Source organism: Mycobacterium aquaticum (genome assembly GCF_002086485.1).
Lineage (GTDB): Bacteria > Actinomycetota > Actinomycetes > Mycobacteriales > Mycobacteriaceae > Mycobacterium > Mycobacterium aquaticum.
This window is the reverse complement of sequence record NZ_MVHF01000009.1, coordinates 1-57671: the sequence shown is the minus strand read 5'-3', so window position 1 is coordinate 57671 and position 57671 is coordinate 1. Positions and strand designations below refer to the sequence as shown.

Annotated in this window: 53 protein-coding genes and 1 pseudogene (1 of these 54 running past the window's edge); 27 read left to right on the top strand and 27 right to left on the bottom strand. The window is 67.0% G+C overall.

Annotated elements, in window-relative coordinates:
- Together eccA and BST13_RS11855 are read right to left on the bottom strand one after the other, a co-directional pair.
- Positions 1-40: the 5' portion of a type VII secretion AAA-ATPase EccA gene (gene eccA / locus BST13_RS11860; protein WP_083164022.1), read on the bottom strand. Its footprint begins 1784 nt before the window's first position; 40 of the gene's 1824 nt are visible here — the first part of the coding sequence; it begins with the start codon at positions 38-40; the stop codon falls past the left edge of the window.
- A gap of 22 nt (positions 41-62) precedes the next feature.
- Positions 63-980: pseudogene (locus BST13_RS11855) on the bottom strand (MinD/ParA family ATP-binding protein); the annotation flags it as partial.
- 597 nt (positions 981-1577) lie between these two features.
- Here BST13_RS11855 and BST13_RS11850 point away from each other — a divergent pair.
- From BST13_RS11850 to BST13_RS11810, 9 genes are all read left to right on the top strand, one after another.
- Complete coding sequence (locus BST13_RS11850) at positions 1578-1898, top strand: hypothetical protein (protein WP_245839527.1); 321 nt, start codon at positions 1578-1580, stop codon at positions 1896-1898.
- Positions 1895-2236: a hypothetical protein gene (locus BST13_RS11845; RefSeq protein WP_083164018.1), complete on the top strand. Its 342-nt coding sequence runs from the start codon at positions 1895-1897 to the stop codon at positions 2234-2236. Before BST13_RS11850 ends, BST13_RS11845 begins: the two co-directional genes overlap by 4 nt.
- A gap of 219 nt (positions 2237-2455) precedes the next feature.
- Positions 2456-2749 carry a hypothetical protein gene (locus BST13_RS11840; protein WP_083164016.1) on the top strand — a complete coding sequence of 98 codons (294 nt, stop codon included), beginning with the start codon at positions 2456-2458 and terminating at the stop codon, positions 2747-2749.
- A gap of 8 nt (positions 2750-2757) precedes the next feature.
- Positions 2758-4086 (top strand): WXG100 family type VII secretion target, encoded by a 1329-nt coding sequence (locus BST13_RS11835; protein WP_083164011.1) that lies wholly within the window; start codon positions 2758-2760, stop codon positions 4084-4086.
- A gap of 42 nt (positions 4087-4128) precedes the next feature.
- Complete coding sequence (locus tag BST13_RS11830) at positions 4129-4416, top strand: PE family protein (RefSeq protein WP_158087141.1); 288 nt, start codon at positions 4129-4131, stop codon at positions 4414-4416.
- Between the two features lie 30 nt (positions 4417-4446).
- A complete protein-coding gene (locus BST13_RS11825) occupies positions 4447-5532 on the top strand; it encodes a PPE domain-containing protein (protein ID WP_083164007.1) in 1086 nt (361 codons plus the stop codon).
- Positions 5529-6347: an ESX secretion-associated protein EspG gene (locus tag BST13_RS11820; RefSeq protein ID WP_083164005.1), complete on the top strand. Its 819-nt coding sequence runs from the start codon at positions 5529-5531 to the stop codon at positions 6345-6347. The genes BST13_RS11825 and BST13_RS11820 overlap by 4 nt, the downstream gene beginning before the upstream one ends.
- 82 nt (positions 6348-6429) lie before the next feature.
- Complete coding sequence (locus BST13_RS11815; protein ID WP_083164003.1) at positions 6430-6699, top strand: WXG100 family type VII secretion target; 270 nt, start codon at positions 6430-6432, stop codon at positions 6697-6699.
- Between the two features lie 21 nt (positions 6700-6720).
- Positions 6721-7017: a hypothetical protein gene (locus BST13_RS11810; protein WP_064942906.1), complete on the top strand. Its 297-nt coding sequence runs from the start codon at positions 6721-6723 to the stop codon at positions 7015-7017.
- 47 nt (positions 7018-7064) lie between these two features.
- Here the strand turns inward: BST13_RS11810 and mycP are convergent, their stop codons facing one another.
- The 3 genes from mycP to eccCa are packed head-to-tail and all read right to left on the bottom strand — an operon-like array spanning position 7065 to position 13971.
- A complete protein-coding gene (mycP, locus tag BST13_RS11805) occupies positions 7065-8450 on the bottom strand; it encodes a type VII secretion-associated serine protease mycosin (protein WP_083164001.1) in 1386 nt (461 codons plus the stop codon).
- Between the two features lie 2 nt (positions 8451-8452).
- Positions 8453-9958, bottom strand: a complete 1506-nt coding sequence (gene eccD, locus BST13_RS11800) for a type VII secretion integral membrane protein EccD (protein ID WP_083163999.1) — start codon at positions 9956-9958, stop codon at positions 8453-8455.
- Entirely contained in the window at positions 9955-13971 is a 4017-nt protein-coding gene (gene eccCa, locus BST13_RS11795) for a type VII secretion protein EccCa (RefSeq protein WP_083163997.1), read from the bottom strand. The genes eccD (BST13_RS11800) and eccCa overlap by 4 nt, the downstream gene beginning before the upstream one ends.
- Before the next feature lie 87 nt (positions 13972-14058).
- Between eccCa and eccD (BST13_RS11790) the strand changes: the two genes are divergently transcribed.
- Positions 14059-15549: a type VII secretion integral membrane protein EccD gene (eccD, locus tag BST13_RS11790; RefSeq protein ID WP_083163995.1), complete on the top strand. Its 1491-nt coding sequence runs from the start codon at positions 14059-14061 to the stop codon at positions 15547-15549.
- A 3-nt stretch (positions 15550-15552) separates the two neighbouring features.
- Here eccD (BST13_RS11790) and eccB read toward each other — a convergent pair whose 3' ends face one another.
- Positions 15553-17061 (bottom strand): type VII secretion protein EccB, encoded by a 1509-nt coding sequence (gene eccB, locus BST13_RS11785; RefSeq protein WP_083164230.1) that lies wholly within the window; start codon positions 17059-17061, stop codon positions 15553-15555.
- 144 nt (positions 17062-17205) lie between these two features.
- On the opposite strand from eccB, the gene eccE reads away from it, so the two are divergent.
- Entirely contained in the window at positions 17206-18873 is a 1668-nt protein-coding gene (eccE, locus tag BST13_RS11780; protein WP_245839526.1) for a type VII secretion protein EccE, read from the top strand.
- Here eccE and BST13_RS11775 read toward each other — a convergent pair.
- The 7 genes from BST13_RS11775 to dnaA form a co-directional block, all read right to left on the bottom strand.
- A complete protein-coding gene (locus tag BST13_RS11775; protein WP_142282770.1) occupies positions 18859-19722 on the bottom strand; it encodes a DUF5336 domain-containing protein in 864 nt (287 codons plus the stop codon). The genes eccE and BST13_RS11775 overlap by 15 nt on opposite strands.
- A gap of 102 nt (positions 19723-19824) precedes the next feature.
- On the bottom strand, positions 19825-21837 hold the full coding sequence (gene gyrB / locus BST13_RS11770; RefSeq protein ID WP_083163982.1) for a DNA topoisomerase (ATP-hydrolyzing) subunit B: 2013 nt from the start codon (positions 21835-21837) through the stop codon (positions 19825-19827).
- A 218-nt stretch (positions 21838-22055) separates the two neighbouring features.
- Entirely contained in the window at positions 22056-22628 is a 573-nt protein-coding gene (locus tag BST13_RS11765) for a DUF721 family protein (protein WP_083163980.1), read from the bottom strand.
- Positions 22621-23778 (bottom strand): DNA replication/repair protein RecF, encoded by a 1158-nt coding sequence (recF, locus tag BST13_RS11760; RefSeq protein ID WP_083164226.1) that lies wholly within the window; start codon positions 23776-23778, stop codon positions 22621-22623. Before recF ends, BST13_RS11765 begins: the two co-directional genes overlap by 8 nt.
- A gap of 64 nt (positions 23779-23842) precedes the next feature.
- Positions 23843-24736 carry a phosphogluconate dehydrogenase (NAD(+)-dependent, decarboxylating) gene (gene gnd / locus BST13_RS11755; protein WP_083163978.1) on the bottom strand — a complete coding sequence of 298 codons (894 nt, stop codon included), beginning with the start codon at positions 24734-24736 and terminating at the stop codon, positions 23843-23845.
- A 25-nt stretch (positions 24737-24761) separates the two neighbouring features.
- Positions 24762-25952 (bottom strand): DNA polymerase III subunit beta, encoded by a 1191-nt coding sequence (gene dnaN / locus BST13_RS11750; protein ID WP_083163976.1) that lies wholly within the window; start codon positions 25950-25952, stop codon positions 24762-24764.
- A gap of 601 nt (positions 25953-26553) precedes the next feature.
- Positions 26554-28008 carry a chromosomal replication initiator protein DnaA gene (gene dnaA, locus BST13_RS11745; protein ID WP_083163974.1) on the bottom strand — a complete coding sequence of 485 codons (1455 nt, stop codon included), beginning with the start codon at positions 28006-28008 and terminating at the stop codon, positions 26554-26556.
- Between the two features lie 510 nt (positions 28009-28518).
- On the opposite strand from dnaA, the gene rpmH reads away from it, so the two are divergent.
- The 11 genes from rpmH to BST13_RS11690 all read left to right on the top strand — a co-directional run bounded on the left by rpmH (position 28519) and on the right by BST13_RS11690 (position 35433).
- Complete coding sequence (gene rpmH, locus BST13_RS11740) at positions 28519-28662, top strand: 50S ribosomal protein L34 (protein ID WP_070355130.1); 144 nt, start codon at positions 28519-28521, stop codon at positions 28660-28662.
- 21 nt (positions 28663-28683) lie between these two features.
- Positions 28684-29037 (top strand): ribonuclease P protein component, encoded by a 354-nt coding sequence (gene rnpA, locus BST13_RS11735; RefSeq protein WP_083163972.1) that lies wholly within the window; start codon positions 28684-28686, stop codon positions 29035-29037.
- Complete coding sequence (gene yidD, locus BST13_RS11730) at positions 29034-29318, top strand: membrane protein insertion efficiency factor YidD (protein ID WP_083163970.1); 285 nt, start codon at positions 29034-29036, stop codon at positions 29316-29318. The genes rnpA and yidD overlap by 4 nt, the downstream gene beginning before the upstream one ends.
- A complete protein-coding gene (yidC, locus tag BST13_RS11725) occupies positions 29293-30381 on the top strand; it encodes a membrane protein insertase YidC (RefSeq protein WP_425437010.1) in 1089 nt (362 codons plus the stop codon). Before yidD ends, yidC begins: the two co-directional genes overlap by 26 nt.
- Positions 30382-30415: 34 nt before the next feature.
- Positions 30416-30952, top strand: coding sequence for a Jag family protein (locus tag BST13_RS11720; RefSeq protein WP_083163966.1), 537 nt, complete (start codon positions 30416-30418; stop codon positions 30950-30952).
- A gap of 60 nt (positions 30953-31012) precedes the next feature.
- On the top strand, positions 31013-31687 hold the full coding sequence (rsmG, locus tag BST13_RS11715) for a 16S rRNA (guanine(527)-N(7))-methyltransferase RsmG (RefSeq protein WP_083163964.1): 675 nt from the start codon (positions 31013-31015) through the stop codon (positions 31685-31687).
- Positions 31684-32658, top strand: a complete 975-nt coding sequence (locus BST13_RS11710; protein ID WP_083163962.1) for a ParA family protein — start codon at positions 31684-31686, stop codon at positions 32656-32658. The genes rsmG and BST13_RS11710 overlap by 4 nt, the downstream gene beginning before the upstream one ends.
- 52 nt (positions 32659-32710) lie before the next feature.
- Positions 32711-33709, top strand: a complete 999-nt coding sequence (locus BST13_RS11705; RefSeq protein WP_083164224.1) for a ParB/RepB/Spo0J family partition protein — start codon at positions 32711-32713, stop codon at positions 33707-33709.
- 227 nt (positions 33710-33936) lie between these two features.
- On the top strand, positions 33937-34725 hold the full coding sequence (locus BST13_RS11700) for an acetyltransferase (protein WP_083163960.1): 789 nt from the start codon (positions 33937-33939) through the stop codon (positions 34723-34725).
- Positions 34726-34799: 74 nt separating this feature from the next.
- On the top strand, positions 34800-35093 hold the full coding sequence (locus BST13_RS11695) for a putative quinol monooxygenase (RefSeq protein ID WP_083164222.1): 294 nt from the start codon (positions 34800-34802) through the stop codon (positions 35091-35093).
- A gap of 37 nt (positions 35094-35130) precedes the next feature.
- Positions 35131-35433: a hypothetical protein gene (locus tag BST13_RS11690; RefSeq protein ID WP_142282769.1), complete on the top strand. Its 303-nt coding sequence runs from the start codon at positions 35131-35133 to the stop codon at positions 35431-35433.
- Here BST13_RS11690 and BST13_RS11685 read toward each other — a convergent pair.
- From BST13_RS11685 to BST13_RS40185, 3 genes are read right to left on the bottom strand one after another with little or no spacing between them, the layout of a single operon-like run.
- Positions 35430-36680: an MFS transporter gene (locus tag BST13_RS11685; RefSeq protein WP_083163956.1), complete on the bottom strand. Its 1251-nt coding sequence runs from the start codon at positions 36678-36680 to the stop codon at positions 35430-35432. The genes BST13_RS11690 and BST13_RS11685 overlap by 4 nt on opposite strands.
- On the bottom strand, positions 36677-37774 hold the full coding sequence (locus BST13_RS11680) for a tetratricopeptide repeat protein (RefSeq protein ID WP_083163954.1): 1098 nt from the start codon (positions 37772-37774) through the stop codon (positions 36677-36679). The genes BST13_RS11685 and BST13_RS11680 overlap by 4 nt, the downstream gene beginning before the upstream one ends.
- Before the next feature lie 12 nt (positions 37775-37786).
- Positions 37787-37915 (bottom strand): hypothetical protein, encoded by a 129-nt coding sequence (locus BST13_RS40185; RefSeq protein ID WP_281254742.1) that lies wholly within the window; start codon positions 37913-37915, stop codon positions 37787-37789.
- Between the two features lie 205 nt (positions 37916-38120).
- Between BST13_RS40185 and BST13_RS11675 the strand changes: the two genes are divergently transcribed.
- Both BST13_RS11675 and BST13_RS11670 read left to right on the top strand, forming a co-directional pair.
- A complete protein-coding gene (locus BST13_RS11675) occupies positions 38121-39947 on the top strand; it encodes a protein kinase domain-containing protein (RefSeq protein WP_083163952.1) in 1827 nt (608 codons plus the stop codon).
- Positions 39944-41137, top strand: coding sequence for a BTAD domain-containing putative transcriptional regulator (locus tag BST13_RS11670; protein WP_083163950.1), 1194 nt, complete (start codon positions 39944-39946; stop codon positions 41135-41137). Before BST13_RS11675 ends, BST13_RS11670 begins: the two co-directional genes overlap by 4 nt.
- A 12-nt stretch (positions 41138-41149) precedes the next feature.
- On the opposite strand, the gene BST13_RS11665 is transcribed toward BST13_RS11670, so the two are convergent.
- From BST13_RS11665 to BST13_RS11630, 8 genes are all read right to left on the bottom strand, one after another.
- The gene (locus tag BST13_RS11665; RefSeq protein ID WP_064942942.1) at positions 41150-42340 is read right to left on the bottom strand and encodes an N-acetylmuramoyl-L-alanine amidase; all 1191 of its coding nucleotides are present in this window, start codon (positions 42338-42340) and stop codon (positions 41150-41152) included.
- 129 nt (positions 42341-42469) lie between these two features.
- A complete protein-coding gene (gene trxA, locus BST13_RS11660) occupies positions 42470-42802 on the bottom strand; it encodes a thioredoxin (RefSeq protein ID WP_083163948.1) in 333 nt (110 codons plus the stop codon).
- Between the two features lie 34 nt (positions 42803-42836).
- Positions 42837-43772 carry a thioredoxin-disulfide reductase gene (trxB, locus tag BST13_RS11655; RefSeq protein WP_083163946.1) on the bottom strand — a complete coding sequence of 312 codons (936 nt, stop codon included), beginning with the start codon at positions 43770-43772 and terminating at the stop codon, positions 42837-42839.
- A gap of 84 nt (positions 43773-43856) precedes the next feature.
- Entirely contained in the window at positions 43857-44585 is a 729-nt protein-coding gene (locus tag BST13_RS11650; RefSeq protein ID WP_083163944.1) for a hypothetical protein, read from the bottom strand.
- On the bottom strand, positions 44536-45180 hold the full coding sequence (sigM, locus tag BST13_RS11645; protein WP_211296069.1) for an RNA polymerase sigma factor SigM: 645 nt from the start codon (positions 45178-45180) through the stop codon (positions 44536-44538). The genes BST13_RS11650 and sigM overlap by 50 nt, the downstream gene beginning before the upstream one ends.
- Before the next feature lie 99 nt (positions 45181-45279).
- Positions 45280-48951 (bottom strand): murein biosynthesis integral membrane protein MurJ, encoded by a 3672-nt coding sequence (gene murJ, locus BST13_RS11640; protein WP_083163940.1) that lies wholly within the window; start codon positions 48949-48951, stop codon positions 45280-45282.
- On the bottom strand, positions 48948-51383 hold the full coding sequence (locus BST13_RS11635) for a hypothetical protein (protein WP_083163938.1): 2436 nt from the start codon (positions 51381-51383) through the stop codon (positions 48948-48950). The genes murJ and BST13_RS11635 overlap by 4 nt, the downstream gene beginning before the upstream one ends.
- On the bottom strand, positions 51365-52177 hold the full coding sequence (locus BST13_RS11630) for an NUDIX hydrolase (RefSeq protein ID WP_083163936.1): 813 nt from the start codon (positions 52175-52177) through the stop codon (positions 51365-51367). The genes BST13_RS11635 and BST13_RS11630 overlap by 19 nt, the downstream gene beginning before the upstream one ends.
- An 84-nt stretch (positions 52178-52261) precedes the next feature.
- Here BST13_RS11630 and BST13_RS11625 point away from each other — a divergent pair, with 84 nt between their 5' ends.
- On the top strand, positions 52262-53701 hold the full coding sequence (locus tag BST13_RS11625) for a CCA tRNA nucleotidyltransferase (protein ID WP_083163934.1): 1440 nt from the start codon (positions 52262-52264) through the stop codon (positions 53699-53701).
- A gap of 18 nt (positions 53702-53719) precedes the next feature.
- Positions 53720-54232: a pullulanase gene (locus BST13_RS11620; protein WP_083163932.1), complete on the top strand. Its 513-nt coding sequence runs from the start codon at positions 53720-53722 to the stop codon at positions 54230-54232.
- A 72-nt stretch (positions 54233-54304) separates the two neighbouring features.
- Here BST13_RS11620 and BST13_RS11615 read toward each other — a convergent pair whose 3' ends face one another.
- Together BST13_RS11615 and BST13_RS11610 are read right to left on the bottom strand one after the other, a co-directional pair.
- Positions 54305-55081 (bottom strand): TIGR03084 family metal-binding protein, encoded by a 777-nt coding sequence (locus tag BST13_RS11615; RefSeq protein WP_083163930.1) that lies wholly within the window; start codon positions 55079-55081, stop codon positions 54305-54307.
- A gap of 21 nt (positions 55082-55102) precedes the next feature.
- Positions 55103-56389 (bottom strand): MFS transporter, encoded by a 1287-nt coding sequence (locus BST13_RS11610; RefSeq protein ID WP_083164220.1) that lies wholly within the window; start codon positions 56387-56389, stop codon positions 55103-55105.
- 139 nt (positions 56390-56528) lie between these two features.
- Here BST13_RS11610 and BST13_RS11605 point away from each other — a divergent pair, with 139 nt between their 5' ends.
- The gene (locus tag BST13_RS11605; protein ID WP_083163928.1) at positions 56529-57134 is read left to right on the top strand and encodes a YqgE/AlgH family protein; all 606 of its coding nucleotides are present in this window, start codon (positions 56529-56531) and stop codon (positions 57132-57134) included.
- Positions 57135-57148: 14 nt separating this feature from the next.
- On the opposite strand, the gene BST13_RS11600 is transcribed toward BST13_RS11605, so the two are convergent.
- Positions 57149-57505, bottom strand: a complete 357-nt coding sequence (locus BST13_RS11600; RefSeq protein ID WP_083163926.1) for a hypothetical protein — start codon at positions 57503-57505, stop codon at positions 57149-57151.
- Between the last annotated feature and the right edge of the window lie 166 nt (positions 57506-57671).

The following is a 57671-nucleotide window of genomic DNA, read 5'->3' as shown; positions in this document are numbered from 1 at the left end:
CGTCGAATACCCGTTGCGCGTCTCGGGTGCGTCCACTCATGGTGTCCTGACTGTGTCGTCGTTCAGGAGTTCGGCCGCAGTAAGCCGAACTTCTCCGAAATTGCCCCCGCCAGTTCGACATACGCCTCGAAGGTCGCGGGTTTGAGCAAGTCCACGTCGATTTCCCCACCTTCGGCCAGATGGAAGTCGAACGGAATCAGGTGAACAGATCGGCACCTGGATTGGAAATGCTCGTGAACTTTCTCCATATGCACGGCCGATCCGCCGGGCCGCGCCGAGCTGAGCACCAGGTGTGATTCCTGTGCCAAGCCCGAATAGCCGTGTTGGGTCAGCCATTCCAGCGTTGCCGAAGCGCTGCGCGCAGCGTCGAGGGCCGGCGAACTCACCAGCACGATGGCGTGTGCCAGGTCCAATACCCCGGCCATCGCTGAATGCATGATGCCGGTGCCACAGTCGGTGAGCACGATGTTGTAGTAGCTCTGCAGGATGTCGATCGTGCGGCGGTAATCGACCTCGCAGAACGCCTCGGAGATCGCCGGGTCGATCGGACTGCCCAGGACCTCCAGTCGGCTCTCCGACATGCGGGTGTAGGCGCGGACATCCGAATAGCGCGTGATGTTGGGATCACTGAGGAGATCGCGCACCGTGGCCCGGGACGGATCATCGACGCGCTGTGCCAACGTGCCGCGATCGGGATTGGCGTCCACCGCGATGACCCGGTCCGTGCGGATCCGGGCGAAAGCCGATCCCAGACCCAAGGTCGTCGTGGTCTTGCCGACCCCGCCCTTGATCGACAGCACCGCGATGCGGAAATCACCGCGGATGGGTTGGCGGATACGGGCGTACGTCTCGTCGCGCCGACGGTCTCGCGCCGAGTCACCTGGATTGACGCGCCCCGCGCTCATTCGGTAGACAGCGCGACGCCATCCGGACCGCGGAGCGAAGCGGCCGCGGTTGGCGATGGCAGCCTCATCGAGGGGACGCAGCGTGTGATGTTGCGACGGGTACTGCGGGGGACCCGACGGGGCCGATTCCCAGCGCGGGACTTCCCACTGAGGGATTGCGGCGCGCTCGTGCGTCGTGTCCTTCGGCTGCGGGTCGACGGGCCGGTCCGGCTCCTCATCGATGGGCTCGTCAACCCTCGGCCGGTTCTGGCCCAGCAGATTCAGCAGCTCGGCGGCCCGCGCCTCGACAGGGTCGTGCGAGTCTACAAACGAATCCTGTTGTGGCGCCGCCAATTCGGAATCTGCGTCAATTTTGTCCCTCTGCCCGTTGGTCGAATTGACAGCCGTGTCAGCAACTTCCGAGTCCTGAGTGGAATCGCCTCTGACCGGCACTTCCGATACAAAGTCGTCAGCGGGCAACGCCGGCAGCGTCGCGTCGGAGCGCGGCCGGTATCCCTGCAACCAGGGCGGCTGGGCAGGCGCCCCATTGTGATTGGCCAACGTCCTCCGGTCCTTCCACGTCGTAGATCGGCGCCCGATTGGTATCGTACTGAATTGACCGGGCCGGGAGCATCCGGCGCGAATCGCCGTTATCTGGCCTAGTAGCAAACTCTTTCACGAGGAGCCGCACTGGTGGATTTCCCGTCTGCACGCTCCCGCACCGGCGGGATCAGTGTCACCACAACCGAACGCGGACTGCCGCTGGCACTCAAAATTGACGCGCGCGAGATGAACAAGGATCCGCGACTGCTCGCCGAGGAGATCTTGGGGCTGTGCCGACTGGCCGCTGCGCGCGCGCAAGTGGCCCGCCGGCGCGAGTTGTCGGCACACGATGTCGACCCCGTCGTCATCCGAAATCTGCAGCTGGCCACCGAAGATGACCTGCGTCGCGCCGAGGCCGCGACCGATCGCGACGACGAGGTACTTCCCGACAGCTGGCTGAGGTCGGTGTGACGGGGCTGGCCGACAGTGTCGTCGCCCGCATCGCACGGCAGCGCGACCTACTGCATAGCCTCAACGATCATTGCGACGCCATCCGCGTCCGCGCCACCACCCGCAACCGCGCGGTGTCGGTGGAAGTGGATGCCATGGGTGCACTGACCGACCTGACCTTGGGCAGTGCAGCAACGCAGTTGAGCCCCAACGAGTTATCTGAATTGATCGTGAACATTGGGCAGACAGCGGCCAAAGCGGCGTTGGCCCGGCGCGATCAACTCATCGCACAATTCCGGCTCGAGTTCGAACGATTGCGGGCCGACCCGTCGGGTGATCCCGGCGGAAACCCCATCTAGATCGCATGTGCGGCCGCGTCGCAGCCGGCTGCCGTGGGCCGAATCCTGTGGTGGTACAAACCGGATTACCGCTTCATCTGGCGCACAAGGGCTTAACTGTCATACCTCGCCAAAGTGACTGGTGCGGGCTAGACTTCGAGACCGGGTGTCACCCTGTCACCGCCCTCTGCAATGGTGCGTGCCGCACACAGAACGAAACAAAACTTGGGGAGTTTTGGCGTGAGTTCTTCTTTGACCGCTGTCCCAGCGGGGATGGACGCGTTCGCTGCGGCGAACGCCGGCGCGGGCGAGCTGATCAGTACTGCCGGGTCGGCTGATTCGGCGGCCATGCTGACAGCAGCGGCAGTGGCGATAGGCCCGATCGGGGCCACCTATCTGGCCGCGTTCGGGCCCGCGCAGGCCAACAACCTGGCGGGCACGCTGCTCGTCGGTGCGGTTCATGCCGGCATCAGCAGCACCACGACAGCCGCCAAGACCGCCCTGACCGCCGCCGATTCGACCTCGTCGGGCTAGGAATCGCTGTGGGTGCCACTCCTGCGCCGATCGTCACGGTAACCAGGCCCGACCATGCGACGGCTCAATTTGCCCAGCAGCTACCGGGTTTCGATGCGAGTTCTGCGATAGCGGCTCAGGAACAGAACCTCAACGAGTACCTCAACCGGCCGGTCCACGAGATTCTCGCGCAGCTGGGTTATCCCGCACAGCCGCGCCCACCGGCACCCGATCAGCCGCCGGCCCAGCCCTCCAGCCCGATGGATCCGACCGCGCTCATCCAGCCGATCACCGATGCCCTCGGCACCCTGGGCACCGGCATGTTCCAGGCGCTCGATCCCACGACGATGTTCCAAGGCATATCTCAGGCCTTCGACGCGTCGTCGGGCGATCTCACCACCGCCATGGGCAATCTGGCGGGCAACTGGGAGGGCGCGGGCGCCACCTCCGCGGCCGCCAAGACCGTGGCCGCGATGAAGAACGGCGCCGACCTCAGTACGCAGGCGCAGGCCCTGCGCAGCTCGTTGACAGCGGCAGCCGCGGCCGTCAGTCAGACCGAAGCCCGGTTGATCGCGATCATCAACCAGTTCATGGCCACCTTGGCCGCGATCGGCCCGAACATCATCTTCCCGTGGGGTTGGGCGGCGGTGGTGAGCGCCGCAACCGATGCCGTGACCCAGGCCGTCGAGGCCATGACCGAATTGCAGTCCGAGCTCTCCGGCCAGACCGCGCAGGTCACCGAGGCCGGCCGGGCGTTACCGGTGACCGAGGCGCCGACCACGGCCGCGACCAGCGCCGCAAAGTCCGCGGCACCCGCCGCAGCGTCGTCATCCGGTGGCTCCCAGGGCCTTTCCGGATTGATGAACAGCGTCACCCAGGCCGCGCAGCAGGGTACTCAGACGGCGTCGCAGCTGGCATCGCAGCTCGCAGGCGCAGGCGCCAAGCAGGGTGCCGGTGATCCGTCGGCGGCCGCGACACCGGCCATCATGCCGACCGCCGCCGGCCTGACACACGCCTCGGGCGGCGGCAGCGCCGGTGGTGGAGGCGCGGGCGGTGCCTCAGCCCTGGGTGCGACGACCCTCGCGGCCCGGTCCGCACCGCCGGTGCCGCCGGTGAGCGAGGACGCCACGCGTGCGCTCGGGCCGACGCGGACCGGCGCGGGCCTGACCGGAACACCGATGATGGGAAGCCCGATGGCGCCCATGGCGCATGGCGCAGGCGGGCGCCCCGGGGGCCATCACACCGCACCGGCGTTCCTGCACACGACCGATCACGGAGATGAGATCCTCGGCGACCTCGGGACCGCAGCGCCGCCGGTCATCGGTGAAGCCGAACCGGTGAACGCCAGGGGCTCGTGATCGACTGAATCGACCGGGTTCGAAACTGATTGGGGGATGACGATGTCCGGATTATCCATCGAGACACAGCAATTGACCGAGGTGGGAGCAAGGCTCGACGCGATCGCCGGTCGCCTTTCCGACCTGCTGCAGGCCGAACATCCCCATCTGGACACCGTGCCGGTGGGCCGTGACGAGGTTTCGGCGCGGGCGTCGTCGACACTGAACACCGTCCACGCGTCCTACGCGGAATCCGCTGAGGCAGGGATCGCCGAACTCCGGGAGATCGCCGCAGCCCTGCGGAGCAACACCGGCAAGGTCATCGACGCCGACGCGGAATTCACCGCCTGACCGGCAGCAGATTCGAGGGGTCCCGTAAACGTGGGTTACACGGGTGTGGTGTGGGTGTCGCGCAGTGCCGAGCAGTTGGCCCGCGACCTCACCGATGGTCCGGGGCCGTCGTCGGTCGGCGATGCCGGCGCGGCGTGGGAACGCGTCGCGACGGGCTTCGCGGCGGCCGCCGACGAGTACGCCGAACTCCTCGATCGGATACGCACGTCATGGGACAGCGCCCATACTCCCGCGGTGCTGACCCGCCTGCAGCAGCTCGGGGACTGGTTGCGGGCCACGGCTCTCAACGCCGCGGCCAACGGGCAACGCGCCGAGGAGGCCGCCGTTGCCGCCACGACCGCGATCATGTCCATGCCCAGTGTCAGCGAGGCCGTGGAGGCGCAGGCGCAGCGCGACATGATGGCCTCGCTGGCCGCCTACAACGGCGCGGTCCTCAGCGGTCAGTTCGCTGAATTCGATGCCGCCGCAACATCGGCCGAGGCCGACGCCGCAGCGGTCATGCACCAGTACGAGGACGCCACGGTATCCCTGGCCACCGCATGGGACGAACCACCACCGCCGTCGGTGGTCCACGGTGGCCACGCCGGTTCCGATCCGAAAGCCGACGCCGCGACCGGTGCCGCCGGCGGCGGCGCACCCGGGCACGGCGGGGGTGGCGGCACCGCTCCCGCCGCCCCGATCATGCCACTGAGCCCGCGCACCGCGCGGGATGTCGCGGGTTCCAAGGAAATTCAGTCCTCGCCTCGGGTCACCGCGGTGAGCGCGGCGTCGGCATCCGGCTACGCCGGCGCACCGTACGCCCCGATGGCGGGGATGGCCCGCGGGTATGACGGCGGGCGCGACTACGAGTCGCAACGGCCACCGGAAGTGCTCGAGGGCGGCGGCGAAGCCAGTGCTGGCCTTTCGGCCGCCCCGGCATCGTGGCTGCCTGCCGCGCAGGTCAACCATGAACCGATTTTCCTGCAGACCACTGGTCCCGACACCACATTTTTCGACGGCCTCGTCGACCCGGTACCGCAGACCGACACGCCTGACGAGTCCCCGCCCGCCCTGGAGCAGGTCGCCGACCGCTGGGTGGCTCCCGCGGTCATCGGCGGCGGGAGCCACGACTCGTGAGCGCGCCGGCCACAGCGCTTTTCGAGCTGACCGACGATGAGCTTCACACCCTCGGTATCCGGCTGGGTATCGCCGACTTTCCCGTGGTGCTGGCCATGCGGCCGCGGCACGGCACCATCGGCGCCCTCGAGCGGGCCTACGATGCCGCGGGCCGCAGCCTCACGTCGCGCGGGTTGCTCAGTACCGGCGGCGTGCTCCCCGAACTGGCCGACCTCGTGCAGGTACTGCGCCGGCCGTCGCGCGAACTGGCGCTGCGCCTCGTCACCCCCGACGGCCTGGCCAGGGTCTGCGTCGCCCAGACCGGCAGCCTGGGCGTCTCTGCCCGCCGCATCGGAAACTCTGTCACGCTGCGTACGCTCGGTTCCCGGTGCGGCGTTGCCGAACTCATCCGCGCGGTACTGGTCGAGCTACCCGCAGCCGGTCCGGCGTCGGTCGACGGCTTCGGTGCGCCGACCGTGGAGCTCACCGAGTGCCTCCACGGCGGTCACGATGCCACCTACCTCACCGACCGGCTACGTGCGCTCGGTGCCGGGCACCAGGTCGCCCTGGTGCTGGGCGCCGCGTTCGCGTCCCGGATCGCGTTCGGCGAGATCGTCTGTCACGCACTGGATCCATCGGCTGATCGGGTGACCCGGACGCCCGGCGCGGTGGGCGTCTTCTACACCAGACGCGGCAGGCTCGTGTCCGCGCCGAGCGTGTCGCCGACCGGCCAACTGTGGACCACCATCAAACCCGGATCGGATCACCGCGTGGCGCAGGCAGTTTCGCAACTTGCCGAGCTGGTACCAGCCGGGTGGGAGGGGGACGCCCAGTAGCCGACGGGAGAGTTGACACCACACAGACGTATGACGCCGTAGCAGATAGCACGATTTGAGAACCAGACAGGAGAACCACCAGATGGTCGTTGCACTTACCCCTCAGGAAGCAGCAGCCAAGATCACCCAGATCGACGAGGCCATGGGCCGAGCCCGCAGCATCGTCGCCAAGATGACCGGTGAAACCGAGACCATGGTCAGCGGGCCGTGGAACGGGGTTGCGGCAGGCAAGTTCAGCAACATGAAGACCCAGCAGCACGACGAGTACAACGCGCTGATCCAGACGCTGACCAACATCGCCGAAAAGGGCAAGACCCACATCCACAGCATCGCCAACGCCGACCAGGCCTAGCTCCAGAAAGCAGGAATTCCCATGTCATTCGATGGCAGCACCATCAAGTACGACTTCGGTCAGAACCACATGCACCTCGACAGCCTCGACTCGGGTCTGTCCGATGCCCGCGCGCTCCAGCAGGAAGTCGACACCGTGTTCAAGGTGCTCTACAGCGTGTATGAGGGCCAGGGTGCCCAGGCTCTGCAGAGTGCACACCAGCAACTCGCGAGCGTGATGGAGTCTGCGGTGCAGGAGATGACCGCGGGCAACCACCGCGGCCGCGACCAGCAGGACCTCATGGCGGCACTCGACCGCGCCAACGCCGCGGATTTCTGATTTGCCTCGAGCGGGGTGTTCGGCGATGTCCGGACGCCCCGCTCGGGTCATCGCCTGCGGTAGGCGACGTACACGGCCCACGCGAAAACCATTGCGGCAACGCATCCGCCGGCGACGATGAACGATATGGTCCGGGCGCGGGTGCTCACGGGATCCGGGATCGGTGGCCCCGCGATCGGCGCTGCGGCTCGGGCCACCGGTGGGTCAGCGGGCAGGCTCGAGCTCAGTGCGGCCACCGGGTCGATCAACCCGTAGCCTGTCGCGATGTTCGGTCCCTGGCCCGGAGTGTGCGCGGTCCGTTTGATCCGGTCCATCACCTGTGCCGCCGTCAGTTGCGGGAACCTGGCCCGGATGAGTGCGGCCAAGCCGGCGACATACGGTGCCGCATAGCTGGTTCCGTTGAGCGGCGCCAATCCTTGCTGGCCCATGATGGCATTCGTCAGACCCGCGCCGACAGGATTGAGGGACACCACCTGCTCACCAGGTGCCGCCACCTGTATCCACGGCCCGTGCAGGCTGAAATCCGACGGTTCGCCGTAAGGGGACAGGGCTGCCACGGTCAGCACGTAATCGGTGAACCACGCTGGGCTGGCCACCGTCCGCACCGTCCGCCACGCGGCCTGCACCGGCAGATTCGGGTCCGTCATCGTGTTCTGGATTGCGCACGGACCCTGTTTGTCGACGTTGCCCGCCGCCGCGACCACCACGACGTTGCGTTCGAAGGCATACCTCAGTGCTCGGCCCAGGTCGGCATCGTCGATCCCGACCGACGCAGGCGCACAGGCCAATTCGGACATGTTGATGACTGTGGCGCCGAGATCGACCGCATGCGTCACCGCCAGTGCCAGCGTGTGGGTGTTGCCGTAACCGGCAGGCCCGGTGCCCGGGGACACCGCGTTGCGATCCTCCTGCTGCCCGAACCCTTTGACCGCGAACGAGGCACTGTTCTGCCGGATCGACAGAATCGCGGCGTCGGGCGCCACACCTGCGAACGCATCGGTGGCGCTCGGCTTGGCCGCGATGATCCCGGCGATGAGGGTGCCGTGCGCGTCGCAATCCGACAGGCCGTCCCCGCCGGACACGTAGTCGCCGCCGGGTTCCAACGCGGGCAGCCGTGGGTTGGGGTTCACACCGGTGTCGATGACAGCGACCTTCTGTCCGGCACCCGTCGAATACGCCCAGGCGTCGCGGTACCGCAGCATGGCCTCCGCGATCGGGGCCATCGTATAGTCCGTGCCCGGGCGCGTACCGGTGACCGCGCACACCGTCTTCTGCTCGGTCGGGTCCGCGGGGGCCACGGGCCCAGCCGGCGGCGGTCCCGGTGGCACCACAGGTGGGTCTACGGCGAATGCTGCTGGGGCGTCGATGGATCCGACAATCGCCAGCACTGTCAGTACGCCGAGGATCCGTCGGGCCCATGTCCATCGGCCCATGGCTACCGACCCAGCACAGCGTCGTACATGCCCACCACGCCCAGCGCCACCGGGATGAGGGCGGCAACCGCGACGTAGCCGACATAGTCCGACAACAATTCCCAGCGCTGCCGCAGGGTGGGTTCGGGTGTGGTCGCGAGCACACCGATCACCGCACCGCCGACGAGAAGTGCCCCCAGTGCGACAAGCCCGAAGATCGTGGCAGGTAGCGATCCGAAGGTGGCCGCCGTGACTGCGCGCAACACAACTACCACACCGAAGGTGAGCAGTACGGTTCGCTCGGCGGCGCTGCGGGCGGCGCGGAGCCGCAACGCAAAGACGATGCCGCACAACATCATGAAGGTCAGGGACACCAAGTCCGTCGCCGCGCGTGACAGCACTTCGACACCCAGCGCCAAGGATGCGCCCGCCGCGGTGTAGAGCCCGCACCGCACCGCGGCCGCATCACGACCGCGCCGCATCACCTCCTCAGCGGTGGGGACCGTGTCGGCGAGCGCACGGTCCGGCTCGCTGCGGTTGCGCTCGGTGTTGAAGGGGTCGGTGAACTCGTCGGTCTGCGCGACACCATCGACCTTGGGGCGCAAGACGAATCGATTCCAGCCCCGCGTGAGCCAGGGCACGGCGAAACCCAGCGCCAGGGCCCCCAGGCACACCGCCACTCCGAGTGGCCGGTCCGGGACGGCGCATGCGGTACGTGAAGCCCATGCGGCGCCTGCCACCGCCGCAAATCCTCCGCCGGCCAGGAATCCCCAACGTCCGGTACCGATCAACCGGTAGCTGCCGTAGCTCAGTGCCACGACGCCCGCACAGCTCGCCGCGACACCCCAGCCGCCGACACCAGCGAAGATCATTCGCAGCGCACCAAAGCCGATGAGCATTGCCGCCCAGCCGAAACCCGAAGCGACCCAGTCCCACCGGTAGATTCGCCGGGCCACCGTGGCGGCCGCCACCAGGGCCAGCACGCCCGCGACATCGAACCCGACCACTTCGGAGTACCTCTCGGCGAACCTCGGGTCGACCGACATCCACAACAGGATCCCGACGCAGGCATACAGCGCGACCATCGCCATCACGGCCGCAGACGCCGGTCCCCATGCTGCTGATGCGGCCCGATTCAGTTGCGCCGTGGCGTCGACCACGTCGTCGTACAGTGCCGGCGGATGCAACGTGCGCTGTGCGGTCAGATACAGCATGTCTCCGTGCCGAACACCCGCGTCACGCAAGGTCACATCCGCGGGCAGCGCTGCCCCGTCGGCGGTGTGCAGGACGGTGCGCGACGTCAGCTCGGGACCGGGCGCGGCCGGTTCGTCGTCGATGCGTTCGCGCTGCGCTATGATCCCCGCCAGATACGGTGCGATGTCGGCGATTCTGGCGTCAGCAGGCAAGGTGATGTCGAGCTGAGTGCATCCACCCAACACCGCGATGCGGAGATGCTCGGGGACCGGGGAAACGGTCCGGATCGGGGTGAGCTCGTCGACACCGGTCGGCCGGTTGCGCGGAACGGTCACAGGTCGGCCATCCGGACCAGCTGAATGATGCCGCCCGGCATGGTCCGCGAGACCAGATAGCCGCGGCCGGGGGGCATGTCGGTGGCCTTGACCCCACCGAACAACGTGCCCTCCTCACGGGAACCACTCATGATCAGTGCGTTGCAGGAGAGATCTTTGAGCCTGCCCAGGAACGGATCGAAGATGGCCCGCCCGGCTCCGCCGCTACGCCTGGTCACCACCACTCGCAGCCCGATATCCCGTGCCTGTGTGAGGAATTCGGCGATAGGGGCCAGGGGATGATTCATGGTGCTCACCGCAACGAGGTCGTAGTCATCGATCAGGACGTAAAGATCCGGACCGGACCACCACGACCGGTCGCGCAACTGCTGCTGGGTGATGTCGGACGGCGGCAGCCGCTGCTGCAAGGTCTCGGCGACGCTCATCATGAGTTCACCACAAGACTGTGCGGAGGTGGCATAGCCCGCGAGATGCTGGGTCTCCACGGCACCGAGCAACGATCGACGGTAATCGACCAGGTAGATCTTGGCCTGGTCGGACGAGCTGTTCTCCAGCACACCTTGCGCGACGGTCCGCAGAAAGTTGGTCTTGCCGGACTGCACGTCGGCGAGTGCTACGAAGTGCGGCTGGACGTCGAAATCGACGACGACGGGTGCCAATTCGGCTTCGTCGATACCGATCGCGACGCGGCCATGACCGAGCAGACCACGATCTGCGGCGGTCCGGACCACGGGCTCACGCTCCAAGTCGTGCGGCAACATCCGCACCTGCGGTGCCGAGCGGTCACCGTAGTGCGCGGCGAGCGCATCGGCAGCTCGGGCCACACCGTCGGGTAGATCATCGACCGTCGAGCTCGAGTCCAGTCGGGGCAGACCGATGAGCAGATGCAGCTTGTCTCGAGACACTCCGCGGCCCGGGACCCCGATCGGCACCAATTCGGCTATCTTGCGGCCCATTTCACTGTCGACGGGATCGCCGAGGCGCAGCTCCACACGGGTGCCGAGCATGTCCTTGACCGCCGGCCGGATCTCCATCCACCGGGTCGCCGACACCGCGAGGTGGATGCCATAGGAGAGGCCCTGCACCGCAAGCGACTGCAGTTGTGGTTCGAGGAACTCGAAGTCGCTGCGGATCGAACTCCAGCCGTCGACCACCAGGACCACGTCGCCGAACGGATCGGTCGATAACGGATCGCGGGCCGCGTCGGCAGGCGGCAGCTCAGCCAAAGCCGCTTTGCGCCTGCGGTATTCACGCATCGATTCGATGCCCGCCGCACGGAACAGGGCTTCACGTCGGCGGAGCAGACTGGTCATCTCAGCCACGGTGCGCCGGATCCGGTCCGCGTCCAGCCGCCCGGCGACCGAGCCCACGTGCGGCAGCCGGGACAGGCCGGCCAGCGTGCCGCCACCGAAATCCAGGCAGTAGAACTGCAGTTGCTCGGGAGTGTGGGTCACCGCCGCGGCCATGATCAGCGTGCGCAGCGTCGTCGACTTCCCGGATTGCGGCCCGCCCACCACCACGAAATTGCCCTCGGCCCCGGACAGGTCGACCGTGAGCACGTCGCGGCGCTGATCGTAGGGCCGGTCGATGATGCCCAGTGGCATGCTCAAGCGCCCGTTGATATTCAGCGGCGAGTTCCAGTCGGCGCTGGGCAGCAGTTCGTTTATCGCCGGGCTGTCGTCCAGCGGGGGCAGCCACACTTCGTGCGCAGGCCTGCCGTGCCCGGCGAGCCGACCGACCACCACGTCGAGCAGGGTCGTCTTGACCGACGCGCCGTATTCGCCGTCGTCGACGGTCTCGGGTTCGGCGACCAGCGGTTCAGGGTCGGCGGCGACCAGCGCCGCGGTGAACAGTCTGGGGCGTTGGCCCCTCCCCACACGCGGCCGGTGCGGCGCTGCCCGCGGTTTGACGTATTGACCTGAGACGTAACAGGTGTTGAAGCGTGTCGGTTCATCGGCGTCACACTTGAGGAACGCCGAGCCAGGCACACTGGGCAGGTGGTAGGCGTCCGGTACACCGAGCACACTGCGGGACTCACCGGCCGAGAACGTCTTGAGTCCGATGCGGTAGGAGAGGTGCGAATCCAGCCCCCGCAGTTTGCCCTCCTCGAGGCGTTGCGAAGCCAGCAGCAGATGGATGTGCAAGGACCGGCCCAGCCGTCCGATCATCACGAACAGTTCCGCGAAGTCGGGCTTCTGGGACAGCAATTCGGAGAACTCGTCGACCACGATGAACAGCGCAGGCAGCGGGTCCAGGTCGGCCCCGTTGGCGCGGGCCCGTTCGTACTCGGTGACGTTCGGGAAGTTGCCCGCTGCGCGCAGTAGTTCCTGGCGGCGGTTCATCTCACCGGCCAGCGCGTCCTGCATGCGGTCGACCATGGTCAGCTCGTCCTCGAGGTTGGTGATGACCGCCGCGACGTGCGGCGCCGCGTCCAGACCGAGAAACGTTGCGCCACCTTTGAAGTCGACGAGTACGAGGTTGAGCACCTCCGGTGAGTGCGACGTGATCATCGCCAGCACCAGGGTGCGCAAGAACTCTGACTTTCCTGAGCCGGTGGCGCCGATGCACAAGCCGTGCGGGCCCATGCCGCCCTCGGCGGACTCCTTGATGTCGAGTTCCAGCGGCTGCCCGTTCGGCGTGTAGCCGATCGGCACCCGCAGGCGTTCGCGCGGTGAACGTTTCCGCCATACCTCTTCCGGCACGATCTCGGCCGCGTCGGGAATGTTGAGCAGCGTCATCAGGCCCGGATCCGTTGCGCGGTTCTCCGATTCCAGGCTGACGATGTGAGCGGCGTTGGCAGGACGGTACCGGCCGATACCGCGGGCACACGCCTCCGCTTCTGCGATGCTCAACCGGTCGGGGGTCGCGAACCGTTCGACGTCGGCTGCCGTGCGGGCTGCGATCCACTCCGGCTCGACCACAAGATGCAAAGCTCCTTTGGCCGAGATCCGCTGGGCGGGGGCATTGAGATCGAGCAGGGTGGCGTTCTCCATGCCGGCCTCGGTGGCGAGCCGCTCATCGCCTGCGACGTAGCCGTCGTCGAGCACCACCACGAGATGTTTGGTGCCCTGGTTGAGCGGCATGGTGCGGCTGAACCGGCCGCGTTGACCCAGTTCGGGAGCCAAGGCGCTCTCGAGCTCGTGCAGCGAGGAGAACAGCATCCTGGACGTGCCGACGCCGTCGGTGTCCGTGGCGTGCTGGGTATGCGGCAACCACTTCATCCACTGCCAGTTGTCACCGTCCGGATTGGCGGTGACCACTGCGATCATCACATGTTCCGGTCCGTGGAAAGCGGCCAGTTCCAACAGCATCGAACGGACGAGCTGACGCGTGGGTCCCGGCTCACCGTCGAAGTCGACGACGGCGAAGGCCCGCAGCGACACCGCTGTCGGCATGGCGTGTGCCACCGAGTGGGTCCTGACGAAGCGCCGCAGCGCCACTGTGGACACGGGCTCGAGGTCCTCGGCCGGTCCCGTCTCGGGTGCCAGAAGCCGGGTGGCCAGCCGATGGGTGCCGATGCCGAGCCGGACATGGCAGAAGTCGCTGTCGACCGGCCGCCGCTCCCACATACGCCTGGTACCGACGACATCCGGCAGCGAGCGGGGATCCGGATGACTCCATTCCAGCGCCCGGCGCTGTTCGTCGGCAGTCCTGTCGGCGTCATCGCGCAGATTCGACAGGTATCGGAAGTAGTCCTTGCGCTCCTCGTTGAGTTCTGCGGCGGCCTTGCCGGACCGCCCGCCGCCACCCATGAACATCCCGACCATGGAGAGCACCATCATCATCGGGAACATCATCATCATCGGGTTGGTGGCCATGCTGCGGCCGCCCACGGTGAACATCAACGCGATCATGCCGACGACCGCGATCACCATGACCACGGGCAGCAGCCGCATCAGCACGTTGCCCGGAATCACGCGCGGTACCTCCGGCGGCGCCTGAAGATTGACCTCGCCGCCCGGCATCCGCGGCGCCGCAACGCGTGCGCGCCGAACGAAACCCTGTGTCCCCACCAACGTCCCCTGCTGCCAAGTGAAATTCCGCAGCTGCTAGTTTCCAGACATCACCATACTGACCGCGCGAAGAATGGGTCGCCTCTGATGACCTCACCGTCCCCGCTTCCGCTGCCGCCGGCGGATCTGGAGTTTCCGCCCGGTGCCGAGCACTCGGGCCTGCTCCGGGTGACGGTCCTGGTCGGCGGTTTGCGTCTTGACATGGGATTGCCCGGCGACATCGAAATTGCCAGCTATATAAGCGATCTGCTGGATATCGCATCGGGTGAGCTGGCGGCGCGCGGGCCGGGTGACACGCGATTCGACGTGACCGCCGACCGGTGGAGTCTCGCCCCTCTCGGCGGCGCGGTGATCGACCCCGAACATTCCTTGACGTCGGCTGATGTCTACGACGGCGATGTGCTGATCGTTCGCAGCACCTCGGACGTATCGGTGCCCGTGTTGTTCGACGACATCCAGCGCGACGGGTCCTCGCCGCCCGCATTGCGGTGGCTGCGCTCGCACCGAACGCCGTTGGCAGCGTTCGGTGTTGCCGTTGTAGCGGCACTGCTCTGGGCCTACCTGCTGCCCCGGCTGGGCCTGGGTCTCGGCGCGGCGGCGGCCACGCTGGGCATGGGTTTGACGTTCGCCGCAGCGGGCTGTGTGGTGTCACGGCGTACGGGTGCCCTCCTTCCGTCGATCACACTGCCGCTCATCGCAATTCCGTTGTTGTTCATCGGATCTTTGTGCATTGTTCCAAATGGCTTTGCCGTTCCGGCACTTCCGATGGCGTTCGCAGTGATCGCCCTCGCCGCGCAACTGGTACTGCAGATCTGCCGTACCGGCCATGTGTTTCACAGCTTCGTGATCGCCCTGGCCATATTGGGTGGTGTCATTTCGGTGGTGGTCAACGTGTGGCATCCGCCTGCGCGGGTACTCGGCGCCGCGGTGGCCTCGGTCGCGGTAGTGGTGCTGTACCTCGCGCCGCGAGTCACCATTCTGCTGGCCAGGCTGCCGCTGCCGCGCGTGCCGACCGCGGGAGAACCGCTGGACGACATCGAGACCCATGGCGGCATCACCGTGGAGGGCGTCGGGGCGGTGGGTCTACAGGCAATTCCCACGGAAGAACATCTGCTCGAGCGGGTCAGGCTCGCCAATGACTATCTCACCGGAATTCTGGTCAGCGCCGGGCTGACGGCCGCGTTCGGGTGCTACCTGGCGCTGGATGTCTCCGGCGGGTTCTCGTGGCAGGAGCCCGTATTCGCGGTGGCGGTCGCAACGGCATTGTGCCTGCGCGGCCGCAGCCACCATGATCTCGTCCAGTCCGCCACGCTGATCGGCTCCGGCCTGGGCATCGCGGTGCTGGTGATCGCCAAGATCGCGGCACAACTGCCGGACTGGGTGGTCCAAACCGGCTTCACTGCACTGCTGTTGGCGGCATTGTCGGTGCTCTGCGGGATCGTCGCGCCACATCTGGAGTTCTCGCCGGTCATGCGACGCTGGGTCGAACTGCTGGAATACCTGGCGATCGCGCTGGTGTTCCCGTTGTGCTTCTGGATCGTGGGTTTGTACTCGTATGTGCGGGCGTTGCGGCTGTAGGTCTCAGGACGTCGGCACTGCGACCACACTGCCCGCCGCGTCGGCCTGCATACCGTCGTGAGCGATGAGCGCCGCGTCGCGGGACAGTTCCGGGCCTGCGGGCAACAATGAGATCACCGACCACGGTGCCAATTGCGGTGTGGGGCCCTGTGCTCCGTCAGGGCCGTCCGAACCGTGCACGCCGAGTGCCGCAGCCGCGGCGGCGTCCTTGAGGTGAAACCGCTGGCCGGTATCGGCGATGTAGAACAGTTGCCCCATGGCTTCGGCGTCGGGCTGCATACCCACCGCACGGACGTACTCTCCGGTGCCCGGCTTGAAGTACACCGCGTCCAGCGCAGGCCCACTGCCGTCCGCACCGGCCATCGGCACGGTCGCGGCCTGCTCTGCAATCGGCAGCCTCCGGCCGACGATCATCCGGGTCGCCGCCGTCGTGTCGGTGGTGCTGCGCCGCCAGGTGAAGCACACCACGGGATCAGCACGCACGCCGGCCACCGTCGGGACAACGGTCGGGTAATGGTCGACGGCGAGCCGCTGCACCTTGGGCACACCGGTAAGCACTGCGGGGGAGAGGCTTTCGGGCTCGCGCCGCGCGGACGGGTCACCGTATCGGATTATGTCGGCGGTCGCCGCGGTGATGGGCTGTACGCCGTCGGTCAGTACGACGTACAACTGTTCACCTGAGGTATCCGAAGTTTTCACGATCGAGCCGACGCGCACGGTGTCCGGCAAGGGTGCTGGTGCCGGTGCGCCCGCATCAGGCACAGTGATCGCAGTGATGGGTGCGACCAACGGAAATGCGTTGAGCAGTCCCTCGGATACGTCACGAACTTCGGCCGTGGTGAGGTGCAGCGCGTTCATCAGCACCGGATCGGCGACGTCGATGGGCGCCCGCACACCGTCGAACAGCAGGTAGTGCTTGTTGTCCGCACGCACCAGCGCGGCCTCCGGCGCGGCCGCCACATGCGTATCGCTGCTCAATGCGGTCGGACCGGCAATGACCGTCGTGCGCACCACCCGACTGCCCGTGCCCTGTATTGCCGACGGGAATTCCGTTGTGTCACATACTGTCCAGTTGGAGTTCACCGGATCGACACCCGGTGCTATGGCCAAGGGGGCGCCGACGATACCCACCACCGGGCCACGGTCGAGGGCGGCCAGCTTTTTGTCGTCGACCACCACGGGGGCCTCACTGCTCGCGGTGATCAGGCGCGCCGACGCGAGATTGAGCACAGGATGTGCGCGGTCGCCGATGCGAACGAACATGGCGCCGTTGGTCTTACTGAGCAGGATGTGGGCGTTGCCAACGGCTGGAGAGGGTTTGAAAAACGCCAGTACACCGCACCCGCCGACGATGATCATCGCGATAACCAAACCGACCAGCAAGGAACGGGTTTGGCCCCGCATGGGGTCGTGGATCATCCGGGAGTCACCACGGATCAGGGCATGCTCGAGCCGACGCAACAGAAAGCGGTACCCGTTCACCTGCGCTCTTGTGGTGATCTGCGCCGGCACTCGCGTTCCCCCCGTCGGATCGGCGGCCGGAGCCGACTTTACACTGGGCCCACCTACTTCTCACGGTGCTTCTCGACCCTGAAGACAGGACTCGTCACTGTGGCCACAACCGTCGCGTCATCCCGTCAGAAGGCGTCAAAACATGTGCCGCCGAACCCTTTTGCCACGTCAACGCGGATCCTTCCGCACCGCATCCTGCCGCTGGCCGAGCTGATCCTGCTCGAGGTCGTGCTGGTGCTCGGCGTCGCGGTGTATCTCTGGACCGGGTGGCCCTGGTGGGCGTGCGCCGGGATGTGCATATCGGTGATGTTGTTGTTGACGGTGCGCCGGCACGGTACGGGGTTGATGGCTGCGGTGACTGCCCGGTGGGCGTATCGCCGGGGCCGCGGCAGGCGGTCGGCATACGTCGACGTCCCGGAGGCATTCGACTATCCCGGCACTGACGACGTCGCGTACGGGTTCCGATGGGACGGGCGCACCGTCATCACCGTCATCGGTATCGAGGACAACCCGGAAGATCTCACGGTCCTCGAGCCTGGGTCCACGGTCTCCGGGGAAATGGTGCGGCTGGGTGTCCCGGTGGACTGTTTGCGGCAGTTCGATGTGGAACTCGATTCGGTCGACGTGATCAGCCACGGTTCGCGTTCGCAGGGACACACCCCGGTCGCGCATGTCTACGACGCCGTGCTCGGACCGTTGCCCGCGATCGCACACCGCTCGGTGTGGGTGGTCGTCAGGTTCGATCCAACCCGGTGCCCGCAGGCGGTCGGACTGCGCGGTGGCGGTCAGTCCGGGATTCTGCGCACCGCGGCGGTGGCCACCCGCCGGGTCGCGAATCGGCTGACCGAATGTGGTCTACGCGCCCGGGTGCTCACCGCTTCCGAGATCGGCCAGGCCGTCGGTCAACTGTGCGGTGGCGCGAATCTGGCGAATCTGCACGAGGATTGGCAGCACTGCTCCGACGGCAACTTCCGAATGACCAGCTTCGGGCTGTCCCGCGACATGCTGACGACACAGGCCCTCGGCGAACTGTGGACCGTGCCGAGCTATGCGACCACGGTGGCGATCTCCCTGCGCAACATCTCACCCGAGCGAGTAGGCATCACCGGCACCGTGCGATTCGACTCGTTCGGACCGCTTCCCCGCATCGGTATCGCTGCGTTGAGCGCACTGCCGGGACGGCAGTTCCTTGCGCTGATGTCGAGCCTGCCGATGCCCCGACCAGAACGGGACATCACCGAGTGCATTTTCGGCGGCTCGAGCGCCGACTTCGACGGTCTCGACATCCCGGCCGCTGGCTGTGGTCAGGTGATAGGCGCCGACCGAGCGGGTCGCGCGGTCGCGCTGCCCCTGTTCGGGCCGCGGATCGGGCGCGTCGAGATCCGTGGTTCATTGCACCTGGCACAGCAGGTGGTACTGCGGGCGCTGGCGTTGGGCGCGCGAATCCTGGTGCGCACCAGCCGCTCCGGTCAGTGGCGGGAAATGGTCGGGAATGTCGATGACAATCGGCTGCTCTGGGTCACCGATTTCAACCGCGGCTCGCTACAGGCCGGCGCGGACCGCAACTACACGCTCGAGGCGTTCGACGGTGTCGTCGAATCGGGGGTCCGCAGTGGCGTGACCGCGATGGTGGTCGTGGCACCGACGGAGCCTGCGACGATACTGCCCGCTGGAACGGATGTGCTGCTCGAGGAACTACAGGACGATTCGGATCGGGTGATGGTGCGGACCCGCTCGGCCGCGACGGTGGTGTCGATGGTCGCGACGGCCGACGAGCTGCGGTATATCGGGCGGTCCCTACAGACCCGGTAGACGTCCCTCGCCACCGCGCGGGTAGTTGCGGCTCGGATCCGGCCCCGCGCCGCCGCCGGCCTGCCCACGATCCGGTTGCACCGGCATGGTCTGTCCCCAGCCGCCGGGGGAATCGTGCGACGGTGCCTGCCGCGCCGGTTGTGCTCCGCTTCCGGCGGGAGAAGCAGGCGGGACGAAATCCGGGTGATCACGGTATCCGGGTGGTGGTCCCTGCTGCGGCGCATGCTGCTGCGGTGAATGCTGTTGCGGCGCGTTCTGACCGGCCTGATGACCCTGCCCATAGGACATGCTGCGCGGCGACGCGCCACCGACACCGAAACGCGTGGTCACTTCGCCGAAGTCGCGAGGGGCAGGCGGATGCTGTTCATGCAGGCCCGGATCCGGATACGACGGTTGCTCGGGCAGCGTTTTGGTGGCCCGCACGGCGAGAACGGCCACCACGGTCTGCGCCAGGGCCAACACGACGATGACGTAGAGCGCCCAGCCGACCCCGGTCTCCGGCGGTGGATTCAGCAGTCCGACCACCAGGCCCATCGCGACCGCTAGGAACCCGAAGGCCGACAGCACTGCGGCGATGATGCGGTAGTGGTGCGCGGGCACCTTGGTGCCGGGGATCGCCAGCAAGCCGGCCAGAAGCAGGGCAAGCCCACCCGCACCGGACCAGGTGGCGATCGGCTGTGCAGCCAGCACGTCGGCACTCCTGCCGGTGTACACCGGACCTGCCTGCATACCGAAACCGATGACCGCCAACGCGGTGACGCCCAGAACGCCCGGCGCTGTCAGGTCACGCGCTACCGGCTGGACGGTTATCGGATCGCCGATGCCCATTGGTTGGCCCGGGTACGCCATGGTGGTCCTCCTCGCGGCAGCTGTCCACTGGACTCGAACCTAGCGCACCAGGCTGTGACTCCTGGGAAACTTCGCGGGGCGTCCTGATGTCGGCCGTGCCGGTCAGACGTCGAGGAAGCGGACGTCTTTGGCATTACGGGTGATGAAGCTGCGCCGGGCCTCGACGTCCTCGCCCATGAGAATCGAGAACAGTTCGTCGGCCGCAGCCGCATCGTCGAGCGTCACCTGACGCAACACCCGCACGCTCGGATCCATGGTGGTCTCCCACAGTTCCTTGGCGTCCATCTCACCAAGACCCTTGTAGCGCTGGATACCGTCGTCCTTGTTGATCTTCTTGCCGGCCGCCAGACCCGCTTCGAGCAGACCGTCGCGTTCACGGTCGGAGTAGGCGAACTCGGGCTCCTGGCGCTGCCACTTCAGTTTGTACAGCGGCGGCTGGGCCAGGAAGATATGGCCGTTCTCCACCAGCGGCTTCATGAACCGGAACAGCAACGTCAGCAGCAGCGTGGAGATGTGCTGACCGTCGACGTCGGCATCGGCCATCAGCACGATCTTGTGATAGCGCAGCTTGGAGATGTCGAACTCGTCGTGGATACCGGTGCCGAGCGCGGTGATGATGGCCTGGACTTCGGTGTTCTTCAAAACCCGGTCGATGCGTGCTTTTTCGACGTTGATGATCTTTCCGCGCAGCGGCAGGATCGCCTGGAACATCGAATCGCGGCCGCTCTTGGCCGAACCGCCGGCCGAATCACCCTCCACCACATACAGTTCCGACTTGCTCGGATCGGTGGAACGGCAGTCGGCAAGCTTGCCGGGCAGCCCGCCGATGTCGGTGGCGCTCTTGCGCCGCACCAGCTCACGCGCCTTACGCGCGGCGATCCGCGCCTGGGCCGACGAAACAGCCTTGTTCACAACGGTTTTGGCCTCAGCAGGATTGGCCTCGAACCAGTGGGTCAACTGCTCGTTGCAGATCTTCTGTACGAACGACTTGACCTCGGTGTTGCCGAGCTTGGTCTTGGTCTGGCCCTCGAACTGCGGCTGGGCGACCTTCACCGAGATCACCGCGGCCAACCCCTCGCGGATGTCGTCGCCGGTGAGGTTCGGATCCTTGTCCTTGAGGAGCTTCTTGTCCTTGGCGTACTTGTTCACGACGCTCGTCAACGCCGAGCGGAAGCCCTCTTCGTGGGTACCGCCCTCGTGGGTGTTGATCGTGTTGGCGAAGGTGTGCACGGACTCCGAGTAGCCGGCGTTCCACTGCATCGCGATCTCGACCTCGTGGCCCTCACCCTTGCCGTCGAAGTCGATGACGCTGGGCTGGATGGCGGTCTTCGTCCGGTTGATGTGCTTGACGAAGTCGACCAGACCACCGGGGTAGTGAAAAGTACGGTGCTTGACCTTGTGCGGCGCGGCGGCCTCGGCCGCCTTCTCGTCGGCGGTCTTGGGCGCGGCGGCCGTGTCGGAGACGACCTCGTCGACGACCTGTTCGGGGGTGACCCGCTCATCGGTGAGTTCGATGGTCAGACCCTTGTTGAGGAACGCCATCTCCTGCAGGCGCCGGGCAATGGTCTCGAAGTCGTAGTCAGTGGTTTCGAACACATCGGGATCTGCCCAGAACCGGATGGTGGTTCCGGTCTCCTTGGTTTTTTCGCCCTGCTTGAGGGTCCCGGGCACCGAGTTCTCGTAGGTCTGGAACCACTCGAAGCCGTCTCGCCGAATGTCGGCCTCCAGCCGGGTCGACAGGGCGTTGACCACGGAGACACCGACGCCGTGCAGACCACCGGACACCTGATAGGCGCCCTCTTCGAACTTTCCGCCTGCGTGCAGGACCGTCATCACGACGTCCACGGTCGGAACGCCCGTGGCGTGCATCGCGACGGGGATACCACGGCCGTCGTCGGTGACCTGAACGCCGCCGTCCTCGAGAATGCGCACGTCAACCTTGGTCGCGAAGCCTGCCATCGCCTCGTCGACGGCGTTGTCCACGACTTCCCACACCAGGTGGTGCAGACCGCGTTCGCCGGTGGAACCGATATACATACCGGGTCGTTTGCGGACCGCTTCAAGGCCCTCGAGCACCTTGATCGAATCGGCACCGTACTGATCTTGGGCAGCCACGTCGGACGCGTCTCCTTGGGGTTCAGGGGAGGCGGTGGATGCACCGCCTCAGATCCTCGAACAGTCTACCGTCAACCGACGCCAGCACCGATCCTACGGCGATGTTTTGACCTATCTATATGCGCCGTGCGCTGAATTTCACGGCATCGGGTGCGTGAGGACGCCCCCGATGCTCGTCTTGCAGCGCCTCGGCGCTCTCAGCGGAATGCCCGGAAGCCTCAGCCGTAGGTGTCCCGCGGCCCGCGGCCCGGAACGCTGCGCGGACCTTTACGCCAGGACGGACCCACGGGCCCGACGATCTTCAGCGACTTCACCACACCGTCGCCGACCGCCGCGGCGATCTTGGCGAGCAGCTGGGCCTGCACCATTCGCAGCTGCGTGGCCCACGCCGTCGACTCCGCCGACACCGTCAAGACACCGTCGTTGAGCCCGGTCGGATTGGCATGATCGGCGATCTGGTCACCGACCACGGCACGCCAGCGGCCGAACACCGCACCTTCGGACACCCGCGTCGACCAACCGCGGGACTTGGCCAGATCCTGCGACGCCACCCCGAGCAACTGCGGGTCGCGGCGGTCCGGTCCTGGCCCCGACCAGCTGCGTCGCGACCTGGCACCACCGGCCACCCGGCGTACCGGCGCTGCGCGGCCCCGCCCGACATCCTTGCCCTGGCTGCGCGCCGCTCCGCGCGCCTCCTCGAGCGTGCGCCGCACCAGGTCCATGCCACGCAGGCCGGCGAGGTGTTCGGGCGGGAACGGGGCGGCGTCTTCGGGCGTGTCGTCGTCAGTCACTGTGCACCACCGAAATTCGTCCGTTTTCGCCATCGATCATCCGGATCTCGACGCGGCGGGCATCCCAGTCGTCAGGGATGTCCTCACCCACCGCGGCCGTGACGAGCACCTGCTCTGCCGCCGCGGCGACCCCGGCCAGCGCGCGCCGCCGCGACACATCGAGTTCGGCGAACACGTCGTCGAGCAGCAGCACCGGCTCCGCACCGTCCGCACGCAACAACTCGTAGGCCCCGAGTCGCAGTGCCAACGCCATCGACCACGATTCACCGTGGCTGGCAAAGCCTTTCGCAGGCTGATCGCCGAGGCGCAGCTCGAGATCGTCGCGGTGCGGGCCGACCAGACACACCCCGCGCTCGAGTTCGGCATCGCGGCGGCGGGCCAGCGCATCCAGCAGGGCGGCCTCGTAGAACTCGACCGATTCCGGGCCGGGTGCGTTCTCGATCGCCTCGACCGAGCTGCGGTAGCGGATGGCCGCGGGCCGTGACGCCGGCGCCAGCAGCTGGTAGGCCTTCTGGACTTCCGGGTGCAGTTGTTCGACGAGTTTGATGCGGGCCGCGATCAGCGCCGCGCCGTGCGCGGCCAGATGACCGTCCCACACCTCGAGGGTGCTCAGCACGCTGGTGTCACCCCGATAGCGTGCTCCCGCAGCGGTTTTCAACAAAGCGGTGCGCTGGCGCACCACCTTGTCATAGTCGGCGCGCACCCCCGCGATCGCCGGACGACAGGTCGTCGCGAGCTCGTCGAGGTACCGGCGTCGTTCCCCTGGATCACCGCGGACCAGCGCGAGATCCTCCGGGCTGAACAACACCGCGCGCAACACCCCGAGCACCTCACGCGGGCTGCGGACCGGAGACCGGTTGAGCCGGGCCTTGTTGGCCCGGCCCGTGGTGATCTCGAGATCCACCGCGAGTTCCCGCCCGTCGTTGACGACGATGGTCGAGACCACCGCACGGTCCGCACCGGCCCGGATCAACGGCGCGTCGGTGGCCACCCTGTGGGATCCGAGCGTCGCCGAATACCACAGGGCTTCAACGAGGTTCGTCTTTCCGAAGCCGTTGGGACCGACGAATACGGTCCGGCCGGGCTCGAGGTCCACGTCGGCGTGCGCCCAGGACCGGAAATCGGTCAAGGTCAGGTGGCGGGCGTACACGGCCATACCTTCCGTGCCATTTCGCCCGCACTCCTGCGCGCTACGTGCGCCCCGTCGGGCAGGATCACCCGGACTCGCTGATCCTCTGCACGGCGTGTCCACCGAACTGGTTGCGCAGCGCCGCCACCGCTTTCATGGTGGGGGAGTCCTCTTGCCTCGAGGCGAACCGCGCGAACAGGGACGCGGCGATCACCGGCATCGGTACGCGGTGGTGGATCGCCTCTTCGACAGTCCACCGGCCTTCGCCGGAATCCTCTGTGTAGCCGGTGATCTCGTCGAAACCGGGGTCTTCCTTGAGCGCCTTGGCCAAGAGTTCCTGCAGCCACGACCGCACCACCGTGCCGTTGGTCCAGGCCTGGATCACCGCCTGCGGGCTCTTGATCAGGTCCTCGGCCGCCAGCAGTTCGTAGCCCTCGGCGTAGGCGTGCATCAATCCGTACTCGATGCCGTTGTGCACCATCTTGGCGTAGTGCCCGGCACCCACCGGGCCGGCGTGGACGAATCCGTCGGCGAGTTCACCGGCCGGGCGCAGCGTGTCGAAGATCGGCATGGCCCTGGCCACGTCCTCGTCGCTGCCGCCGACCATCAGGCCGTAGCCTTCGGTCAGGCCCCACACGCCACCGGACACGCCGGCGTCGATGTACGCAATACCCTTCTCGCCCAACAGCTTTGCGTGCGGGCCATCCTCGGTGTAGCGGGAGTTGCCGCCATCGATCACCAGGTCACCCGGGCTGAGCACGTCGGCCAGCGACACGATGGTCTGGTCGGTGATGGTTCCCGACGGGACCATCACCCAGACCACTCGAGGCGCGGTGAGCTCCGCTGCCAGGTCGGCCAGGCTGGCCACATCGCTGACCTCGGGGCGCGGGTCGTAGCCGATGACCTCGTGACCGCCCTTCCGCAGCCGCTCACGCATGTTGTAGCCCATCTTGCCCAGGCCGATCAGCCCCAGTTGCATGTGGGTTCCTCTTTCGCCGGGCCGGTCAGCCAGGAAGGCGCACCGGCATCAACAAGTACACGTAATCGGTGTGCGCAGCCGGGAACGGCCCACCTCCACCGGTCCCATCATCGTCGCCCGCCGGCCGCAACACTGCGGGACGGCTGGGTGTCGTGAAGCCGAATGTCACACGTTCGGAGCGCAACGAGCCCAACCCGTCGGTCAGGTAGGTCGGGTTGAACGCGATGGTGAGCGGCTCGCCCGCGAACGAGACCGGTAGGTCTTCCTCGGCGCGACCGACGTCGTCGGTGCCGGCCGACAGTCGCAGCACGTCGTCGGCGAACTCCATGCGGATCTGCGCCCCACGGTCGGCGACCAGGGCGACACGTTTGATGGCCTCGGTCAGTTCCGCGACACCGATGGTGGCCACCGCGGTGTGCTCGGTGGGCAGCAACTGGCGGAACTTCGGGAATTCCGCGTCCAGCAGGCGGGTGGTGCTGCGCTTGCCGTTACTGCGGATGCCCAGCAGGCCGTCCTTGCCGACCGACGGCCCGGACCCCAGCGACAGGTGCACCTCGGTGCCGTCGGTGCCTGCTTTGGCCGCCTCGGCGAGTGTCTTGGCCGGCACCAGCACGGCAGCCTCGACATCCGCCGCGGTGGCCACCCAGGTGAGCTCCCGAACTGCCAGGCGGAACCGGTCGGTGGCGGCCAAAACGACTGATTCACCAGAGATTTCGACGCGAATGCCGGTCAGCATCGGCAGCGTGTCGTCCCGGCCCGCGGCCACGGCGACCTGGCCGATGGCCTCGGCGAACAGATCGGCGGCCACCACCCCGGTCTCGTCCGGGAGTGCAGGCAGAGCCGGGTAGTCCTCCACCGCCAGGGTGGGCAGCGAGAACCGGGCACTTCCGCAGGTCAGGGCGACGCGGGTGCCTTCCACGCTGATGTCCACCGGCTTGCCCGGCAGCGCCTTGGTGATGTCCGAGAGCAGCCGACCGGACACCAAAACGCTTCCAGGAGAAGCGATTTCGGCTGCAACGCGCACCTCTGCGGAGACTTCGTAATCGAAGCCGGAGATGGTCAGTCCGTCATCGGTCCCGGTGAGAAGCACACCGGCCAGTACCGGGATGGTGGGCCGGCTCGGCAGGTTCCGGGCCACCCAGGCCACCGCGTCCGCGAAGTCCTCGCGTACCACGCGAAACTTCAGGTCGGTCAGCCCAGCCGTCGTCGTCGACACGTCTTATGCGCCCCTTCGAATAATCCCCACAATGAGCTCTAACCAGCGGTTTCTCGTCGATGCTGCGCAGCGTAATGCCACGCGAGCACGCTGGAGAAACCGTCGTCGAAGAACCACCGTAGAGCTTTCCGCATGAACTTGAAAGCTAATCGATCGGGGTGACCTCGAAGGACACCGGGCATGCGAGGCGTGGCTCGAGTCGAGATGTCCCCAACAGGCTTCTTCTAAGAAGAATTATGAGTAGATATTTGAGTAACAGTAATAGGGACTGTGGAATCTGGGGATGAAGCGGTGTAAGCCCAGTACCGCCGGTGTGTCGTGGTGTGAGTCGGCTGTGGAGACCGGTGCACGGCGGGCGGGGCCGTTGTGGAGAACTCGAGCCGTGTGGATCGTTCCCCCGGTAATCCTGTGATTTGCCCGCAGGTTGTGCACAGTGCTGTCCACAGGGTTTTGGGGCGTGCAACTGTGACCGCTGACGCAGCTGTGACAAAAGTTGTTGTTCGGATCGATCGGATCCTGAGCGCGCGTGACCACAATGTGGGACGCGAATCGTGCCCAAAACGACACCGAGGGGCGTCCGGGGAGTATCGAGAGGGCGGCGTCAGCGCTTGGCGCGCTGGCGGATCCGCGTGGTGAGTTCCTTCACGTGGTCGAAAACCTCGCGTCGTTCGGCCATCTCACCGCGAATCTTCTTCTCGGCGTACATCACCGTCGTGTGATCGCGCCCGAAGGCTTGGCCGATCTTGGGCAGCGAGAGATCCGTGAGTTCACGGCACAGGTACATGGCGATCTGCCGGGACTGCGCCAGTGCCCGGGTCTTACCGGGCCCGCGCAGCTCCTCCACGGTGGTCTCGAAGTACTCCGCCGTGGCGGCCATGATGGCCGCGGTGCTGATCTGCATGGTCGTGGCGTCGGCGATGAGGTCGCGAAGCACCACCTCGGCCAGTGACTTGTCGATGCGCGTCTTGTTCAGCGAGGCGAACGCCGTCACGCGGATCAGGGCACCCTCGAGCTCACGGATGTTGCGTTCGATGCTGCTGGCGATGAGTTCGAGGACGTCGCCGGGCACGTCGAGCCGGTCCATCTGAGCTTTCTTGCGCAGAATCGCGATGCGGGTTTCCAGCTCGGGGGGCTGCACGTCGGTGATCAGGCCCCACTCGAAACGGGTACGCAGCCGGTCCTCGAGCGTGGCCAGCTGTTTGGGCGGCCGGTCCGACGAGATGACGATCTGCTTGTTCGCGTTGTGCAGCGTGTTGAAGGTGTGGAAGAACTCTTCCTGGATACCTTCCTTGCCCTCGATGAACTGGATGTCGTCGACGAGCAGGATGTCGATGTCGCGGTAGCTGCGCTTGAACGACGCCTTGCGGTCGTCGCGCAGCGAGTTGATGAAGTCGTTGGTGAATTCCTCGGTCGAGACGTACTTCACGCGCATGCCGGGGAAGAGGCGCTGGGCATAGTTGCCAGCCGCGTGCAGCAGATGAGTCTTGCCGAGCCCGGACTCACCCCAGATGAACAACGGGTTGTACGCCCGGGCGGGGGCCTCGGCGATCGCGAGGGTCGCGGCATGGGCGAAGCGGTTGGACGCCCCGATGACGAAGGTGTCGAACGTGTAGCGGCGGTTCAGGTTGACCGCATTGGCGTCGGGCGTGGCCGCGCTCGGCTGCGGGTTGCTGAAGTAGGTGGGCCAGCTCTCCTCGACGTTGACGCGGGCCGCGCGGTCGTCGTCCACCTCGTCGATGTCCGGCGGTGCCGGCTCGAGGTGGCTGTCGGAGATATCGGCCTCGTCCGACGGGCTCGGCGTCGCGATCCGGACGCCGAGCTCGACGCGTTGGCCGAGCCGGCGGCTGAGCGCCGAGACGATGGGTTCCCGCAGGTGACGCTCGATTTCGTTCTGCACGAACGGCGTGGGCACCGACAGCAGAGCAAACCCCTCAGTGATGACCAGCGGCTGTACGAGCTTCAGCCAGGCCCTTTGCTGAGGGGTGGTGTCGCCATTGAGTTCGGCGACGACGTCGTTCCAGATGGAGACGAAGGGTGGGTCGGGGTCAGCTGTCATCGACGGTTACCCCCTTTACTGTCCTGGAGGTCCATCCACGGACGACCAATAGAACGAAGACGAACTGTCCACATATTTATCCACAGGTTGTGGAAAAAGGACAGTCGTCGTCGTTTCTGTTGACTTGTGCGGAGGATGTCGCAGCCGTGGCTCACATAGTGTGGGGATGTGGCGGCTGTTTGACGTCCTCGGTTCCTGTCTGAGGCCAATCCCGGTGCCGGGCGGCTACGAACGGTATTGGCAGAAGCTAACAGTTTTCGTTCGACGTGCCAACCGTTCTGCAACATTGGCGGCAGGCGAGGATCGCAGGTTTGACCCAGCGAAGACTCGTCAGTACCCTCGAGCAGTCGCCCGCACGTGGCGATACGGCTGCGATCCTGGTCCGCCCGGAGTCTGCGCCGGTAAGTAGAGCACGACGCACCGACAGCTTATTAGGGGTAGTCGCGTCTTCTCCGACACACTTCGTGTCGGCGAGTCGCGGGTGCCACATAGAAACAAGGAGAGATTGCCGTGGCCAAGGGCAAGCGGACCTTCCAGCCGAACAACCGTCGCCGTGCGCGCGTTCATGGGTTCCGGCTGCGTATGCGGACCCGTGCCGGTCGCGCCATCGTCTCCAGCCGCCGTAGCAAGGGCCGTCGCTCGCTCACTGCGTGATTCGACGCAGGATCTAGCGCGGTGCTTCCGGCTCAGAACCGGATGAGGCGGTCCGCGGAATTCAGTGTCACCGTCAGCCGTGGCGTGCGCGCAGTACAACCCGATGTCGTGGTTCATGCGTTGCGCGACGAGCTGGACCCCAGTGGGCCACGCGTCGGTTTGGTGGTCTCCAAGTCCGTCGGTAACGCCGTAGAACGTCATCGGGTGGCGCGCCGTCTTCGGCACGCCGCCCGTACCGTGCTGCCCCGCCTCGAACCCACGGACCGTGTGGTGATCCGAGCCCGGCCGAGTTGCCGGGATGCGCTTTCGTCACGATTGGAACGGCAACTCGCTGCTGCGCTTGAGCGGGTTGCGCGGCACGGAACCGCTTCATGATCCGGCGGGCAAGCGCGGGCGCGGCTCGCGCTGTGATCTTCTTGATCCAGCTGTATCGACACATGATCTCTCCACTGCGTCTGCCCTCCTGCCGATTCACTCCGACATGTAGCCAGTACGCCGTGGATGCACTCACCGAGTACGGGCTTTTCTACGGTGGCTGGCTGGCCACGGTTCGGCTGCTGAAGTGCGGCCCGTGGCATCGGGGAGGATGGGATCCGATACCAGAGCGCCGCAACGCTGATGCCGTCGGAGATGGCAGAAACGAGTCCTATGTTTAACTTCTTCAGCCTCGACATCATCTATTACCCGGTGTCGGCGATCATGTGGGTTTGGTACAAGGCGTTCGCCTTCATCCTCGGCCCGCAGAACTTCTTCGCCTGGGCGCTGTCGGTGATGTTCCTGGTGTTCACCCTGCGTGCGATCCTCTACAAGCCGTTCGTCAAGCAGATCCGGACGACGCGGCAGATGCAGGAACTGCAGCCGCAGATCAAGGCGCTGCAGAAGAAGTACGGCAAGGACCGCCAGCGCATGGCGCTGGAGATGCAGAAGCTGCAGCGCGAACACGGGTTCAATCCGATCCTCGGCTGTCTGCCGATGCTCGCGCAGGTGCCGGTGTTCCTCGGACTGTTCCACGTGCTGCGCTCCTTCAACCGGACCCAAGGTGGGTTCGGTCAGGTGCACATGACGGTCGCCGAGAACCGGGCCACGGGCAACTACGTGTTCAGCCCGACCGACGTCGCGAATTTCCTCGACGCGAATCTGTTCGGTGCCCCATTGGGCGCCACCATGATCCAGAAGACAGGTCTGGACGCGTTCACCGAATTCAACCGGATCTCGGTGATCGCGGTCGGTGTGCCGATCATGATCCTGGCCGGCATCGCGACCTACTTCAACAGCCGGGCGTCGGTTGCACGGCAGAGCCCCGAGGCCGCCGCCAACCCGCAGACGGCGATGATGAACAAGCTGGCCCTCTATGTGTTCCCGTTCGGCGTCGTCGCCGGCGGACCGTTCCTGCCGCTGGCGATCATCCTGTACTGGTTCGCCAACAACATCTGGACCTTCGGTCAGCAGCACTACGTGTTCGGCATGATCGAGAAGGAAGAGGAAGCCAAGAAGGTCGAGGCGATGGAGAGGCGGGCGGCCAATGCGCCGGCGCCGGGAGCCAAGCCGAACCGGCCGCGTAAGGCACAGTCCAATCCTGGCGATGAGGACGAGGCGGAATCGACGCCCGCCGCATCGACCGATGGCACGGGAGACAGCAGCGCCGGGGACACGGCGTCGGCGGATACCGCCGGCCGTACCCCGAAGCCCGGCGCGCGCCCCAAGAAGCGGAAGCGTTGACCAGCTCTGGCTGGCGAGTAGTAGGGAGACTGACATGACGGATGCACAGACCACGGATGCCGGCGTCGAGCCGGAGGCCGCGAAGGCGACGACGTCGGCGGATGATCTGGAAGAGCGTTTGGTCGCCGAGGGTGAGATCGCCGGCGACTATCTCGAGGAGCTGCTCGATCTGCTCGACTTCGACGGCGACATCGATCTGGACGTCGAAGGCGATCGTGCGGTCGTCAGCATCGACGGGGGCGGGGACCTGAGCAAGTTGGTCGGCCGCAAGGGCGAGGTGCTCGACGCGCTCCAGGAGCTGACCCGACTGGCCGTCCACCAGAAGACCGGTGAGCGCAGCCGGCTGATGCTGGACATCGCGCGGTGGCGTCGGCGTCGTCGCGACGAGCTCGCGGCACTCGGCGACAAGGTGGCCCGCCGCGTGCTGGAGTCGGGTGAGCGCGAAGAGCTGGCCCCTATGACTCCGTTTGAACGCAAGATTGTGCACGATGCGGTGGCGGCCGTCGAGGGCGTCCGTAGCGAGAGCGAGGGCGTGGAGCCGTCGCGTCGCGTCGTTGTCTTGCTTGGCTGATCCGTTAGTTACATCGTTGTAGTTCATGAGTAGTAGCCCGTCGCCGCGGGAGTGCGGAGGATGTTTCACGTGAAACATGGCCCGGTTCCCGCGGCGCCGGAAGTTGCCGCCGACGTGTTCGGTGACCGGCTGGAGTTGGCGGAGCGCTATACCGCGATCCTCGCCGGAGCAGGTGTCGAATGGGGTTTGATCGGTCCCCGTGAAATCGATCGTTTGTGGGAACGCCACGTCTTGAACAGCTCCGCCGTCGGCGAGCTTGTGACGGCCGGTGAACGGGTCGCCGACATCGGTAGCGGAGCGGGATTGCCGGGGATACCGTTGGCTCTGGCTCGGCAGGACGTGACAGTCACTCTCATCGAACCGCTGTTGCGTCGAAGCGAATTTCTTCGTGAAGTGATCGCCGAGCTCGATCTGGATGTCACGGTGGTTCGCGGCCGCGCCGAGGATCGAGTCGTTCGCGATGAGGTGGGGGAGATGGATGTGGTGACGTCCCGCGCAGTCGCCTCGCTCGACAAGCTGAGTCGGTGGGGCATGCCACTGTTGCGTCAGGACGGCCGCATGCTGGCCATCAAGGGCGAGCGCGCCGAACTTGAGATTGAAGAGCATCGGCGTGTGATGAGGTCCGTCGGTGCAGTGGATGCCAGGGTAGTGAGATGTGGCGCGAGCTATTTGAACCCACCCGCAACCGTCGTCGTCGCACGGCGCGGAGCGCGGGGGAAAGCGGGCAGGAAATGAAGTTGGGTTCTGGTCAGAACAAGGCCGCGGCCGCCAAGAACGACGTTGTTTCACGTGAAACACTCGGCGGCGCCGATCGCTCCGACTGGTCAGCGGATACCAGCATGGACACGCCGATCGCCGTCGAAGCCGAGCGGGCGACCCGCCTGCTGCACATCCCGCACGGACAGCTCCCACGCCCCACGCGTCAGCGCGTCTTCACCATCGCCAATCAGAAGGGCGGTGTCGGTAAGACCACGACCGCCGTCAACGTTGCGGCGGCTCTCGCGCGACAGGGACTGCGCACCTTGGTGATCGATCTGGATCCCCAGGGCAACGCCAGCACAGCGCTGAGCATCGAACACCGTCCCGGCACGCCGTCCTCGTACGAGGTGCTGATCGGCGACATCCCCGTCAACGAGGCGCTGCAGCAGAGCCCGCACAATGAGCGCCTCTTCTGCATTCCCGCGACCATCGACCTGGCCGGCGCCGAGATCGAACTCGTGAGCATGGTCGCGCGCGAGGGCCGGCTGCGTTCTGCCCTCGCCGAACTCAAGCAGCACAACTTCGACTACGTGTTCATCGACTGCCCGCCGTCGCTGGGCCTGCTGACCATCAACGCGTTGGTCGCGGCGCCGGAGGTGCTGATCCCCATCCAGTGCGAGTACTACGCGCTGGAAGGCGTCGGCCAGTTGCTGCGCAATATCGAAATGGTCAAGGCACACCTCAATCCGGAGCTGTCGGTCTCCACCGTGATACTGACCATGTACGACGGCCGGACCAAGTTGGCAGACCAGGTTGCCGAGGACGTTCGGGAGCACTTCGGCAACAAGGTGCTCAAGACCGTGATCCCGCGCAGCGTCAAGGTGTCGGAAGCGCCCGGCTACGGGATGACGATCCTCGACTACGACCCGGGTTCCCGTGGTGCGTTGAGTTACCTCGACGCGAGCCGCGAGATCGCGGAACGTGGGGCGCCGTCCGACGCGCAGTAGGGCGACAACGCGAGAAGGTCGGGAAGTTGGCAGCGATGAGCAGGAGACGATGATGAATCAGCAGGCGAAGAAGCGCAGTGGACTCGGACGGGGTCTGGCGTCGCTGATTCCGACCGGACCCGCCGAGGACGGCACCGACCATCTGAGCCCCCGGATGGGTGCGACGGCAGCCGACGTCCTCCTCGGCCCGCCGGCATCATCGGCCTCACCCGAAGCGCCGCCGACCGAGATCGACGGTGTCGGCGCGACGTACCGCGAGATCGATCCCGCTCTGATCGACCCGAACCCCCGTCAGCCCCGCCAGGTCTTCGACGAAGAAGCGCTCAACGAGCTGGTGCACTCGATTCGCGAATTCGGCCTGATGCAGCCGATCGTCGTCCGCGCCGTGCAGACCGACGGAGCGACCCGCTACCAGCTGGTGATGGGGGAGCGGCGCTGGCGCGCGGCACAGATCGCCGAGCTGAGTGCCATTCCGGCGATCGTGCGCGAGACCGCCGACGACAGCATGCTTCGCGATGCGCTCCTCGAGAACATCCACCGGGTGCAGCTGAACCCGTTGGAAGAGGCCGCTGCCTATCAACAGCTTCTCGATGAATTCGGCGTCACCCACGATGAACTGGCAGCCAGGATCGGGCGGTCCCGTCCGCTGATCTCCAACATGATCCGCCTGCTGCGGCTGCCCATCCCGGTGCAGCGTCGGGTCGCGGCCGGGGTGCTCTCGGCCGGGCACGCTCGCGCGCTGCTGGCTCTTGAGGGCGGTCCGGAAAAACAGGAGGAGCTCGCCGCACGCATCGTGGCCGAGGGGCTTTCGGTGCGTGCCACCGAAGAGGCTGTCACCCTCGCCAACCGAGACGGTGCGGCGCCCCCGGCGCCCCGGCGCAAGCCGATCCAGATGCCCGGCCTTCAGGATGTTGCCGACCGGCTGTCGACGACATTCGACACCCGCGTCACGGTGAGTCTCGGCAAACGCAAGGGCAAGATCGTCGTCGAGTTCGGGTCGGTCGACGATTTGCAGCGGATTGTCGAACTTATGAGCACCGAACAGCACTGAAACTCGACAACCAACCACACGCGGCCGTTCCGTCACTGTGACACATGACGTCACCGCCGTTTCACGTGGATCAGTGCAATCGGGAAAGCAATTGAGCTGCATCAGAATTCGTTCGAAAGGCGGCGAATGATGAGAGATTCGTCGCGGACTACGCCGTTGCCGCAAAGCTCTCCTATCCTTGAGGGTGCGCCGCGCACACCGGCATCGTGTGGAACCCGGGGAGTCTAGTGTCAGCACGTATCACGCCGCTCCGGCTCGAGGGATTCGAGCAGTTGCCGAAGCATGCACGGCGGTGTGTCTTCTGGGAGGTAGACCCCTCGACGCTGCGCGGCGACGATCACCTCAGTGATCCCGAGTTCGAAAAAGAAGCGTGGCTGTCCATGGTCATGCTCGAGTGGGGATCGTGCGGCCAGCTCGCCGTCGAGTCACCTCCCGATGACGGCAGTGAGTTCGGACCGCCGATCACGGGGGACGAACCGTGCCTTGGCTATGCGTTCTATGCACCACCCGGAGCGGTGCCGCGGGCACGACTTTTCCCCACCGCACCTGTCAGCGCCGACGCCGTTTTGTTGACTGCCGTCGCGGTCGAATCCGGCGAGGGTACCGAAGATCTGCCGGGAAGCCTGCTCGCTGCGGTGGTGAACGACCTTGTGCGGCGGGGTGTTCGGGCCCTGGAGGCATTCGGTTACACCACCGCCGTTACCGAGTTGGGCGACTGCGGCTCGCTGCCCGACGAGTTGGCGCCCGTCGTCGAGGTGCTGGGGGACTGCGCGGTCGACCAATGCATGATCGAGTCCGACTTTCTTCAGGATGTCGGCTTCTCTGTCGTGGCTCCCCATCCGTACTTCCCGCGGCTGCGGCTCGAGCTCGACAAGGGCCTGGGCTGGAAGGCCGAGGTGGAGGCCGCACTGGAGCGGTTGCTCGAGAATGCCCGGATCGAACTGCCGATCGGTGCCGGGATGACAGGTGCCACGATGAACATCCCTCGGCCGGCACCGTGCAAGCCGCTGTCTTGACCGGATGCCGATGACTTCCGCAGGCCCGCGGTGTCTACCTGGATATGCCAGCAGCATCGGATGAACGGGATGACGTGGTCATCGTGGCCGGACACATCATCGTCGAACCTGCACAACGGGAGTCGTATCTTGCGGGATGCGTAGCCGTCGTCGAACAAGCCCGGCGCACATACGGGTGTATCGACTTCGCCATCTCAGCCGACCTGATCGACCCGAGCCGAATCAACGTGTACGAGCAATGGACCTCGCAATCGGCTGTCGAAGCGTTCCGGGGTGACGGCCCCAGCGACGATCAAAGCGCGGCGATGCTCTCGGCGGCGGTGGCGGAATATGACGTCGTTGCGCGGCGGATGTTGTCGGGCGGTTAGCTGTGTCGGGATGGATTCAGTGGCGAGGCTGAAATTCGTGCGACGAGTAGATGCGTTCACGTACCTCTTCGTCGAGGAGGGGCACCCACACGGCTATCCGTCATACCGGCGGATGGACCTCGACATCTGGTGCCGGCGGCTACCCGATTTCGGCTGGGTGGTGTGCGACGCCGCAGGGACGGTCAGCAGCCGGCCGTTCGATGACGCCGGGCAGGGGGAGCGGCCTCCGGCGGGCGTGTGGGTCAGCCGCAAGGGCGACCGGTCGTCCGAGTGGCAACCGAATCCCCAACTCCCGCAGCATGAATCAGTGCAATGGTGCTCTGAAACCCCGCTGGTCTAAATCCCGATCCGGTTCGCCGACGCGGGGAGGTGCCGAGCGAGGCGGGTGGCCCATAGTGCGCCCAGCAGACTTGCGACGATCAGCAGCACCATGAGGGTGGTGCCGTGCTTGGTTCCGAATGCCAAACCGGTGACTGCCGGGCCTACGAAGAACCCCGTGGTCCAACCGAGCGCGGATACCGCGTTGTACCGGCCCCGAAGATCCTCCGGGGCAAGGTCATTCACGATTGCTGTCAACGTCGGGGCCAGAGTTGTCTCGGCGATACCGAACGTCACCATCGTCGCGATGAACCCACCGACCGCCAGCCATCCGCTCCCTGCGTGGCCGGACACCCACGCCAACATCCACGCGAACGCCCAACACGTACAGGCAATGGAGATTGCAGCCGTGCGGGTACGACCGGCCAGTGCCCGCAGCACCGGCAGCTGCAGCACCACGACGGTCGCGGCGTTGGCGGCAAAACAGATCCCGAGCGCGCTCACCGGGATGCCGCGATCATGGGTGGCCCAGCCGGGGAACGCCGCGTGATACTGAGCGAAGCCGATCGTCACCACCAACGCAGACAGGCCGACCACCGACAGGAACAACCGGTCCCGCAGAACCGCGCGATAACTCGGTCTGGGATGGTCCGCTGCGGGTGATGTCGTTCGGCACGGTGTGGGAACGAGCCACAGTAGTGGGATGAACAACAAGAATGTCGCGGCGTCGATCAGATAGATGGCTTGAAACGTCGCCGGGCGGGTGGCGTCGACGACGAATCCGGCGAGGACGGCGCCGACCGCGATACCGGCGTTGAGGGTGGCGTGGCGCACCGCGAACGCCGCGGACCGCTGCGCGGGTGACACGACGGTGGCCAACAGCGCGTCGAACGCCGGCCAGGTGATCGAGTTGCCGAGCCCGAGCAGCGCCGAGGCCAGGAACGCCACCACTGCGCAGGTGACCCAACCGAGTGTTGCCGCACCGGCGGCGGAGAACATCAAGCCGACCAGTAGTGCGGGCCGTGGCCCGAGCCGGTCGCTGAGGTATCCCCCGACCGGGTTACCGACGAATGACGCGAGCGCGACGGTGGACAGTGCCAGGGCGGCGGTGGTGATGTCGATGCCTCGCACCTGATGCAGGTAAACCAACATGAACGGTAGCGACATACCGGATCCCAACGCGGACAAGGCATCACCGGCAAGGATCGTCGCGGCGGCCCGCGGCAGCCGAGGAATCAATCGGTGGGTCTCGTCCGTTGTCTGAGTCATTGCCCATTCCTGAGCGGCGAGAGCCCTTCGACAGTTGCGTGCAGATCGCGTCGCCGTGGGTGCTCCGGCGGCAAGCCGGCGCCCAATGCTGTCTCCGCCTGGGCCAGCAGCTGTTTCGCGGCGTCCACGTCGCCTTGACCGGCCAGCAGCACGGCCAGATTGTGTTGCACGAGCGCCACGTCGGGATGGGTGCTCCCGAGTGTGGACTGCAGGATCCGCAGACTGCGTTCGTACAGTCGTCGCGCCTCGGCTGTGTCGCTCGCCGCGGTGCTGACCGCCAGGTTGGCACAAGTCATGCCGACTTCGTAATGATCAGCGCCCAAAGCACTTTCGAAGATCTCCAGGGCGCGCCGGTAGCACGATACGGCGGCCGTCGGATCGCCCGAGTCGTGGTGGAGCGCGCCGATCGCGCTCAAATCGCATGCCACATCGGGATGGTCGTCACCGACAGCCTCGATGCGGAGCTCCAGACCGCGCCGCGCGTGGGCCAATCCTTCTGCGAAGCGTCCTCGGGCATGGGCGAGGCCACCGAGGTTGTGCAGCAGCACCGCCAGTGCCTGCTCGTCGGTGACGGGTTCGACATCCAACACGGCCTGGATATGCGCGTAATGTGCTGCCGCAGCGTCGAACTGGCCGCAGGATTTGGCGGTGACACCGCGCAGGTTGTGAATCGAGAGCACGGTGGTGTCATCGGCATCGAGTATCTGGTGCGAGATATGCAGTGCCGCAGCCAGTCTCGCATATGCAAGCTCGAATGCCGCGCTGTTCAACAACATTCGTGCGCACACCAGTTCGATATCGACCCACAACGACATCAGCGCGGCGTCGCGCGTCTCGGCCAGCGGTTCCGCTATCTCGGCAGCCCGCTCTGCCAGCGCTCGGGCCGCTGCGAAATCCCCGGCAGCTTCCTCGATGTCGGCGCACGTCAAGATCACATTGGCAACATCGGGAGAATCCGGGCCGAAAGCGGCAATGGCGCTGTCGACCGCTGCCGCCCCCAACACGCGTGCGTCCTTCAGTCGCCCACTCGCCATCGCAGCCAGTGCGGCGTCATGCTGCGCCGCCGCCTGACGCACCGGCCCGGATTCAGCCACCGGTCCCGCCCGTCAGATTCGAGCGGTGACCAGGCTGTGATTCTGGGTCAGTGACCGACGTGGGCGAGTCGTGGTCAGGCTGTGGTTGTTGACGAGGGCCCGCTTCGGTCGGACGGTGACCAGGCTGCTGATCGCATTCATGGTTTCTGCTCCTTGTTTGGTGTGTCGTCACTCCGGGATGTCCGAGAGGACGGCAACCACCATCGCGCAGCGACCTCAAGGACTCCTCAAATCGACAGGTTGCCGAGCGTGGTCCGTCTCGCAATAGCCAAGGGCAATGCCCATGCGCAGGTCGGAGACCTGGGTGATCATTGATGTCTGACTCAAGAGGCAGGTCGTGCGGGCGATGGTGGGTGATCTGTTTACGACGCAGCGTGGTGCGGGCGATCCGTTGCCTGCTTTGCTGGCCGCCGCTGGATTCGAGCAGGCCAGGCAGATCGGCCGGGGCGGGTTCGGGGTGGTGTACCGCTGCGTGCAGACCGGTCTGGATCGGGTCGTGGCGGTCAAGGTGTTGACCGCCGACCTGGAGGACAACCGCCCCCGGTTCATGCGTGAACAGCAGGCGATGGCCCGGCTGACGGGACATCCCAACATCGTTCCTGTGCTCCAGGTGGGTCAGACCGATCAGGGCCAGCCGTATCTGGTGATGCCCTTCTATCCGCGAGGCTCCCTGCACACGCGGATCTTTCGAGACGGGGTCGTGGGCCTCGAGGAAGTCCTGCACATCGGAGTGAAGCTGGCCGGAGCGCTCGATTCCGCACACCGGCAGGACATCGTGCACCGTGATGTGAAACCGGCCAACATCTTGCTCACCGATTACGGAGAGCCTGCGTTGACCGACTTCGGTATCGCCCACTTCGCCGGTGGGTTCGAGACCGCCACCGGTGTGTTCACCGGATCCCCGGCCTACACCGCGCCCGAGGTGCTGTCCGGGCAAAGCGCCGGCGCGGCCGCCGACGTCTATGGCCTCGGCGCGACATTGTTCACCGCGTTGACCGGTCATGCGGCGTTCGAACGGCTCGATGGCGAACAGGTGGTGGCGCAATTCGTGCGGATCACCACCGGGCCGGAGCCTGATCTGAGTAGGCACGGGGTGCCCGCCGACGTGGCCGAGGTGGTCGCGCGAGCGATGGCCCGCGCTCCCGAGTCGAGGCCGACAGCCGCGGAGCTGGGGGAGCAGCTGCGGCGGCTGCAGTTACGGCACAGCTCGGTGGAACGGCCCGTCGCCGCGCCGGATCCGACGATTCATGGCAGGCAGCATGTCCGCCGCCGCATCCTGACCGGGGCAGCTGTCGTGTTGTCGGTGTCGGCGACCGTGTTCGGACTGCTCCATTGGTGGGGTGGATCCGGCAGGGCCGACGATGGAACCCCGCGCAATCTCACGGCCGAACCCGATGGTGTGGTGCCCGAGATCGCGGCCACGCTGCCGGCCGGGATCAAGAATGCGGGCAGGTTGGCGATCGGGGTGGAGGTTCCCTACGCGCCACTGGAATTCAAAAGTTCCGCCGGGCAGATCGTCGGTTTCGATGTCGATCTGATGAACGCGGTCGCCCGAACCCTCGGGTTGGTTCCGGAGTATCGCGACGTGGCGGCCTTCGAGGACATCATCCCCGAAGTGCAGCGCGGGAACCTCACCTTGGGGGCCTCGGCGATCACCGATACGCGCGAGCGGGAGCAGGCGGTCGATTTTGTCACCTACTTCCAAGCGGGGACCTTGTGGGCGCAACGGCCCGGCCCACCGATCGACCCGAACGCGGCATGCGGGCTCAAGGTCGGGGTGCAGTCGGGCAGTGTCCAGGCTGACGATCAGATTCCGGCGAAAAGTGATGCGTGCGTGGCGACCGGACTCAAACCGATCGAGAAGGTGGTGTTCACGCTGCACAACGAACTGACCGCGGCGTTGATCAACGGTCAAATCGATGCGATGGCAGCCGATTCGCCGGCAACCGCGTTTGCGATCAAGCTCAGTACCGGACGACTTGTTGCGGCCGGTGACGTTACCGATGTCGCGCCATACGGCTGGGCCGTCGGCAAAGGCTCCGGCCTGTCGGAGCCGCTCCTGCAGGCCCTCGAGCACCTGATGCAGACCGGCGAGTACCGAACCATCGCCACGAAGTGGGGGATTGAGCGCGGCATGATCGGCAAACCTGTGATCGACGGCGCCACTGCATGATCAGACAACCTGTTACGTCTCATGGTGAGACCGGAAAAGCGCTGTCGCAGAACAGTATCCAGTTCGGGATACTCGGTCCGTCCGAGATGTCGGTCGGCGGCAAGATGGTGCCAATCGGGTCGCACAAGCAGCGCGCGGTGCTCGCGATGCTGATCATTCATCGCAACCGGGCAGTCGGGATCGACGAACTGATCAGCGCAGTGTGGGGGAACGCTGCGCACCCGGGCGCGCGGGCGGCCTTGCACACCTACGTGTCCAATCTGCGGGGTCTGATGGCCGGCCCGGGCACCGACACCCACGCGGTGCTGGCCAGGACACCGCCGGGATATCGCATGTCGGTTCCCGACGAAGACTGTGACGTCGGGCGTTTCATCATCGAGCGGGGAAAGGGCGTCCGTGCGCTTGCCGCTGGGCATTTCGAACAAGCCGGCGAGTACCTCTCCGACGCGCTGTCGCAGTGGCGTGGACCGGTGCTCGACGATCTGCGCGCATTCGGCTTTTTCGAGGCGTTCTCGACCGCGCTCGCCGAGGAAAAGCTCACCACGCACATCTCGCGAGCAGAGGCCGAAATCGCCTGTGGCCGCGCCGGTTTGGTCATCAACGAACTTGAGGCGCTGGCTTGTGAGCATCCCTACCGGGAGCCGCTGTGGGCGCAGCTCATCACGGCTTATTATCTGGCTCAACGCCAATCCGACGCGCTCGACGCGTACCACCGATTGCGGACGGCACTCGATGAGGACCTCGGCATCGATCCCGGCCCTGTTGTGCAAGCGCTGTATGTGCAAGTACTACGCCAACAGTCGCTTGATCCGGCGAAGGCGGCTCAGTTGCATGCCGACGAGACCGTCGAGGCGTTCCATGAACAAGGCGGGGTGGTGGCCGAACGTCTGAACGGCCCTGTCCTGAGGGGCGTCGATGGGTGTGTGCATCCGTTGTGCGCGTTGAGCACTCGCATCGGGCGCAGCCCCGACAACAACATCGTTCTCGCCGATGCGAGGGTGAGCCGTCACCACGCCGCGATCATCGCGACCGGCAACAGCTTCGTGATCGCTGATCTGAACTCGAAGAATGGTGTGTACGTGCGGGATCGACGGATCCACCCCAGTGAGACGCTCGTGAGCGGTGACGTCATCCGCGTCGGCGACCAGCAATTCACGTTCGACATCGCCCTCGAAGGGCCGTCGGCCTGATTGGCCGAGCGGTTACGCGCCGCGCGGGGTCTGCTCGACCGACAACTCGTGGGCCAGCAGTTCGGCGAACGTGAAAGTGCCTGTGGGACGGTCGTTCTTACCCAGCAGGTAGAGACGTTTCACCGCGGCCAGGATGCCCTCGGCGATGGCGTCGCGGGTCGCCGTGGAGACCAGCAGATTGCGATCACGCGGATTGGTGATGTAGCCGACGTCCACCTGAACCGTGGGCATCCGGGTGAGCCGCAGCAGGTCCCAGGTCCGGCCGTGGGTACGGCAATCGCGTAAACCGGTGCGGGCCACCACTTCCCGCTGGATGAAGTCGGCGAGGTTGCGGCCGATGGTCGACACCGAACCGTGCGAGTTCCCGAAATGGAAGGAGGCCACCCCGTTGGCGGAGGGGCTGAGTTGGGTGGCGCAGCGCAGGCTGATCATCAGGTCGGCGCCGACCGTGTTGGCCGTCGCCGCGCGCTCCGCGTCGAGCGGGCTGTGCCCGGCCGGCCGGGACGTGAAGGTGTCCATCCCGATGGCCGTCATCCGGCCTTCGAGCCGACTTGCCAAGTCCCACAGGATGTCTGCTTCGCTGATCGGCCCTTCGGGGCCATTCATGATCATGCCGTGATCAGACCCGCCGCGGCCCGGATCGATGATCACCCGCTTGCCGGACAGCCGTGGCCCCGACCGCCGGACCAGCTCCTCCTCGCGGATCGCGTGCGGCGAGCCACCGGTGACGCGGGATCCCAGGAAGTACAGGGAGCGAAGGGTTTCCGGACCGCAGATGCCGTCGGGGTAGAGCCCGTACTCACGCTGGTAGGACGACAGGGCATTGTGGGTCTGCAGACCGAAGTGGCCGTCGACCATCCCGGTGTAGAACCCGAGATCCTGCAATCGCGCCTGCAGGGTCGCGACGTCGTCGCCGTACATCGGCGCACCGAATTGGTGGGTGAGCGTGCGGGCACCCAGCCGGTAGGACGCTTCTCGCAGTGCGCGGTAGGTCGCCTCACCCACGATCCCGTCCACCAGCAGACCACGATGCTGTTGGAAGGCACGCACCGCTTGGTCGAGTTCGTCATCGAACACATCCAGTGCGACGTGCCTGCCGGTGTTCAGATCGGCGTCCGGGTTGTCGATGAGACCCAGCGACGTGAGCGCTTCCCGGATCTCCGTGACCGCACCGCCACGATCGCCGTGACGCAGACTCGACATACGGGCCCCTCCAGGCTGGTTTTCGGCGGGTTGCCGAAACTGACCAGCCAGCATTGTCTCAGATTTCGACCACATACCGGAAAACGCCAGGCGAATCCGGCGCGGGTCTAACCATCCGTTAACGCAGCGTCAGAGCGCGTCGGCGAGCTCACGCAGCAGCGCAGCCTTGCCCTTGGCCCCCACGATGCGCTTGACCGGGGCACCGTCCTTGAACAGGATCATCGTCGGGATCGAGACGACCTGGAAGTCCCGCGCGGTGGCGGGGTTGGCGTCGACGTCGAGCTTGGCCACGGTCAACTCACCGGCCTTCTCCGACGCGATCTCCTCGAGCACCGGCGCGACCATCTTGCACGGCCCGCACCAGGTCGCCCAGAAATCCACCAGCACCGGCGTGCTGCTGGTCAGGACGTCGTCGGAAAACGACGCGTCGGTGACCGCTACGGTTGCGCTGTCCTCACTCATGGTCTCTCTCCTGTCGATCGAAAGGTGTTCGGGCTCAGTCGTTGTCAGCCAGCCAGCGTTCGGTGTCGATGGCCGCCGAACAGCCGCTGCCCGCGGCCGTGATGGCCTGGCGGTAGGTATGGTCGACAAGGTCACCCGCGGCGAACACGCCGTCGACCGACGTCGCGGTGGTGCGACCCACGGTCAGCACATAACCCTCGTCGTCGAGGTCGACCTGCCCGCGCACCAACTCCGAGCGCGGATCGTGACCGATGGCCACGAACACCCCGGTGACGGCAAGCTTGGACTCCTCGCCGGTCACGGTGTCGCGCAGGCGTACGCCGGTGACCTTCGGCGAGCCTTCGATCTCGGTGATCTCCGTGTTGGTGAGGAACGTGATCTTCTCGTTGGCGCGTGCGCGCTCGAGCATGATCTTGGAGGCGCGGAACTCGTCGCGACGGTGGATCAGGGTGACGCTGCGGGCGAACCGGGTGAGGAACGTCGCCTCCTCCATCGCCGAATCGCCGCCACCGACCACGACGATGTCCTCGTCGCGGAAGAAGAAGCCGTCGCACGTCGCGCACGTGCTCACGCCCATGCCGGTCAGAGCCTCCTCGCCGGGCACGCCGAGGTGGCGCGCCGCGGCGCCCATCGCCAGGATCACCGAACGGGCCCGATGGGTCTCGTCACCGACGGTGACCGTCTTCACGGGACCGGTGAGGTCGACCGCTTCGACGTCCTCCATCCGCAGGTCGGCGCCGAAGCGCAGCGCCTGCTCACGCATCTGGTCCATGAGTTCGGGTCCGGTGATGCCCTCGCGGAAGCCGGGGTAGTTCTCCACCTCGGTGGTGGTCATCAGCGCACCGCCGAACTGCGTGCCCTCGAACACCAGCGGCTTGAGCTGGGCGCGGGCGGCGTACACGGCAGCGGTGTAACCGGCAGGACCCGATCCGATGATGATGACGTCGTGGACGGTCTCTGAGGTGGTCATATCGGCCTTTCTGCCGGATCTTGGCTCGGCATGCGTGTAACGCCAGCCTAGGCCGGGCTGTTCCCGGCGAACTCGGGGGACAGACTACGGGCGTTTGACGACGGTGTCCGCGAGCAACCCGGCGTGGCCGGCGTCGCAGTCGGGCGCCACCACCAGGCCAACGACCGCGCCGGGGACGTCGGAGGGCACCAGGATCAGCACCCCGCGCCGGCCCCCGACATCCTGCGGTCGGCCACCCAGCACCTTGATCCCCGGCGGGTAACCCAACGCCGCCAGGCACTGGGCGCGGCGTTCGGGGTCGGTCAGCGGCCCGAGATCGGGGCGGGCCGCCAACAGGCCGAGCAGCTGTGGCTCGGGCAGGTCGACCGTGGGTTGCGGCGGGGACACCGTGATCCGCTCGAACCGCGCCGTGGCCGCCGCGGAGGGCGGGTCGGGACGCATCAGCATGGCGCTGCCCAGTCCGACAGCGAGCAACGCCGCGCACGCCCCAGCTACGGCAGCGGCCCGCCGAACCCGTCGCGCACCCCGGTGCACGGCGTGTTCGGGCGGGGGAGCGGCACGCAGCGCCGACGTGAGGCGCGCGGCCACGTCGTGTGGCACGGGAGGCGCGGACTGCCCGTCGTCGGCCAGATCCGCGACGTCGCGTCGCACCCGGTCCAGGGCGGCCAGCATGGCCGCCGCCTCGGGTTCGGTGCGCACGCGGTGGCGCAGGCGGGCGGCGGTGGCATCGTCGAGCAGCCCGGCCTGTAGTTCGGCGAGCCGGTCAGGTGTGATCGGCTCGTCTGACGGCGCTGGGTGCGTGCTGCCGGTCATCGGGATCAAAGTATCGCAGCGAGCGGGCGAGTTTGGCCCGGCCGCGCGCACACCGGCTCTTCACGGTGCCCTCGGCGACCCCGAGCAGCTGCGCCGTCTCGGCCACCGTGTAGCCCTGCATGTCGACCGCGACGATTGCGGCCCGCTGTTCGACGGGAAGCATCAGCAGTGCGCGTTCCACCACGATCGCGGTGTCGACGCGGTGCGCCGGGTCGCCGACGGGGTCGCGCAGATGGCCGAGGTCGGCATCGTAGGGCGCCGCGGCCGGCTGGGCCTTGGCGCGTCGCAGCCGGTCCAGGCAGGCGTTGACCACGATCCGGTACAGCCAGCTGCTCACCGCCGAGTCGTACCGGAACGACGCGGCCGTCCGATGCGCCGACAGCAGGGCGTCCTGCACGGCGTCATCGGCATCGTCGTCGTGGCGGCTGGTCAGATACGCCAGCCGGCGCAGTTGCCGGTGATACCGATTGACCAATTCCTCGAACGCGTAGCGATCCCCGGAGACGTGAGCCGCGAGCAACTCGGCATCCGTCCGCCTCCCGGCGCCCACCGACGCTGGTGTTGCCGGATCCCCGGTCCCCCCGAACCTGCCCACAGCCGAACACTAAGCGCTGCCGCAGGCGCCTCTTGACACTTCTTTGCCGGGCCGCCCATCACGCATGGTCAGCGCTGTGGCCGACCTGTGGATGACCGATCAGGACGCCGCACGCACGGTGATCTCGGAGATGTCGGTGCGGTTCTTGCCGTCGACCGTGCCCAGCGTCGTGATCCACACCACGACGTTGGACGTCGCTGCCGACTTGTTCACCGTGATGGTGTTGGACCCCGGCTTCATCGGCGTCGGAGGACTCAGCTCGGTGGTGTCGTTCAGCGACGACGGCGACGCACTCTGAGCCGACCGGATCTGCACAGCCGTGCCGGTGCTGTCGAGGTTGACGGTGACCGACCCGACCACCGTGGGCTGCGGCAGCTGCAACAGCAGACCGACACCGTTCTTGAAGTTCGGGAACGGCGTGGAGTCGGTGTACGCGTCGGTGGACCACGCGGTGCCCGCATTGCCGTCGATGGCCTGCCCGGCCTGGCTCGGGTTGTCCGCTTCACCCTCGGGCGAGAAGACCGTCGCCTTGACGGGTTTCACGACACTGCCCGACGGCGCGGAACCGGCCGTCGAGGTGGTCGAGGACGAGGGTGCGTTGAGGCCCAGTTCATCCTTGTTCAGCCCACCGCCGACGTCGCCGAAGATGTGGTTGAGGACCGAGGCCAGCACGATGAGCGCGATGACGATGACGGCGCCGCCGGCAGCCAGGCCGATCATCAGGCCCTTGCGCCGTCGAGCGGCAGCCGCCTCGGCGTCTCCCGTGGCGGCGTAGGGCCGGGCGGGCGCGGGTGCCGGTGGTTCCGGCGGCGCTTCCATCAGCTCCGTGCGGTCGGCGATGGCGGTGGCCTGCTGCAACAGGTTGAGCAGCGTGGGGGCGCTGCGGATGCCGCCGCCCTCCTGCACCGCACGGGCTGCCGCCGCCGAAATCTGGAACGGTATGTCGCGGTCGACGGCCCGAGGTTCGACCGGCTGGCCCGTCGCGTCACGCGCGGCCGGCTCGAGCCCACTGGGCACACCGGACTCGGGCAGCGGCCACCGGTCGACCAGCAGGGCGTACAGCGCCGCGCCGATACCGCGGATGTCGTCGTCGGGCGTGGCCTCGGGCAGGGTGGCCGGGAAGGCCAACGCCACGTCACCCTCGATGCTGACGCGCACCCGGCTGGGATGGTCGATGGACAACGCCACCCCGGCCCTGTGCGCGGCCTCGGCGGCCGCGGCCAGCGACTGGATGGCCCTGGCCCCGCCGATCGGGGACGGCGAGGTGTCGGCGACTTCGGCCAGCGAGCCGCCTCGGATCCACTCTGACACGACCAGGCCACCGGATCCGCTGTGGGCGACGTCGAGCACCCGGGCGATACCCGGCACATCCAGGCGGCTGAGCTTGAGGGTGCGCGAGAGGATCTCCTGCACCTGTTCGCGCGGCATGACGGTGTCGGGGTCGACGAACGTCAGCGCCACCTGGCGGTCGAGCGCGGTGTCCAGCGCCTGCCAGAACTGCAGGTTGGGCGGCCCGCCGTGGAACACCAGCAGCCGGTAGCGGCCGTCGGCGATGGTGGCGCCCGGGATCAGCTGCACATCGTCGGTGGTCGCAGCTTCGACCTGCTCGCGCGGTGGCGCGAACGACATCGGTTCGCGAGTCGGGTCACCGCCGTAGTCGGCCGGGATCCGGGTGGTGGTTCCGTTGGCCGGGCCGCTGGACGACGTGTCGATGACGGCGGTGACGCCGTTGCTCGGGCCGCTCGACGAGGTGTCGTGTTCGCGCGTCTCGGCTTCCTCAGGCGCCTCAGAAGCGTCGGGCACGTCAGGCCGGAAATCGTCGGGAGTCGGCCGCGGCAGCTTCGTCGTCGCCGTGCCCTCAGGGCCGGGTGCCGGGCCGCCCGCGGATTCGTCGGTCACCGGTGGTCCTTTCCGCATCCCCGCTCCGGCAACCGATGCCGGAGCCCCACCGAAGGTGGCCGCCGGGGTTGGTGGCCACCGATGTGGAGAAGAATTCCTCTGATCAGGGTACGGGACCGCACCCCGGCGGCGTGGCTGGACGGGCCCGGCGGCCGGAGTCGCGGCTACCTCCGCGGCCCGTTCCGGCGCCGGCCGGCCGAGCCGACGACGCACCAACGCCAGCGCGGCCTGGGCCTCGGGCACGCGGGCAGCGATCAGTACCCAAACGATGATCGGAACCATGATCAGGCCCAGGGCCAGCAGCCGCAGCAGTGAGCCGCCCGCGCCGAGATGCGCTGTCAGCGACGCCAATCCGAGTAGCCGGTCGGCGACATGCGCGACAAGACCCGCACCCAGTGACGCCGTGATGGTCACCAGGATCGTCCGCACGACCGGCCGGCTGACCAGATGGCCCGCCGGCGGACGCAGACTGGACCGCAGCAGCACATGTCCGACGATCGCGCCGGCCAGGAATCCCAGCCCGTTGGCCAGACCGAGGTATCCGGCCACCATGTCGGGGTTGTCGGTGAGATGCGGGGCCACCAGAGAGCCTGCGATCTTCACCGCCGTGATCACGACGATCAGGATGATCGGCGTCCACGGCCGTTCACGCGCGTAGAACACCCGCAGCTGCAACAGCACCATCGAGTACGGGATGAGGGTGAACGCCGACAGCGTGATCGCCATGCCCAGGTAGCCGGCGTCGGTTTCGCCGAAGTTGCCGTAGGCGAACAACGCACTGCCGATCGCCGGGCCCCCGACGGTCATCATCGCGACGATCGGGATCAGCGTGATCATGGTCAGCCGCGTGGCCAGCGAGAAATCTTCGAGGATGGCCGGGACATTGTTGGCGGCCGCATTGCGACTCAGCCGCGGCATGACCACCGTCAGCACCGTCACGCCGATCATGCCGAACGGCAGCATCAGCACGAGCCACGTGTAGTTGTAGATCGCGGGCCCGGACGCCGCTGCGGTGCTGGCGATCTGATTGCCGACGATCAACCCGATCTGACTGATCAGCACGTAGAGCACCATCGCCGCGGCCATCGTGCCGAACTTCTTGAGCCGGTCGTCGATGCCCCACAGCGGACGCAAGCTGATGCGCTCGGCCCGGATCGCCCACAGCAGCACTGCCATCTGGGCCACCACGCCCAGGGTCGTGCCGATCCCGAGCACGAGCAGTTTGGCGTTGCCCATGTGCACCGGGTCGACGGAAAGCTCGCCCGGCACCAGCACGTACAAGCCCAACGTCAGGATGGCGACGACATTGTTGAGCACCGGCGCCCAGGCCGGCGCGCCGAAGATGTTGCGGGTGTTGAGGATCGCCATGAATACCGAGGACAGCCCGTAGAACAGCACCTGCGGCAGGAGCAGGTAGGCGAACGCCGTCGTCAGCGGATCGTTGACCTGCGGATCGCTGCCCAGCATGACCCGGACCAGCAGCGGCGCGCACGCCACCGAGAGGACCGTCGTGACCAGCAGCAACGTGGTGGCCAGCGTCACCAGCCGACGCACGAACGCGGTACCCCCGTCGGGATCGTCGCGTTCGGCGCGGGCCAGCACCGGCACGAAGATCGCCGTGAAGGTGGCCTCCAGCACCAGCGCGGCCACCATGTTCGGCAGCTGATTGGCCACGGAGAAAGAACTGGACAGGGCCGCACCGAGGATCGCGGCCAGCAGCACGATGCGGAAGAAGCCGGTGATCCGGGAGATCAGGGTGGCGAACGCCATGCCCCACGACCGCGACACCACCGCAGCGTCGGAGAGCTCAGGACGGCCGCGGGTTGGTGGGTGGGAAGGCCGCTGCGCGGGCTGGCGCCGCGGCGCGGTCATCGGTGCCGCTCCCTGGTCGGGTGCTCGTCCGGGTTGAACGCCTGCGCCACCTCGATCGGGTCGGGCCGGTCCAGGTCCGCGCGATCGGGCTGGCCGCGGAACCGGTGCCACAGCCTGCGCCCGGCGAGCAGGACCAGCACCGCTCCCGCCGACAGCGTGATGAAGAACAGCACCTTGCCGTAGGCGTTGGAGTGCACCGAGAGGCGCACCGGGTCACCCAGCGGGAGACCGTCCACGGTCTGCAGCGCGACGTCGACCGCGACCCGCTGAGTGAAGTGGACCTCGATCGGTACCCGCAGCGGCAGGTAACCGGGCGGAAGCTCGATCACGCCCATGTCTGTGACCGTCATCCCGGGTGGGGCGTTGATCTGCAGTCGGACCCGGATCGGCACGGGAAGATCGTTGCGCAGCGCCAGCGGCAGCGGGCTGCGTTCGGTCGCGAGCGTGTACGAGTCGCCGGGGTTCACCACGGTGACGGCGTTGAACATGTCGTCGACGCTGTGCGCGACGATGTCGAGCCGCTGGCGGGCCAACCCGGCGCGCGTGTCGGGTGGCACCGATTGGCTCAGCGCACGCAGCATGTCCTCGCGCAGCGGGGCGGTGTACTGCGCGCCGGTCAGGCCGGTTCGCTCGTCGGTGGTCAACGCCGCGGTCAGGCCCCACAGCCGCGCTGTCACCCCGGCGATCCCGCCGGTGATCGAATCGTCGATGCGGCTGCGCGGATTGCCCAGTGTGTCGGCCGGCCGCGGCTGCACCGGTTCGGCGGGTACGGCGTTGGCGTCGGCGATCACCGCGGTCAGCGGCCGGGGGATCGCCAGCCCGGCGTGAATCGTCGTGGCCACCGACGTCAGGATCGCCTGGGCATCGTCGGGATGCAGCGTCCACACCAGCGGTGGCATCAGGATCTGGGTGCGAGGTTCGGTGTCGTGCGACAGCCCGCGCCACAGCAGGGCACCCACCGCGTCCTGGCGCCGCGCGGTCGCCGAGTCGTGCCGGACCGGGATGTCCATCGTCGGATCGAGGTAGGAGGGGGCGACCGGGTCGCTGCCCGCACCGGCCAGCGCTGCGCCGACCGCAGGATCGAACGCTGCGGACACCAAATCTGAGCTGTAACGAACCGGGGTGACGTTCGCGGTCTCCGGGGCGCCGGTCGCGGAGTCCTGCGCGGTGGTGTGAGCGGCCGCGATCGCGACGGTCTGCCCCTGGGCGCTGAGCAGGTCGACCGCGGGGCCGGTGAGCGGTCCGTCGCCGACGATGCTGGCGCCCCGAGTCGAGGTGATGCCCAGGATCTGGTCGACGATGTCGCCCGCGCCGTTGGTGGCGATGGCGCTCAGACCCGCATCGTTGACGCGGTTGAGCGCGTCGAGGTCGGCGTGCGCGTAGGTCGTCGGCGCCACACACATGTGCTGGGCGAGTCCACGCAACCGGTTGAGCCAGGCCACTGCGGCGTCGCGCCCGGTACCGGGCCGGGTCCGGGTGCCGGGCCCGGCGTCGGGGCCGTCGTCGACGACGTAGCCCGCGGTCATCGCGTTCACGGTGACCAGCAGATCGGGGTCGACCGCCAGGCACAGGGCGGCACGGACCTGCCCGGCTGGGTCGACCGATGGGCCGGTCGCGAAATCGACCGCGGAGAGCAGCGTGTCGAGCCGGCCGCCCGGCGCCAGGGACGTGGCCAGATCGTCGTCGATGAGCCGTACCGGGGTGGTGCCGCCCGGTGCCCCCGCAGCCAGCCGCGGACGGTCGGCCAACGGCCACAACATGGTCAGCCCGACGGGACGCGAGGTGTCGGGTGCCACCACCGAGCTCAGGGCCTCGGCGGAGGAGGCTGTACCGTCGGCACCGGGCTCGGCCGGTTGCTCCGAGGGCACCCCGATCACGGGCAGCAGGAAGCGGGCGTCGTCGAGGCGGGCCGGCTCCCCGTAGTCGGGGGTGCCGTTGACGTTGACCAGCACGGGGTACACCCCGGGCTGGTCGATCTGCAGGGACGGCCGGTCGGCGGCCCGCAGCGGATACGACAGGGTGAACGGAACCGTCTGGCCGCGAGCCATTTCCGTGGACACGTTGATGAAATCGGCGACGGGGGAGAACTTGTCGAGGCTTCCGCTGAGGTCGGTGCGCAGCTCGGTGGACGACCCAACGGCGCGGGCATGCTCCAACCGGATCACCACGTCGCGGACCGGCCGGTCTCCCACATTGGTCACCACGCCCGACACTGTGACCACCGGCTCGCTGGTGGTGGTCACGAGCTCCGGGGACACGTGATCGATGCGCAGTTGCAGAAACGGCATCTGCCCGGGCTCACCGGCTGCGGCGCGCGGAAGCACACCCGGGACCGTCACGAGCAACAGCACGCTGAGGACCGTCAGGATGCGCGCCGCCGTCGAGAGCCAACGGGGCATCGCCGAGCCCGCGGTCACGGCCCTTGTCCGCATCCGTTCGTGCGCCGGGGAGGCTGAGGCTGACCGGAGTCGTCACGGCGGTGATTACGGGTGTGCGAATGGGTTTGGGCCCGCCGCCGCGGCGCACTGCGCGGCAGTGGCGGCAGGGCACCCGGCCCGTCGGTGTGCAGCTTGTCGATCAGCTCGCCCGCCACCTCGGCCAGTTTGCGTTCGTCGGCATAGGCCAGCCTCGACGGCAGCTCGCCCAGCGGCACCCAGGCCACCTCGGTGACTTCGACGTCGTCGTCGGAGAGCTCGCCGTCCTGGAACCGCATCAGATAGTGGTGCACGGTCTTGTGCACCCGGCGGCCCTCGGTGACGAACCAGTAGTCGATGCTGCCCAGCGCGGCCAGCACTGTGCCCTGAATTCCGGTCTCCTCCGCGACTTCTCGGATGGCGGTCTGTTCGGCTGTCTCACCCAGCTCGATGTGTCCCTTGGGCAGCGACCACAGCATCCGTCCCCGCCGATCGATCCGGCCGATCAACGCCGCCACCTGGGTGTCCTTCGGGCCGTCGATACCGTCGATCACCAGGCCGCCGGCCGAGGTCTCGTGCACGGTGCGCAACCGCTCGGGTGGGCGTCGTGGCCGCGGCTTGCGTTGCCTGGACTGGTCCCGCGGGGTGGGATGCTTGTCACCGCTGTCCGCGGACTCGGCGGCATGTTCGCTGGGTTGGGCGGTGTGATGGTCGTTACCCGTGTCGGGCGGGCCGGCAGCCCGCTGCGCACGGCGTTGGCCGCGGCGGCGACTGCGGCGCCGTCGTGGTTTGGCCTGTTCGCCGTCCGACACCCAAGCGATAGTAGCTGCCACGGGGTGGCGGTCCTGCCACACTCGCCGGTAGTGGGCCCACCGGGCACACTAGGCTCTCCGAACGTGTCCGATGCTGCACCCGATGACGCCGAACTGCTGGCCCGCGCGCTGGTCGCGCTGAACCAGCATGGCGAACTGCTGCGCGGGCTGGGGCAGGTGTTCGCTGCCGGTGGCCACGAGCTCTACCTGGTGGGCGGCAGCGTGCGTGACGCGTTGCTGGGCCGCTTGGGCACCGATCTGGACTTCACCACCGACGCGCGGCCCGAGGACGTGCAGAAGATGTTGCGTGGCTGGGCCGACGGATTGTGGGACACCGGAATCCAATTCGGCACGATCGGCGCCGCCAAGGGCGATCAGCGGATTGAGATCACCACGTTCCGCGCCGACAGTTATGACCAGGTGACCCGGAACCCGACGGTCGAGTTCGGGGACACCCTCGATGACGATCTGGTGCGCCGCGACTTCACCGTCAACGCCATGGCAGTGCGCATCACTGCGGACGGTCCAGGTGAATTCTGTGATCCGCTGGGCGGTTTGGCGGCATTGCGGGCCGAGACGCTCGACACACCTTCGACGCCGCAGGTGTCGTTCGGGGACGATCCGCTGCGGATGCTGCGGGCCGCCCGCTTCGTGTCACAACTCGGGTTCACGGTGGCGCCGCGAGTCCTGGAGGCGCTGCTGGAGATGGCGCCTCAGCTGGGTCGCATCACGGCCGAGCGCGTCGCGGCCGAGCTCGACAAGCTGCTGTTGGGCACCGATCCCGTCGCGGGTGTCGACTTGATGGTGCAGACCGGGCTCGGCGCGGTGGTGCTGCCGGAGGTCGGCGAGATGCGGATGGCCATCGACGAGCACCATCAGCACAAGGACGTGTACTGGCATTCGCTGACGGTGCTGCGCCAGGCGATGGATCTGGAGGACGAGGGCCCCGACCTGGTATTGCGCTGGGCGGCGTTGCTGCACGACATTGGCAAGCCCGCGACGCGCAAGCACGAGGCCGACGGTGGCGTGAGCTTTCACCACCACGAGGTGGTGGGCGCGAAGATGGTCCGCAAGCGCATGCGGGCGCTCAAATACTCCAAGCAGATGGTCGACGACGTCTCCCAGCTGGTCTACCTACACCTGCGGTTCCACGGATACGGCGAGGGCAAGTGGACCGATTCGGCGGTCCGGCGTTATGTCACCGACGCCGGTCCGCTGCTCGGACGGTTGCACAAGCTGGTCCGCGCCGACTGCACCACCCGTAACAAGCGCCGGGCCGCGCGGCTGCGGAGCAGTTATGACGATCTGGAGGCCCGGATCGCCGAACTGGCCGCCAAGGAGGATCTGCAGCGGGTCAGGCCTGACCTCGACGGCAACGAGATCATGACCATCCTGGGCATCCCGGCCGGTCCCCAGGTGGGCGAGGCGTGGCGGTACCTCAAGGAGCTGCGGTTGGAGCGCGGTCCGCTCGAGCACGACGAGGCCGTCGCCGCTCTGCAGGAATGGTGGAACGCGAGGGCCTAGCCGTGCGTCTGATCAGACATGGACTACTGCCTTGGCGATCCCGACGGCACGGCCACGATGTGGAGTGCCGAGCCTGCGGTCGACATTGACGGGGACGGCACACCTGACGGGGTCGGGGTGGATCTCGACGGTGACGGCAGGCTCGACGACGTGATGGCCGACCTGGATGGCGACGGCATCGCCGATCATGCGGTGTTGGACATCGACGACGACGGCCGCGCCGAGACCTACTTCACCGACGACGGCTCGGGCACCTGGGCGTTGCGGGTGGACCGCAGCGGGCAGGTGCGCTGGTTCGGGCTGGACGGTGTGGAACATCCGGCGGGGCCGCCGCTCGTCGCCTTCGCCGGGGACGGCTCCGCCGACGATCAGCTGCTCGACGTCGACGGCAACGGGCTGGCCGACCGGGTCATCACCGGTGACCGCGCCTATGTCGACACCGACGGTGACGGGCGGTGGGATCTGACGTTGACCGACAGTGACGGCGACGGTCTGGCCGACTCGGCGGGCACGGTGGCTCGCGGTCAGTGACTCTGCACCGAGGGCGTGACGCTCTCGGTGTTTCTCGCCCTGACCGCAGAGTCGACGGATATGGAGCGCTGCTCAGCCCCGGCCGGTTCCCGGCGGGCCGGCGAAGGCCTGGGCGATGGTCAGCCACTTCTCGGCGTCGGCGCCGACGGCCGTCACGTCGAGCTCGCGGGGCGCGCGCCGCTGCGTGACCAGCAGGCAGAAATCCTCGGCCGAACCCGTCACGCGCTGCGTGGCGTCCTCGGGTCCCCATGTCCACACATCACCGTCGGGACCCTGCAACTCCACGCGGAACGGCTCGGGAGGTACGGGCAAACCGTGCAGGGCGAACGCGTAATCGCGCGTGCGAACGCCGATGTGGGCGATCGAGCGCAGGCGCGCCGTGGCCGGTCTGCGCACCCCGAGCGTGTCCGCGACATCGAGCCCGTGCGCCCAGGTTTCCATCATCCGGGCCGTCGCCATCGACGCCGCACTCATCGGCGGGCCGAACCACGGCAGCTTGCGGCCGTCGGGGACCGTCAGCAGCGCGTCGTGCAACCGGCGCCGCGTCTGACGCCAGTCGGCGAGCAGCTCGGCCGGCGGAGTGGCCGCGATCTCCTCGGCGCCGGCGTCGACGAACCCGGTGGGATTCGTCATGGCCTCGGCCACGACGTCGTTGAACCCGGCCTCATCGGTGACGGAGATCAACGCGACCCGGTCGGTCCACAGCAGATGGGCGATCTGATGGGCGATCGTCCAGCCCGCCGCCGGAGTTTCGGTGGCCCACTGTTCGGCGGCCAGGTCGGCGACAAGCGCGTCGAGTTCGTCGCTCTCGGCGCGGAGATCGGCCACGATCTGCTCTGCAGTCGACATGCGGGTCAGCGTAGACCGGCCTCAGGTGCGTCGCGGCGAGGCTGCCCTGGCGTGGATGCCGAGCCCCGCCAGGTAGAGGAGCGAGCCGGCCACCACCAGTCCGGGCGTGTGCCCGTTGGGAGGAATCACCGCAGCCGCGACGGTGCTGGCCGCGATGAACGAGATCCAGAACAACGCGTCCTGGACGGTAAAGACATGTCCGCGCAGTGCGTCGTCAATGTCGAGCTGCATCGCGGAGTCCGCGCACAACTTCACCAGCTGTCCGGCGGCGCCGAGCAGGAATCCGCACGTCAGCATCACCGGCAGCTGCAGCCCGATCGCCGCGAGCTGGGCCACCGTGGCGAATGCCAGCGCCCCATTGGCTGCGGCGTAGCGGCCGAAGCGGGCGATGACGGCCGGCGCGGCCACCGTGGCGAGGAACGCGCCGGATCCGGTGGCGGCGAGGAACACCACTGCGGTACCCAAGCCGAGACCGGCGACCTGGGTCGGGGTGTCGGTGTGGCGCACGATCACCAGCACCAGCAGAGTGTTGATGCCGAAGGCCATCCGGTGCGCGGCGAGCCCGGCCAGCGTCCCCGCGACGGTCGGTACCGCCGCCACCGTCCGCGCACCGTGCACCCAACCGGTCGACACCGCATAGGCGACCGAGCCATGGATGGTGCGTTTACTTTCGTGCGGGCCCAGCACGTGTGGTCCGAACCGCACCGACAGCCACAGCGCCAGTGCGACGGGGGCCAGCACGATGAAGATGATCACGGAGGCGCCGGTGTCGTTGGCCCCGAACACCCATCGCGGCAGCAGCATGAAGTTGGCCCCGAGGAATGCCGCGAGTGCGCCGGTGGCGGTGGCGACCGAGTTCATTGTCACCACCTTTTCCGGGGGCACCACATCGGGCAGCGACGCCGACAGACCCGATGACACGAACCGGGTGAACCCGTTGACGATCAACGCGGCGAACAGGACGGCGACGTCCCCGACGCCGAAGGCCAACAACACGCCGGTGAGGATCACCAACAGCAGCCGGCCCAGGTTGGCGCCGATCATCACCAGGCGGCGGTCCCAGCGGTCCAGCAGGGCGCCGGCGAACGGGCCGAGCAACGAGTAGGGCAGGTACAGCACTGCGAACGAGCCTGCGATGGCCCACGGTCCTGCGGCGCGTTCCGTGCTGAACAGGAGGCCACCCGCCAGCCCGGCCTGGAAAAGGCCGTCACCGAACTGGCTGACCGCGCGCAGCTCCAGCAGGCGGCGGAACTCCGTCATGCCGCGCATCGACCGCCAAAGAGCAATGGGGGCGGCAACGTCAACCACGGCAATCACATTCTGTTCGGGGGCTGTTCAGCCCACGATCGGCGACCTGTTCCACACTACAAACTTTCTGGGCCTACAAATCGCGCACCGCGCGTGGTTGTTCGCCACGTCTCGGCGGCGCTGGTGACATGATGGACAGGTGGCGCCGTCAGAGGATCCGGAGGACTTCATCGCGCCTGCGGCGCACCGGGTACGACCGGGGACGCTCCTGCTGGCCAACACCGATCTGCTGGAGCCGACATTCCGTCGCAGCGTCATCTACATCGTCGAACACAACGCCGGTGGCACGTTGGGCGTGGTGCTGAACCGGCCCAGCGAAACCGCCGTCTACAACGTGCTTCCGCAGTGGGCCAAGCTTGCCGCCAAGCCCAAGACCATGTTCATCGGCGGTCCGGTGAAGCGTGATTCCGCGTTGTGCCTGGCGCTGCTGCGCGTCGGCATGCACGCCGACGGGGTGCCAGGGTTGCGGCACGTGCAGGGCCGCATCGTGATGGTCGACCTCGACGCCGACCCGGACACCATCGCCCCGGTACTCGAAGGCGTCAGGATCTTCGCAGGCTATTCGGGGTGGACCATCGGGCAGCTCGACGGTGAGATCGAGCGCGACGATTGGATCGTGTTGTCGGCGTTGCCGTCCGATGTGCTGATCGAACCGCGGATCGACCTGTGGGGCCGCGTGCTGCGGCGTCAGCCGCTACCCACCTCGCTGCTGGCGACTCATCCGATCGACACCAGCCGCAACTGACGGGCTGGTCGGGATCAGCTACACGACAACGTGCAGCTGGCGCACGATCCGGTGCATCCACCGCCGCTGCCGACGGGCGAAGCGGCCTCGGCACGGGCGACCACTTTGGCGCTCTGCCAGCAGCCGGCAGCCACCGTGGCAACCGCGCCGATGACACACACCGTCACCACCACGACGCCTGTCCGCGGCTCCGCGGACAGGGCCGCGACGCCACCTGCGGCGAGCATGACCGCCGCGGCAAGCTGGGTGGGGGCCACCGCTCGCAGCACGGTGCGGACCGGATCACCGGAGTGCGGCCTGGTCAACAACCACAGACCAAGGATTCCGACGATCACGGCGACGCTCAGGCAAAGCAGCGCGGCGATCAACATGGGCCACACAATACGAGGCGGACGGGCCTCCTGTCAGGTCGGGTTCGGCTGGGCGGAAACTAGCCGTGCAGGCCCAGGAGCTGCGGCAAACCCGCCGCAGGCGCAGGTGCGGGGGCGGCCGCAGGCGCGGGCAAACCAGGAGCCGGGGCCGCAGGCGGGGCTGGGG

Excerpts from the sequence above, each read along its gene's own strand:
- BST13_RS11830 (WP_158087141.1), top strand. The coding sequence starts at position 4,129 with ATGTCCGGATTATCCATCGAGACACAGCAATTGACCGAGGTGGGAGCA.
- BST13_RS11815 (WP_083164003.1), top strand. The coding sequence starts at position 6,430 with ATGGTCGTTGCACTTACCCCTCAGGAAGCAGCAGCCAAGATCACCCAG.
- BST13_RS11810 (WP_064942906.1), top strand. The coding sequence starts at position 6,721 with ATGTCATTCGATGGCAGCACCATCAAGTACGACTTCGGTCAGAACCAC.
- mycP (WP_083164001.1), bottom strand. The coding sequence starts at position 8,450 with ATGGGCCGATGGACATGGGCCCGACGGATCCTCGGCGTACTGACAGTG.
- eccD (WP_083163995.1), top strand. The coding sequence starts at position 14,059 with ATGACCTCACCGTCCCCGCTTCCGCTGCCGCCGGCGGATCTGGAGTTT.
- BST13_RS11775 (WP_142282770.1), bottom strand. The coding sequence starts at position 19,722 with ATGGCGTACCCGGGCCAACCAATGGGCATCGGCGATCCGATAACCGTC.
- gnd (WP_083163978.1), bottom strand. The coding sequence starts at position 24,736 with ATGCAACTGGGGCTGATCGGCCTGGGCAAGATGGGCTACAACATGCGT.
- dnaA (WP_083163974.1), bottom strand. The coding sequence starts at position 28,008 with ATGACAGCTGACCCCGACCCACCCTTCGTCTCCATCTGGAACGACGTC.
- yidD (WP_083163970.1), top strand. The coding sequence starts at position 29,034 with ATGATCCGGCGGGCAAGCGCGGGCGCGGCTCGCGCTGTGATCTTCTTG.
- yidC (WP_425437010.1), top strand. The coding sequence starts at position 29,293 with ATGGCAGAAACGAGTCCTATGTTTAACTTCTTCAGCCTCGACATCATC.
- BST13_RS11720 (WP_083163966.1), top strand. The coding sequence starts at position 30,416 with ATGACGGATGCACAGACCACGGATGCCGGCGTCGAGCCGGAGGCCGCG.
- rsmG (WP_083163964.1), top strand. The coding sequence starts at position 31,013 with ATGTTTCACGTGAAACATGGCCCGGTTCCCGCGGCGCCGGAAGTTGCC.
- BST13_RS11710 (WP_083163962.1), top strand. The coding sequence starts at position 31,684 with ATGAAGTTGGGTTCTGGTCAGAACAAGGCCGCGGCCGCCAAGAACGAC.
- BST13_RS11705 (WP_083164224.1), top strand. The coding sequence starts at position 32,711 with ATGAATCAGCAGGCGAAGAAGCGCAGTGGACTCGGACGGGGTCTGGCG.
- BST13_RS11685 (WP_083163956.1), bottom strand. The coding sequence starts at position 36,680 with ATGACTCAGACAACGGACGAGACCCACCGATTGATTCCTCGGCTGCCG.
- BST13_RS40185 (WP_281254742.1), bottom strand. The coding sequence starts at position 37,915 with ATGAATGCGATCAGCAGCCTGGTCACCGTCCGACCGAAGCGGGCCCTC.
- BST13_RS11675 (WP_083163952.1), top strand. The coding sequence starts at position 38,121 with ATGGTGGGTGATCTGTTTACGACGCAGCGTGGTGCGGGCGATCCGTTG.
- BST13_RS11670 (WP_083163950.1), top strand. The coding sequence starts at position 39,944 with ATGATCAGACAACCTGTTACGTCTCATGGTGAGACCGGAAAAGCGCTG.
- BST13_RS11665 (WP_064942942.1), bottom strand. The coding sequence starts at position 42,340 with ATGTCGAGTCTGCGTCACGGCGATCGTGGCGGTGCGGTCACGGAGATC.
- trxA (WP_083163948.1), bottom strand. The coding sequence starts at position 42,802 with ATGAGTGAGGACAGCGCAACCGTAGCGGTCACCGACGCGTCGTTTTCC.
- trxB (WP_083163946.1), bottom strand. The coding sequence starts at position 43,772 with ATGACCACCTCAGAGACCGTCCACGACGTCATCATCATCGGATCGGGT.
- BST13_RS11650 (WP_083163944.1), bottom strand. The coding sequence starts at position 44,585 with ATGACCGGCAGCACGCACCCAGCGCCGTCAGACGAGCCGATCACACCT.
- murJ (WP_083163940.1), bottom strand. The coding sequence starts at position 48,951 with ATGACCGCGCCGCGGCGCCAGCCCGCGCAGCGGCCTTCCCACCCACCA.
- BST13_RS11635 (WP_083163938.1), bottom strand. The coding sequence starts at position 51,383 with ATGCGGACAAGGGCCGTGACCGCGGGCTCGGCGATGCCCCGTTGGCTC.
- BST13_RS11620 (WP_083163932.1), top strand. The coding sequence starts at position 53,720 with ATGGACTACTGCCTTGGCGATCCCGACGGCACGGCCACGATGTGGAGT.
- BST13_RS11615 (WP_083163930.1), bottom strand. The coding sequence starts at position 55,081 with ATGTCGACTGCAGAGCAGATCGTGGCCGATCTCCGCGCCGAGAGCGAC.
- BST13_RS11600 (WP_083163926.1), bottom strand. The coding sequence starts at position 57,505 with ATGTTGATCGCCGCGCTGCTTTGCCTGAGCGTCGCCGTGATCGTCGGA.